The organism is Priestia sp. SRI_019 (genome assembly GCF_057586255.1).
In genome coordinates, this window is sequence record NZ_JBYCZN010000002.1 from 977,271 (window position 1) to 1,034,941 (window position 57,671).

Here is a 57,671-nt window from a genome sequence, read left to right on the forward strand (position 1 = left end):
GGATGGGTTTGGTTGGCTTCCCCTTGTTATTACCGCTTTTTATTACACCTGAAAAAACCTTCCACTCTAAAAAAGAACTATTCTGTTCTTCTGTGTCACACCAAAAAACCATTTGTGATTCAGAATGAAGTTTATGATTTTTCATAAGTTTTTCAAGTCCCCAGCGAAGTTCTTGGTTTTTTCGTTGTAGTTTTTTTTCCTCTTCCTTCTTCCGTTCTTCCTCGTTGTGTTCCATTTCCTTTTTTTCTATAATTTTTTCGAGCGAATGAGCAACACTTTTATCATGCAGTTTTAGATGCTTTCCAAATACATCGGGGAAAACAAACTTTTTATTTTCCGATGCGAAATGTATTTCAATACTAGAATCATTACATTTAACTATACTACCTATCCCAAAAAGCTTGTGTGTAACTTTCTTATTGATTAGATTCATTATTCTAGGCCTCCTTGTAGAATAAAAACTCGGTTACTATTAGAGAGTAAATTAATAATTTTATTCAACTAACATACCTTTAAAGCTCACACAACTGTTTGAGTTTTTTTCAGTTTAAAAAAGGGTATTGAAAAAATGTATCCATAATTCTATCTGAAACAAACACAGCGGAATTCGGAATACGATCGAAAAAACAATTGTAAAACTATTATAACATTTTTTGAAAATATTACAATTTTTTCATTGACAATATATTTTAATTTGAGGTAAAATGAAGTTTTGTTATTTATAATAACCCAAAATAAAAGTCTCCAACAAGTCACGAAACTTCTGGAAAGTCCCTATAAATAATCACTTGATTACCGGTGATAAGCGAAATGATTCCACCATTAAACTAATCTTTAAACTAACCCTCATTACGTTGGAGGCTTAGATTAGGGATGTACTACTACAGCAAGTGTTCGAGAAAGAGTGTTTATGTAAACTCGAAAAGAAGAAGCCTGGATCCCCTTAGATCCAGGCTTCTTCCCATACTGTTTAAGAAGTTGTTCATTTGCCCTTGTGAGGCCCTTTCGTTACGTATATCGGTTCATAACTAAAGTGCCTTGTGTGAGATACGAATACCTGCTTTCAATTTGAGGCAATACGTTTGTTGAAGTCGCTGTTAATTCTTTCAAAACTAATCAGTCCCTTCATAAATTAAGTATTTACCTTCCCACAACAACCAACAATAATATTAGCGTTGTACTATATGTGTACCACATGTTTTAAAGTTAAAACGTTAATCCAACAGATATTATTTAATTAAAGAATCAAACAGATGATGGTAGTGAATTTCCTTTCATATTAAAACCTGTTTATTCTCTATCAAAAAGGGAGTTTCCAGCAATCCCTGGATTAGTCATTTCAAAAGGATTTAAAATTAGATCTAATTCTTCTTCTGTTAAAACATCATACCTTAAGCATAATTCACGTACAGATTCACCTTTTAGGATTGCTTCTCGTGCGATTCTAGCAGTCACTTCATATCCAATATGAGGATTAATAGCCGTAATAATACCTACACTTTTTTCTACGTATTCTTTTAAATGTTCTTCATTCGCTTCAATCCCCTGCAGGCAATAATCCGTAAATGTCTGAAAAGCATTATTCATGATGCTAATTGATTGAAGTAAATTAAAAACAAGAACAGGTTCCATAACATTAAGCTCAAGCTGACCTGCTTCAGAAGCCAAGCAAATTGTATGATCATTACCGATAACTTGAAAGGCAACCTGGTTAATCATCTCTGGCATGACAGGATTAACTTTTCCAGGCATAATAGAAGACCCTGGCTGACGAGCTGGCAAAGTGATTTCTGCTAGTCCTGCACGGGGACCAGACGCCATTAGACGTAAGTCGTTCGCTATTTTCGACATATTTACCATACAAATCTTTAATGTTGCAGAAACTTCTGTATAAGCATCTGTATTTTGAGTCGCGTCTACAAGATGATTGGCCTTCTTAAGTGGTAAACCACTGATATTTGCTAGATATCTTACAACATTTTCGATATAACGTGGATCTGCATTTAAACCCGTTCCAACTGCAGTTGCTCCCATATTAACCTCATATAAATGTCCATAGGATTGCTTAATACGTTTCATATCGCGCTCAAGAACACGACTATATGATTCAAATTCTTGACCAAGACGGATTGGAACCGCATCCTGTAGGTGAGTACGTCCCATCTTTATAATAGAATCAAATTGTTCTGCCTTTTTCTGAAATACACTGTGCATATAATTCATTGTTTTCAGTAACTTATCTAGCAGATTAAGCGTTGCAATATGGATAGCAGTTGGGAATACGTCGTTTGTTGACTGTGACATGTTTACATGACTATTAGGGCTTAAATCGGAATAAGAACCTTTCTTATGACCAAGTACCTCTAAAGCTCTATTTGCAATAACCTCATTTGCATTCATATTCATTGAGGTCCCCGCGCCACCCTGTATTGGATCAACAATAAATTGATTATTTCTTTTTCCTTCAATAACCTCGTCTGCTGCTTCAATAATTGCATTACCCAGCCCATCATATAACCTTTTTGTTTCCATATTAGCAAGAGCAGCAGCTTTCTTAACAATTCCTAATGCTTTAATGAGTTCCGGATGAATCTGGTAACCTGTTATTGGGAAATTTTCAACTGCACGTAATGTTTGAATCCCATAATAAGCGCTGACAGGCACCTCTTTCGTTCCTAAGAAATCTTTTTCAATTCTTACATCTTGTTTTTCAAGTGTTCCTATATTTGTCATAATATTGATCTCCTTCTTTATAAACAAATAAATTATTTTAAGCTACATCTGATTTTTTAATAGAATCTGTATAATGCTTTGCTTTTTCTTTATCGAATCCGCCTTCCCACTTAGACATCACAATAGCAGCTAATGCGTTACCTACCACGTTGACAGATGTACGAAGCATATCTAAAATACGATCAATACCAGCAATGAATGCCATACCTTCTAGAGGTAATCCCATTGAGCCCAGTGTTGTTAACACAACAACAAATGATGCTCCTGCAACTCCTGCCATTCCCTTAGAAGTCAACATCAACACAAGTAAAAGTGTAACTTGTTCTATGAAAGATAGATGAATGCCATACATTTGTGCAATAAAAAGGGCAGCAATGGCTTGGTAAATAGATGACCCATCAAGGTTAAAGGTATATCCTGTCGGAATAACAAATGATGTGACAGCTTTCGGACAACCAAAGTTCTCCATTTTAGTCATTAACCTTGGCAATACCGCTTCAGAGCTTGCGGTTGTAAACGCTAAAATTAACTCATCTTTTAAGATTTTTATAAGGACTAAAACATTAGTTCCAGCCATTTTTGCAATAATACCTAATACTACAAAAACAAAGAAAATCATGGTCAGATATATAACGAGTACTAACTTTCCTAAAGGAATTAATGAACCGATTCCAAACTTCGCGACATTTAAACCAATTAAAGCAAATACGCCAAATGGAGCAAATTTCATAACTAAGTTCGTCATCCAAAACATAGATTCTAGTACGCCTTCAAAAAAGTTTAAAACTGGTTTGCCTTTTTCTCCAATTGCTGCAACTCCTAGACCAAATAAGACTGAGAAAAAGATAATCGCTAATAAATTCCCTTCCGTCAACGATTGGAATATATTAGTTGGGATAATATGAACGATTTGAGCTGCTACACCTGCACTCTCAGTTGTTTTAGATGTTTCTTCATATTTGGATATATCACCTTTCTCAAGGTTCCCCATATCTATACCACTACCTGGATGGAATAAATTTGCGGCTAATAATCCCACTGCTAATGCAATTGTAGTAACAATTTCAAAATAAAGAATGGTTTTTCCACCTAGTCTTCCTAACTTTTTAATATCACCTACACCAGCTATAGATACGATTAGTGCAGATACAACGATAGGAATAACAATCATTTTGATTAGGTGAAGAAAAATATCTCCTAAAGGTTGAAGAATCGCCATCGCTGTATTATTCCCATAAAAAATAGCGCCTATAGCAATCCCGAACGCAAGTCCAATAAATATTTGTGTAGCTAATCCCAATTTCTTCATAGTTGTAACCCCTTTCAATTTGCGGTTCATTAAAACACTTAAAGAGAGCCTATTCTTAGGCTAGCGTCTATAAAAAAGACAATAATTAAAAATAAGTCCAATGTGTAAATAATCTTTAAAATAAATGATAACCGTATGATTTGAAATTAACTCCCCCCTTCAGTAAAGCGTTTTCAAAATCTTTAATGTAAAATACACTTTTTCGGCTCATCTTATATACCTGAGCATATAGTATCGTTTATAAAGAGATTTTCTATTATCCTTTTGACCTTTTTGAAATCCTGTTTATTGTCTAACATTCATATAAATCTAGTGACAGTCACTTCTAGATTTATATGAATGTTAGACAACAATATCCTAATCTATTATTCCCTCATTTCAGATAAAGAAATATCTTCTTTTTTATCTAGTGTCTAGAGATAAGGTAGCAATAACACTAGATATCTCTATAACTTGTTAAAATAATTAAATCTCTTAAAATGTTTTTCTTCAAATGAAATGATATCGCTTTCAAAAATTTCAATCGTAGTAACTACATATATCTTCTCCGAAAGCTAAAGGAATTTAGGATTTATTTCATGTGTAACTTAAATTACGAAAGTACAGCATTAAGTTGGGGTATCTCCTTCAGCCTCTTCATACTGTAATCTCATTATAATAAACATGCGTTTATTGTATATAGGTAATGAATGGAACCAAAAAAATGATAATAACGAAAAGTATATTTTTAATTTCATGTTCTCTTTTTGCGTACTTCAGTTACATTATATTTATATACGACAGATAAATCAAGAAAATTATTATTCATTTCGCGTACATTTTATTTAGACAGGTCTCATAGAAGTGAGTGTACTTTAATAATGACGAACTGTTACGTAAATATTAACAGTTTGTAGCGTGAAAGAGCCTATACTCTTAAGAAATGCTATAAGCAAGGCCAATGCACAACAGAGACAGGATTAACAACTGATTCATTTTACTTTTCAACGCATAATCCCTTCTTTCTTCTCTTTCTCATTATACTGGGATTATGGTAGCTAACATTAATAAGTAAGCCTATTTATGTTAGAGTGTACATAGAAACATGTATGAGTTTGGAGGCAAGATCATGAAACGTACAATAGGGATCTTTCTTATTGCTCAGGCTTTATTAACGTACTTAACTATTAAGATGATTTATACTCCGTTTATCGTTAGAACATTAGATAGAGATATTGGAGTTATGACAGTTTCATATAGTCTCCCTTTAACGTACTGGTTAATTTTTATAGCTTCGGGTATCATGCTTATAGTGGGAACGTATTTAGTTTTTTTTATTTCTGCCGATAATACGTTTTATGATAACTAGATAACCATTGAAAAGAATAAATATACTCTGCTTTTCCATACTAATCACTTCCCTTTTTCAGAGTACTAATATCAGCATGTTTAAGTTTTAGAGATTGCTTACAAGTGAATTCAAGATTTTCCGCCAGAACCTTATCAGTATCTTATTATTCGTTCAATTGTGACTCTAGTTCTACAGATTCTATCTTAGATACCCCTAGAATAACAATACCGCGCCAACCCAAGGGTATTGAGATATGTTAAAGGATAGTGGTTATTGTACTTTCTTACCTATGCTTTTAACAGACTAGAGCTAGATATCTGTGCTCTGACTTAACTTCCACTAATTTCATATTAAACTAGTTAGAGCCTATCCTTTTTAAACCATAAAAAATCCTCTTCCAAATATAATGCAACACCCATTTTTAAAGAGTGCTTTTCTTACACTATATTTGAAGAGGATCCTATTAAAGTTTATTTATCTTCTTGCATTACTTGAGCCACTTCAGTAAAGATTACGCCTAAACCATGTGCACCTGCGTCTGGATAACCAAGACTTCTTTCTCCAACCGTACCAGCACGCCCCATACGTGCAACAATCTGTTCAGTTGATTTTGCTCCTTCAACAGCAGCTTCTGCTGCTTTGACAAGAGCATATTTCAAGCTTTCCCCTTCAACAGCACTTGATGTTAACGTATCTGCATAAGGTACTAAAGCATCGATTAAAGTTTTATCTCCCACAACAGCTCCACGTCCAAAAGAACGTTCTCCTGTTGCTTGAATTCCTTTTACAGACGCTTGTATCATTTCAGCAAATTCTGTTAAAGTCAGTTCGGTTTTAGATTCGGCGTTCTTTCCAGCCGCACGAAATGCTGATCCCCAAATAGGGCCTGATGCTCCGCCACAATGCTCCATGATAACGATGGAACAAGCCTCTAAGAAGTTTCCAATATCATTTGATTTATTTTCTAGAATTTCGTGCCATTCAGCTTTCAACTGTTTGAACCCTTTAGCAACACTCATACCAAAGTCTCCGTCACCAGCATGGGAATCTAATTCACAGAACGGTATTTCATTTCTAATAATACATTCGCTCATTTGGTCAACCATAAAAATAATATTATTCAACGTCAGTCGATTTTCCGTTACTACGGAATATTCTTGGTTGGTTTGCACCTCATAAGACACTTTCGGTGCCTCCACCGTACCAATGATTTCATCATAAGTAACAGCTGGTACTTCACCTTTGATTTTTAGCGCAGGAGTATCGCATTCTTCAGATAGGAGACTCTTTAAGTTCTCATCTAATTTCATAATTGAAATAGAAGCACCGGCCATATCGATGGCTGTCATGTAGTTTCCGATAAACGTTCTTGCAATCGTTACGTTTCTACGTGACAATTCACGAATGACAGAATGATTTAATAAATATAGTTCTTGAAGAGGTGTGCTTCCAAATCCATTAATTAGGACAGCCACTTCTCCTTTTCCATCTTCTATTCCTACTTCTTTTAATAATGAAGTTACCGTACGCTCTGCAAGTTCGTCCGCTGAAATAATTTTTTCACGACGGATACCAGGTTCTCCATGAATACCAACGCCAAATTCCATCTCATCTTCTGCAATCTCAAAAGTAGGAGTTCCTTTAGCAGGAACTGTACAAGAAGTTAATCCAATACCAATGCTTTTAACATTCGCAATAGCGCTTTCTGCTGCCTCTTTCACTTTTGATAGATCATATCCGCGTTCTGCTGCTGCACCTGCTATTTTATGAACAAGAACAGTACCAGCTACTCCGCGTCTTCCAACTGTATATAAACTGTCCTGTACAGCAATATCATCATCTACTTTTACATAATCCACTTGAATGCCATCTTCTTCTGCAAGATAAGCAGCATTCTTAAAATTCATCATGTCACCACTGTAGTTCTTAATCACTAGTAAAGTTCCCTTATCGCTAGCTGTTTCTTTAATGGCTTGATAAATCTGTATTTGAGAAGGTGAAGCAAATACATCACCACAAACTGCTGCATCTAACATGCCTTTCCCGACATATCCAGCGTGAGCAGGTTCATGTCCGCTTCCGCCCCCACTAATTATACTTACTTTACTTTTATTAATTTGGTCTTTTTTAATGACTTTATATTTTTCAATTAAATTCAGTTCAGGATGTGCTAGAACCATCCCTTTACACATCTCAAGTACAACATCTTCCGGTTTATTAATAATTTTTTTCATTTTATATCAACCTCTTCTTATAATCATTTCCAATTTGATCTGCTGCAAGAATAGCTGCAGCTACTGACTCTGGATTAACAGGGAATGGCATAGAATAGATAGATTCCTCTGGAATACAAGCTTTATTAGCTACTTCCATTAACTCTTCTTGCGTAATTTGTTCCACTCCAATATCAGCGAGACAAACTGGAAGTCCTACTGCTAAGCAGAAATCTAACACTTCTTCTATTTCCTCAGTTGGCGCATTTTCCAATACCAATTGTGCTAATGTACCAAAAGCTACTTTTTCACCGTGGAAGTAGTGGTGCGCACTTTCTAAAAGAGTAAGCCCATCATGAATCGCATGTGCTCCAGCTAATCCACCACTTTCAAACCCTAATCCTGATAATAAGATATTGGCTTCAATAATGTTTTCTAAGGCTGGAGTAACAACATTATGATCGCTTGCAGCTTTTGCTTTAACCCCGTCCTCTAATAGAGTATTGTAGCAATGTTCTGCTAAAACTAACGCTGCATTTGTACCTTTTGCTGGTGCACATAAGTCCTCACGCACTCCACAAGGTAATCCAGCATTTACATTAGAGAAAGAACGCGCTGTTGCTCTTGCTTCGAAATAAGTAGATAATGCATCCCCCATACCAGATACTAAGAATCTAGTAGGTGCATTAGCGATGACTGTTGTATCAATTAATACAACACTTGGGCTTTGCTTAAAGTATGCGTAATCATCAAAAGCACCCTCTGGTGTATAGATAACTGCGGAATGACTTGTAGGTGCATCCGTAGCAGCGATTGTTGGGACGATAATTAATCCCTCTCCCTCTGCTACACATTTTGCTGTATCAATTGCCTTACCACCACCTAAACCAATTGTACAATCACAGTTGTTTTCTTTTGCTATTTCCTGCAATCTAGAAATCTCTGGTCTTGAACATTCGCCATTGAATCCGCCTTCAAAAAATGTAATACCATATTTTTTTGCTGTTGCATCTAATTTGTCTTGTACACGTTTAATATCTTCAGGATGTGCTATTAAAAGTGCAGAAGTACCAAATGTTTTCACAAAATAACCTAAATTTAAAATCTCATCTTCACCTTGAATGTATTTTGAAGGACTAATAAATGCTTTTCTCATAAATAAAACCTCCTAATTAACTTTGTAATCCCTTACAATCGGAATTCTACTATCTTTTGTCTAAGATTACATTAGTCTTAAATGACGAGTTTTTACAACCTTTTATCGTATTTTTTTGCTCTCTTCATCTAATATGGTATTATTATGACATTATTTCAGGTAAAAATACTACTAAGTTCACGTTGAAAAGAGGTTACCTTTATCGCTGAACACTCTTTTATTTTACGAACTCAGGAATAAAATAAAAGTATTCTCAAATAAGTAATGCAAACTACGACACGGGAAGTAGAAGCAAGGGAGATAAAACATCATTGAAAACTACTTACATGAATTTAGATAAAATACTAGATTTAAAGAAATGGCGAAACCTTCAAGATTCGCTTGCGCTTGTTACAAAATTAGCGATTGTCACGGTTAACTATAAAGGAGTGCCCATTTCTCAACACAGTGGTGTACGTCCGTTTTGTGAGACTATGCGTAAAGATCCTAATACAGCAAAACTTTGTGAAAAGTGCGATGCGCGAGGAGGATTAGAGGCAGTCAGAACCAATGCTCCTTATATCTATTTATGCCACTGGAATATTGTCGATATTGCCATTCCCATTATAATTGATGATAAATATGTAGGCGCCATCATGGCGGGAGAAGTGAAAATTGAGGATGGTGACAAACATCCTCCCTTGGAACAAATGCTTACTGTTCCATCGAAGGGATTTGAACAGAATTTAAATAATGAGGAAATACAGCGTCTATATGATTCTATTCCTACTCTATCCTATAGAGAAATTAACGACGCTGCTCAATTGTTATATAGACTTTGCAACTACATTGTAGAGGAAGCTATGAATAAAAACTTAATTTTAGAAGTATATGAAAAGATGCCTCCAGTAAAAGAAGACCTTTCTACTGAAGATATTTCTTACGGTTATTCTCTAGATAACATTCAAGATATAAAAAAGGAATTAGCCAACACAGTTACTAATGCTTACGTAAAAACGTCTATTAACGATCACTTAGTTTGTAAAAACAAAGTATTACAGCCAGCCTTTGACTACATTTATAAACATAAAAGAGAAAAAATATCTCAACAAAAGATGGCTGATTTATGTCACATTAGCACAGGTTATTTTAGCCGTATATTCACCAAAGAAGCGGGTATGAATTTTTCTGTTTTTATTTCTCTCAAAAAAATAGAGTGGTCCAAACAATTATTAGAAAAAACGGATTTGTCTATTGCACAGATTAGTGATGAATTAGGTTTTAATGACCCTGGATATTACATCAAGACATTTAAAAAATTCGAAAATATAACTCCTAACGTCTATCGGAAATATTATCAAGAAAAGATGTAAAGTTTTCAGTCCTGACGTAAGAAACATATAGCTTTTCCATACTGAAAAAGGGTGCTTTTCAGTATGGAAAAGCAATGAGACCCAGTCATGTGCTGCCTTTACGCTACAAATAATATATAAATCTCTATTTGGCATGCTTATAAACATCCGGTCTCAGGTTTTTAAATATTGGGATGTTTTTTTGTTGTTCTGTAACTTTCTGTAGATGAATTTCTGCTGTTATGATTTCTTCTTGGTCTCTCCCCTCTTCTATAATGTTTCCATTTGGATCGATGACTATTGAATGTCCAGCATATGTGTTGCCGGCATGATTTTTATGATTCACATTCCCCACGCTGTTACATGCAATGACGTATACACCATTTTCTATAGCTCTTGCCTTCAATAGTGTTCTCCAATGGTCTATATTTTTGGTAGTCCATTGTGCAACGTAGAATATGACGTTTGCACCTTGAGAAGCTGGGTAACGTGTAATTTCTGGAAAACGCAAATCGTAGCATATAATTTGACTAGCTTTAATATCGTTAATCTCAAAGACATCTGGGACTTCATCTCCACCTGTTAAATAATGATGTTCATCTAACATCGGCACGAGATGTATCTTATCTTTTTGATAGAGTAGCTCCCCTGTTTTTGATACCGCAAAGGCTGTATTATAAATGTTGTTATGCCTTTTATTCGAAACTGAACCTGCAATGATATTCACCTGATATTTAGTTGCTAAACTTTGGATAAAAGGAAAAGTTCTCTTTAAATCAATATCTGCTTTTTCTGCTACATTTTTTAAATCATAACCAGTATTCCACATTTCTGGTATCACCACAATCTCCGTATCTATATTCAGCTTCTCTTCAAATAAGGACTTAATACGGCTTTCATTTTGCTTAACTTCTCCTTCTACAATCTCCATTTGAAATAATTGTACTTTCATGTTTCTCCCTCTTATTCATATATAAATTTATAGACAGAATATAAATCATTATTATATTTGACATCTTCACCATGTGAAGATGAAATTATAGACGGTTTAATTTCATCTATAATTCGTCCACTATTAATGTTTTCGGCCATATCAACTGTGAACTTTCGAATTGGTGGATGTAAGGATTCAGCATTAGAAAAGAATAAGTCTCCAGTTAGCAGCACATTGTCACTTTTATGATGGTATATCACATGTCCCGGCGTATGGCCAGGTGTTAAATATACATCTAAAGGTAGCGTTTTAATGATGTTATCACTTAAACCTTCAACTTGATGTTTCACACCTGTTGTTTCCTTTTCTGCCTTGTTTGGGTACGGCTTCTCACCGTTAATAAACGGAATTTCAGCTTCGTGAGCATAAATAGGAATATTCAAATTATTCTTTAAATACTTGGCGCCGTTAATGTGATCTAGATGACCGTGTGTCAATAGAATGCTTTTGGGCGCTCCTAAAAATTTCGCCACATTCAGCTGCGTATGTGCATAGTCTTCCATTCCGGTATCAATGAGATAAACATCCTCACCATCCACTACGTACCATGTATTAATCTTAATCGGAATACCGACGACAGTTTCATAAGTGAGCCTATAAATATGCTCAGAGATTTGAATAAATTCCAATTCATACACCTTCTTCTGATTTATTTGATATCATAAGTGTAAACAGAAAAAATAGGAGTAACAAGAAGGCACAAATTTGTTACTACCGATTGAGGTGAGAAAATGTCAGACTTTAAAAGTGATCAATATGGTCCTTGTACGTTAACTGTAAAGCAAGCCTGTCCAATTGAATTAGCAATGCATATTATAGGCGGTAAATGGAAAGGCATTATTTTATCTTTGTTATCAAAGTCACCTATGTATTATAATGCAATGCGCCGTGAAATACCGGGTATTACTCAGCGCATTCTTACACTCCAGCTTAGGGATATGGAAAAAGACGGATTAATAAAAAGAGAAGAAACCAATGATAACCCTAAAAGAGTCTTATATTATTTAACAGAACTTGGAGAAAGTTTTCTCCCAATACTTAAATCTTTAGAACAATGGGGGAATGCTTATATAAGCAAGCAGGAAGAAGGAATAAAAGAGTCTCAATAATTAAGGAGAATCCCTCACTTTATTCCTTTAATATTTAACATACAATCAAACCTATTGTTCATATTCTACCATAACCAAGTTTTGGCATAGGAATAAGTTCTGACTATAAGCAAGAAAATATATATCAAGTGAATACTATAATAAATGAACATTAGAGGTCTCTATTCAAGTTGCTTAAAAAATCTGCCCCTCAGCGTTGGGAATTTTATTTTTTACCCGTTGTGCATGTTGTAATTTAGTAGAAAGAGAAAGAAACGCTTCTTTATTCTGTGCATCAAGTGCTTCGTTTATTTTGAAGTTCAAATAATTAATCTTTAGGTCCAAATCTGAAATAGAGCAAATACTGCCCTTAGTATGTAATTCGTGAATATCGTCTACATAGATAAAGAACTGAAATTCGTTATTAATATCGATTAAACAATGCCATCCTAAGCAATCGACGTACTTGCGGTTGTTTGTAATTGTCCAAACGTCTCCTTCACGGAAGTTAATCATATGCTGGTGCTGCTGTTCTGGACAGCAGCATCCTACTTCATGACAAAATGGTTCCATTATGACAAAGTGTTTATCCATACCACATTCTCCTCTATTTCCTTCTATTTTTTAAAAATTCCTTTTTATTATAAATACAAATACCACTATAATTGATACTGATAATCATTATCATTTTATATGATATTTATGATCGATGTCAATTGTGTTTTAGGCACTCTCACCTGTTCTTGTACAAAAGAATTATGACTTACAATTAATACATATGAATAGAAAATACTGTGCACCTTTTAAAAGTCTGAAAGTTCCTTATGAAAGTTGGCATGATTACTTTTGGTAACGAACTCTTTAGGATTTAGCCTATATATGACTATAAACTTCCAAATTTAGTTTTCTACAAATGACAACTATAGTTACTTTAGTTAAGAGATAGTGATAGTGATAACGATACAAATACTAAAGTTTCTACTGATTTTTTTAGAATGGCATGATTTTTTTCATTTCCCTTTCGAAAAGGCATATGTTAGTTAATAAAAGATATCTTTATTGTTGAAAGGAAAATTGAGCCTATGATTGCGTCCAGGGTTAAATTTGCTGCCTCGTTCTATGCAATAATGTCTATTAGTTTTTGGGGAATTTCCTTTGTCTCTACCAAAGCGGTTTTAGATAAACTAGATCCATACACACTCCTTGTTCTTCGTTTTGGAATTGGGGCACTTTTTTTATTGGTATTATTAGTGCTCAAACGCTATCCATTAAACATTCCACTTAAGTATATTCCTCACTTAATTGTGTTAGGGCTCCTTGGAGTGTTTATTCATCAGGTTATTCAGGCAACAGCACTTCTCACAATAAATGCTTCGGCAGCCGGATGGATCATTTCGTTTTCTCCTGTATTTACAGTCATTCTCTCCGTATTTTTTTTGCATGAAAAGATGACGTTATTAAAAGCATCGGGGATTATTGTAGCTATTATTGGCGTTCTGCTGGTGACCACTTCTAGCAATCAGCATTCCCTTCAGCTTCCGGTTAATATCGGTTACCTGTTAATGGTTTTAAGTACATTAAACTGGGCAATCTATTCTGTCCTATTAAAAAAGCTGGATATCCAACTTCCCTCTCTTGTTGTTACGTTTTATATGTGTTTAATAGGATTTACTCTAACAACTCCCTTTCTTGTAAGAAATAAAGGATGGGAGATCATGCCTTTTTTAACGAGCGTGGAGTGGGCTCATTTACTATTTCTCGGTGTATTCGTTTCAGGTGTTGCCTATTGGTACTGGGCAAAGGCTTTAGAGGTTTTAGAGGCGTCACAGGTATCTGTGTTTCTTTATTTAGAACCAGTAGCGACGCTTATAACAGCTGTTTTACTGTTACGAGAAAAGATTATTCCCGTCAGCATATTAGGAGGAGTCATAATTATAGTGGGAGTAATTGTAGCTAATGGAAGACTACTAACTTTTTTAAGGTACTTGCCATGGAGAAACAAAAAATTGTAGCTATGCAGAAAACCTAAAAATTTGTGCTACTGATAAGGAGGTAATGCGTGTATGAGCTTAATTGAACAGGTAAAGCATATTTTAGATAACTTGGACTCCCCTACCAAATTGGAACTAAGAGAGGCTCTTTTGGCTTTAGATATAAACTTTAATGATTTAAAACCACTATTGCAGTCAGCAAAAGACAAGCCATACTATAGAAAGCTTCTCTATCAAAATGATGAAGTAGAATTACTTGTTATGAATTGGTCAGCAATAGAGTGTGCTCCTCACGATCACGGTCATTCGCATGGATGGATTCAAGTAGTAAATGGTACAACTATAAATACGGTTTACGAAGTTAAAGAAAACCAAATGCCAGAAGAACTGTTTTCTCAGCATCAGGGAAAAGGTAAGCTTTTTTTTGCTCCCAAGAAAGGTGTGCACAAGATGAAGAGTGCTGAAGGCGCGGGTCTAGTTACTCTTCATCTCTACTCTCCCCCAATCAAGGAGATGATGGTTTACGATTTCAAAATATGCGCTGCTTGCATTGTATCCGATGATTGTGGCGCGTGGTGGCCAGATCATCTTCGTCAAAAGGTAAGAGAGATTCAATTAAAGAAGACAGAATGATGTTTGTTAACCCTTGGGATATTTCTCATACAGAAACAAAATAACTGCTTAGTCGAGTTAAAGGACGTGCATCACGAGGTTTTCTTGCTTACAGTTAGCTGTCTTAGCAAGAAAACTCCGCTAAACATCATTAATTCTATGCTAAATAAAAAAGACAGAAAGAGTCTACTTCTTCCTGTCTTTTTAGTCAATTAATCATTAACAACATGAGTTGTTTGCAGATGACTTTTCATTCACTCCAACGCTATCCTCAGTCGTATGAATCTTACTATCAGATTTCGTATAAAAGAATTCCCATTCGTTTCCGTCCGGATCTGTTACCCAAAACTTATCTTGCACAGCATAGCAGCAAGTTGTATCCATTTCTTCACGGGCAAAGAAGCCCTCTTTTTCTAATCGTGATTTGTGGGAATGGATTTCTTCAGGAGTTTCTACTTGGAAGCCGAAATGATTCACTTGATTACCCTTTACTTCGTCTCGTACGTTTAAAGTGAAATTTAATCTTGGCTCATCTACTAAGAATTTAGCGTAATCTACTTTCGTTTTCACAGGTTGAACGCCAAATACTTTTTGATAAAACTCCATGGACGCCTCTAGATTCGTGACATTAATTCCTACGTGAACATATTTCATTTATACTTCCTCCTTCGCATTATAAACAATATTATTTTAAGAGCATGAGCCGCTTTTACTTGTATCTTTTCTAAACAAGCAGCAAAGCTCCTCAGATAACAGGTGATTTACCTCTTTATCATTTAAATCATAATAGCTCCATGTCCCTTTCGTTTCTTTTGTGATAAGGTTTGCTTCTAATAAAATCTTTAAATGATAGGAAAGTTTAGATTGAGACATTCCAAAGCATTCAGTTAGATCACATACGCATGTCTGTCCTAGCTGGCAGAGCTCATACATAATTTCTAATCTCTTTTGATCAGCAAGGGCTTTGAATTTTTGTTCGTACTGTTTAAATGGGTGCTTTCCTTCCTTAACTGTTTCCATTGTCATTCTCCTTCATCAACTTTTTTTGATTTAAAGTTCGAAGTTTTCGGCAGCTTTTTTAAAGTTACGATATGTAGTTTCCCCTCTTAGCATAGGATCTTGATGAAAAAAACGCTGAAAGATTAGGTTTTGTGCTTCCTTATGGTCCATCCCTTGGGTGTTCATAACTAAATGAAAATAGGCTCGAAAGTACGTAACAGATAAGTTGCCAGAGTTATTGACTCTCACTGCGTTCACCCTCACTTTTATAAATCAATTTTTTTGATGTATTCATCATATCTGGAAAATTTAGATAAATCAAGGTATTAATCAATTTTTTTTGATTAATTTTAGCGTATATTTTTATTGAATATATAATAAAATAGTTATATAATTATATACGAAAACAAGGAGGTGAGTTAGATTGGACGGACAAACGCAAATAGAAATGGAAAAAGCAGCACAGATACTGAAGCTGCTTGGCGATAAAACAAGGTTATCTATGATGAAACTGCTCCAAAATAACGAATGCTGTGTTTGTGAGCTAGTTGAAATCTATAAGGCAAGTCAACCGGCTATTAGTCAACATTTACGTAAATTGAGAGACATCGAACTTGTAAAGGAAAGACGAAAAGGACATTGGATCTTCTATTCATTAAATAAAGAAAACAGCTATTATCAGTTTGTCCTTAATGTACTTGAATCTTTACCAAGCGAAGATGAACGATTAAAAGAATTAGAAAAGCAAGGATTACGTATTAATTGTTGCTAATAGTAGGAGGTTTGTAAAGTGGTATCAGTTATAGTAGCCTCCCTCATTTTCTTAGTGACATTGATTTTTGTCATTTGGCAGCCAAAGAACTTGTCTATTGGCTGGGCAGCATGTGGAGGCGCAGTACTAGCTCTTTTAGCAGGTGTGGTTGATTTCCATGACGTGCTAAACGTAACTCAAATTGTATGGAATGCAACATTAACGTTTATTGCAGTTATTATTATTTCCTTAATTTTAGATGAAATTGGATTTTTTGAGTGGGCAGCTTTACATATGGCACGAGCTGCGGGAGGCAATGGCATTCGCATGTTTGTGTATGTATCCCTACTTGGAGCTGTAGTAGCCGCATTATTCGCAAATGATGGAGCAGCCTTAATTCTAACACCTATTGTACTTGCCATGGTACGGGCACTGAAATTTGAAGATAAAATGGTCTTTCCTTTTATTATCGCCAGTGGATTCATTGCAGATACAACGTCGTTGCCTCTTGTAGTAAGTAACTTGGTCAACATTGTATCAGCTGATTTCTTTGGTATTCGCTTTTCTGAATTTGCATCACGTATGATTGTGCCAGATCTGTTCTCACTTTCGGCAAGTATTGTTGTCTTATATTTGTACTTTCGTAAAAGCATCCCTAAGAAATACAACTTAGATGACTTACAGAAACCGGCTGAGGCTATTAAAGATGAAAAAATGTTCCGTTTATCAGGAATCGTTTTATTCATTTTAGTTCTTGGTTACTTTATTGGTGAGTTTTTCGATGTTCCCGTTTCAATTATTGCAGGAATTATTGCCATTTTATTCTTAGGAATAGCGAGAAAGAGTCCTGCTGTTCACACTAAAAAAGTGTTAGCAGGAGCTCCATGGGCAATTGTTTTCTTTTCCATTGGTATGTATGTGGTTGTCTACGGATTACGTAATGTAGGGCTAACTGAAGTATTAGCAAGCCTTATTCAAACAGCGGCTGACCATGGATTGTTTGCAGCAACTATTGGCATGGGATTCATTGCAGCCATTCTTTCATCGATCATGAACAACATGCCAACCGTAATGATTGATGCTTTGGCCATTGATGCAACTTCTGCAACAGGTACAATTAAAGAAGCCTTGATTTATGCAAATGTCATTGGTTCGGACTTAGGACCAAAAATTACACCTATTGGCTCTCTAGCCACTCTCTTATGGCTCCACGTTCTTTCGACAAAAGGAGTTAAGATTTCTTGGGGAACCTATTTTAAAACAGGTATCATCTTAACCATCCCAACATTGTTTATTACGCTTGTTGGTTTATATATTTGGTTATCAATTATTTCTTAACACATTATAAAGGAGATTTTACACATGTCTAAAAAAACACTTTATTTCTTATGTACAGGTAACTCTTGCCGTAGCCAAATGGCTGAAGGATGGGCAAAAAAACATCTCAATAATGATGAATGGGATGTACGCAGTGCAGGATTAGAAGCTCATGGATTAAATCCCAATGCTGTAAAAGCAATGAAAGAAGCTGGTGTTGATATTTCAAATCAAACATCTGATGTCATTGATCCTGAAATTTTAAATAATGCGGATTTGGTCGTTACATTATGTGGCCATGCAGCAGATCACTGCCCAGTAACGCCTCCCCATGTGAAGCGTGAACACTGGGGATTTGATGACCCAGCAAAAGCTGAAGGAACAGAAGAAGAAAAATGGGCGTTTTTCCAGCGTGTACGTGATGAAATCGCTGAACGTATTCAGCGTTTTGCTGAAACAGGTAAATAATTAATCAAGAAGCAGTCTATTTGTATAGACTGCTTTATTTCTTCCTGAAATCTGTTTTATAGTAACTAGGAATATGAGGAATACGTCATTAGTCTAATCAGATTGGTAGATTCATGTACATAAAAATTTAAAAATGGTTCTTATTTAATTTAACTTATATGAAAGCATAAACTTACTTTTTATAAATATAAGATATTCTTTTAGCTAGTTTGTAGAAAAACTTTCACCTTTACAATTAGATGCATTTATTGTATGATTACACAACAGGAACATTTGTTCGATACTAAGGGTTTAGAGATGAATAAAGGAACACCAGAACAAACTAAGACAGTTAAACACAAAATTTTCTCGCACGGAGCAAAAACATTTGAGCCAACTCTTATTCTTTATCGAAATACCTTGGCGTTTATTGTAAACGTAATAACAATCGGAGGTTTCAAATTATGAATGATAAAAAAGCAGCACTAGATATGGCTCTAAAACAAATTGAAAAACAATTCGGTACAGGATCAATTATTAAAATGGGAGAAGGCACACATACAAAAGTTGAGGCATCTAGCTCAGGCTCATTAGCTTTAGATATAGCTCTTGGAATTAATGGTTATCCCAAAGGAAGAATTATGGAAGTTTACGGGCCGGAAAGTTCAGGTAAAACAACCGTTTCCTTACACGCAATTGCAGAAGTACAAAAAAATGGAGGTCGAGCTGCCTTTATTGATGCTGAACACGCACTTGATCCAGTTTATGCAAGAAAACTAGGCGTAGATATTGATGAGTTACTGTTATCTCAACCAGATACTGGTGAACAGGCACTTGAAATTGCTGAAGCATTAGTTAGAAGTGGTGCTGTAGATATTATTGTTGTTGACTCAGTAGCAGCATTAGTTCCGCAAAAAGAAATTGAAGGAGAAATGGGAGATTCTCACGTAGGTTTACAAGCTCGTTTGATGTCTCAAGCTCTTCGTAAACTATCTGGAGCAATCAATAAGTCTAAAACCATTGCCATCTTCATCAACCAAATCAGGGAGAAAGTAGGCGTTATGTTTGGAAATCCAGAAACAACGCCAGGTGGAAGAGCACTAAAATTCTATTCTTCCGTTCGTCTTGAGGTTCGCCGCGCTGAACAACTTAAACTAGGAAATGACATAGTTGGTAATAAAACAAGAATTAAAGTAGTCAAAAATAAAATGGCACCTCCTTTCCGCATTGCTGAAGTAGATATTATGTATGGAGAAGGTATCTCAAAAGAAGGAGAAATCTTAGATATCGGTTCTGAAGTAGACATTGTTCAAAAGTCTGGATCTTGGTTTTCATATAATGAGGAGCGTTTAGGACAAGGACGAGAAAACGCTAAGATTTTCTTAAAAGAAAACCCTGAAATTAGAGAAGAAATTAGAAAAAGAATTATTGATTTCAAATATAGTGATAATGTTAATAACAATAACAATAACAATAACAATAACAATAACGATAGCGAAAAAGAAAACCAATAAAAGTATAAAACACCTTTGCCACGGCTTGAACTGCCCCCCATTATTAGATAAAAAAACTCTAATGATTGGGGGGTTTTTATGTCAAGACTATTGATTTGCAACTAAGTAAAGAATATCTTATCGAAAACATCCCCATTTAGAGTCAGCGCTTCACTAAAACCTAAGGTCAGGTTTTCAAGTAGGTTTCGCGATATTTCAATGTTTTGTAATGAACGCGGAGCTTTGGATCCATAAAAAGCTATTGTATGAGCGTTTCCATTTTTATGTGCAGCCTTAATACCGAAAATATGATTATTAATAATTCGAAGGTTCTTTCCACTTCCCTCTACTAAAATACCACATGGTGTATTTTGTTCCTTAGAAGTAGAAAAATGACCTATATTCAAACCTTGAATTGTTATGTAGCTCTTATTTTTTAAAACTACAGCAATTTTTACATTTAAAACGGAAAGTGCTAAAGTAATGCTAGAATGTGGAGGTTTGAGAAATGAATAAGGAACTTAAGTTACGTCCTTTGGAAAGAGAAGATTTAAAATTTGTCCATGAACTCAATAATGATGCAAATATTATGTCTTATTGGTTTGAAGAGCCTTATGAAGCTTTTGTAGAGCTACAGGATTTATATGATAAACATATTCACGATCAAGGTGAGCGTCGTTTCATACTTGAAAAGGACGGGGATATGCTTGGATTAGTGGAATTAGTCGAAATTGATTATATTCATCGTAGAGCAGAGTTTCAAATTATCATTGACCCTACGTATCAAGGTCATGGTTACGCCATGGTTGCCACAAATCTAGCAATGAATTATGCCTTCTCGGTATTGAATATGCATAAACTTTACTTAATTGTAGACAAAGAAAATGAAAAAGCAATTCATATCTATAAGAAGGTTGGTTTTTCTATTGAAGGCGAGTTAAAAGATGAATTTTTTGTTGATGGAAGCTATCATAACGCTATAAGAATGTGTATGTTTCAAAAAGAATATTTACAAACAAAAAATAAAAACTAAGGTTGAACTAGTATAAGAGTGCTGGTCACTAAAAAAGTAATAAGTAATAAGTAATAAGTAACAAGAAGCACCTGCTATCAAAATAGTAGGTGCTTTTTAATAGTAGATAAGATATACAATCTTAATTACCATAATTAGAGCTGTCGGCATCCTTAAAAAATAAGGACTTTGAATTATAATTTAAAGCCCCTATTTTTAATAAGAAGATACATAATACCATTTTTTATGTACTTTTTTTATTTGTTTAAAGTCCCCGTTAAAATCGCTTTTTGAAGGCTTATTATCGTTTAGGTTATATACAAATCCCGAAAAGTTGTCTAGCATCCCACGATATGTAAAGAAACGAATTAATTTAGCTTTTCCTTTTGTTTCGACTGCGATGTCGCCTCCCGCCTTTAAACACTTGAGTATACTCTTTAGGTCATTGAATAAGTGACGGACTATCAGATACATTAGGTTTAATAACACCATTTTCTATTTTAGTTGCAACCTCTTCCCTCTTATCTTGATGGATTCTAAAGTTGAGATCTAAGTTGACTTGATTGAAATGTATTTTCTAATTTATTCGATTGAAAAAGTTGAGATAGCTCATTCAACATGATAACGAACTATTATTTAATGGATTTAGTTGCAATATAACAAGGCATATATTTGGTGATTTCCCCCTTATGGTGATGATCTTCATAAAGAGCTTGTAAGGTGAATCCGGCTTTTAGCTGTCCGCCCATTTGAGTTTCTAATGAATGGCTGAACTGTACACCGCCATTTTTTATAAGTTCTTCATCATTTTCCACCGTGTCTTTAGTTCCATCATAAGGTAATTTATTAACCACTTGTAATGCTTTCTCATCTTCTCCAAATAAATAAAGAGCAGGGTTTGCAAAGCCAGATAGCAGAACACCACCTTTTTTAAGAACTCTAAAACATTCTTGCCAAACGTGTTCAACATCTTGAATATAGCAGTTTGATACAGGATTAAAAATCATATCGAACGTCTCATCTTCAAAAGGAAATACCTTGCTCATATCTCCTTTAACTAAATCAATGGAATAGCCTTCTCTAGTGGACACCGTTTTTTCTAATTCTAATTGCTTATCAGAATAGTCAAAAACCGTAACTTCCGCATGTTGTGCTGCAAAGACTGGGCACTGCTGTCCTCCTCCGCTAGCAAGTCCCAATATTTTTGCTTCCTTAAATGGAATAAACCAGTTATGCGGAACAGGCTTACAAGGTGTTAAGTAGATATCAAAATTACCTTGAGTTGCATCTACAAAATCTTGATGATTAATAGCTAATGACCATTCTCCTCCAGCTGAAGCCCATTCATCCCACATTTTTGAGTTGATTTTTGCATAATTAGATTTTTGCGCCATAGTTAATCCCCCTTTACCTTTTGAATGTTTTGTTTAATTTTACCATGTTGCTAGAAGAATAATTTAGATGTACTAAATAATTTTTTCTGTTTCAGATAATTAATCTGTACTGGAGAAGTACTTAATAGATATTTTTTAAAATAAAAAACACCCTTTTGAAAAATCACAAGGGTGTTTGTATCTTACATATAAAAGCTTGTATATAAACAAGGTACGAGTTTTATTTTTAATGGCTTGTCTCGAAGCTTTCAGCCATCATTAGGTCATTTTTGTAGGCAGCCATTGCGAGTTCATATCGCACCTTTTGACCCGCATCTACAAAATCAGCTTCCTTCACAAGGCCTGATAATGAATATTGGTGACCTTTAAAACCTACGTTCAGTTCAGTAATTTGATTAAATTGAAAACTTTCTATAGGAATTCCATTCACATCTTTCAGCAAATAGTGGCCATATTTCTCGTTACATATTTGTGCTACCTGCTCCATTACTTTGAAAGCATCGTCCGGGTTTTGTCTATAGTTGAGAATAAGACTTTCATTTACCCGGCGTCTTCCTCGGGTTCCGTTCTGAAGTTCTGTAATGTTGCTATATGAGACGGTATAGAGGTAGCCGTCATACTGGCGAATCTTTAAGTAGCGCATCGTAATTTCTTCTATTTTCCCTTGACGGTTTCCGTTGAGAATAACATAATCTCCGTGGTGGATCTGGCGTTCAAACAAGTAAGTCAGTCCCATTATATAATCACGGATAATATGCTGGAGGATTATTGCCAGGGCACTGGCCAACACTACCGAACTAGTGAGAATCTTTCCGAAGTCAAAGAAATGGCTAAGCACATAAATAAAGAAAAAAGCCAGCCCCAATACTCTTGTGACCTGATTAGAAAAGTGCATGAGCGTCTCTTCTCGTTTTTCATCTAAAAAGCTCGTTTTATCAAAGAAAAGCTTAATGAATTTGCGAATAAAATAAACGATAAGTACAATCAGCAGCCCTACCGTTAAAACCTTTACGGGAAACTGCTGGAAAAATTCAGTAAAAACCAACTTACCCACTCCTTATTTCTAACACTATACCAAAAGAATGTACGTAAAGACAAAAATCTTCTGTTCTTCACAAACCTTAATGATAATAGCACGGTTTTATCAAAAAAAGAAGTGGTATCTATGCTTCTTGAGGGTCGGTATATTGGTAATAACCTCTCAATTAATTGAAATTAAAGGGTTAAGGTGAACTGTAATAGACTAATTTTCTTCGTTTTTTTGTAGACTATTCTTATATATCTTTTGACTTCCGTAGACTTTCCAATAAAGCCATTCCTATATTCTCGTCATCATTTCTGCCTAGTTTATAATTAGCTAAAACGACGGACGCAACTTTCTTTTCCTTATCAATTCCTAAAAAGGAGCTGAAGCACCCTGTTCCACCGCCGTGCAACACTACATTATTGTTTTTCTTTAAAAGCAACCATCCAAGACCCATATCAAACTTCTTTGTTCCATTACCGTGTTTTTTATGACATAAAGACAGATATGGTTTATCTTCGTACATATTTATTTTTGCGTATTTCAGTAAATCGTCAGCGGTTGAGGATACCGCCCCTGAAGGTGATATAAAATTTCCTTTGTCCCAATGCCAGTTACCGCAATCATTATTTTTGCGGTCATAACCCTGTAAATGATTATTTGAGCTGCCTAAACAAGTATCCTTTAGTCCAAGCTCATCGTGAAGAAAGTCATCCATAGTATCCCAATATCCTTTTCCCGATACCATTCCCAACACATACCCAATAAGTGAGATGCCGAAATTGGAATATCTCCATGAATAATCTACTTCTTTCAATTTTTTTCTTTCGATTAGCATCTTCATTTTGTTAAAATCCATATGCAACGGATTATTTTTGTTCAAATCACTTCCGCCAAAAATCAAACCTAAAATTATTTTAAAATATTCCCTTTTATTTAAAGGTAAGCTTCCTGAATATCCAGAAGAGTGAGTAGCGAGACGGAGCAATGTAGGATAATACATGTCTTCTTTAAGTTCTTTTATGTATTTTTGTATAGAGTCGTTTAACGACACCTTGTTTTCAAATATGCATTTTGATAACAGCGATACAGTAAAAGTTTTCGTAATAGAACCAATTTCATAATGATATTTTTTTGACGAGTCAATTTCACCGCTTTCATTATAGACTTTTATAATAGACTGATTGTCCGTTAAGTAGCCAACGGTTAGTTTCAAGTGCTTTTTTCCTTTACAGGTTTTATTAATTAATCGTAATGTTTCATCGCTGATTTCAAACATAATGATTGCTCTCCTTTATCCTTTATTTTTAAAATTTTAAAAAGATTAATCGATATGCTTTAAATTAGATTAGCCTCTCGAGTTTTTTTATATATTCTTTCTCATATTATCAATTGCTTGAACTCTTCGACTTTCAAGCTCTCTTATTACTCTCAACTGTAATTCAGTGTGATCTTCATCCATTTCTACGTTACTTTCTTCTTCAAACCCATCATGTTCTTCCCCATCAAAGCTATAAAGTTTCTTTAAAAGCTTCCACATTATTTCCAATTCTTCGGTTGAAAACTTGTTAAAAAGGTCTTCCAAAAAAAAAATTCCTTTTTCTGAAACAACAAGCAGTGCCTCTTTTCCCGCTTTTGTGATTTTCACGTTAACTGCACGCTTATCTTTACTGCTAGGAATTACGTCCACATAACCTTTCTTTTCCATAATAGTAATTAACTGTTTGACGCTTTGTTTTGTAGTTCCTAATTTTCTAGCAATATTATTCAATGTTGTTTCATCTTTAGGTAAATGAGCAATTGCCACCATCGCCATATGCTGTCTTGAAGTTAAAAGTTCAAGAGATTTATCACCCTTTACCTGGATTTTATTTGCCAGAGAAAATAAAGTAGCGTAAGTTTGCTGCATTAGAAAAAGCTCTTTATAAATATCCATATTCACCCTCCATTTTAGACAGTATATTGTCTAAAATAAGAATAGTATATTTTGGTAATTAAGTCAATGTACTGTCTATTTTAATGTTGACAATTCTAAGGAGGCTATTCTGTTACACTAAAGTAGGCAAAGAAATCATGATCGTTCGTAAGCAAAAGTTGTCCTTTCTTTATCCAATTAGATATACTAAAAAGGCACTCTAATTTAATACTACTCTTAAAAAATGTAAGAAAACCGATATGAAGTAAAGGAGAAAAGACATGAACCAATACACACAACCTTTAAGCCCTATCGCCTTCCATCTTGGTCCACTTGAAGTCCATTGGTATGGAATTATCATAGGAATAGGAGCTTTCTTAGGCTTCTTGTTAGCCTCGAAAGAAGGAAAGAAACGAGGGATTTCTTCAGAAACCATCTCTGATTTACTTCTGATAGCACTACCGATTGCTATCATTACTGCTCGAATTTACTACGTACTTTTTGAATGGAGTTATTATAAAGACCACCCAGGCGAAATTATAGCAATTTGGCATGGAGGCATAGCTATTCACGGTGGAATTATTGGCTCTGTATTAACAGCTATATGGTTTTGCAGAAAAAAGAATCTTTCTTTTTGGAAAATGGCTGATGTTTTAGCTCCTAGCTTATTATTAGGCCAAGCTATTGGCCGGTGGGGAAACTTCATGAATCAAGAAGCACATGGCGGACCTGTTACACGTCAGTTTTTAGAAACTTTGCATTTACCTGATTTTATTATTAACCAAATGTATATCCATGGAACCTACTATCATCCTACGTTTCTCTATGAATCAATTTGGAACATAATAGGTGTTCTTGTCCTAATCGTATTAAGAAAATCCTTGTTAAAAAGAGGCGAAGTCTTTCTTACTTACCTACTATGGTATTCCATAGGAAGATTTTTTGTAGAGGGATTGCGTACAGATAGCTTAATGCTAACTTCTCATATTAGAATAGCTCAGCTAGTTTCTTTCCTTTGCGTATTAGGCAGTTTGATCCTGCTATGGTATAGACGTAAAAAAGGCTTAGCAACTAGCAAGGCTGTCTCTCTCTCATAAGCACATATATTTTTGTATGGATTATTTTTTAAAGAATTAAAGGATAAAAACGTACAAAAGGAGCAAGTTGATTTTCAGTAACTCTGAAGATCAACTTGCTCTTTTTTTGTTTAATTTATTAATATTTTTAATCATAATCATGATTTATATATATTTTACTAATGATAAAGTGTCTTTTATAGTTAAATCATACACTTCTTGTGTGAAGCCGCGCTTGATAAGAATTCATATTGGAGATGAAATGTATGATAAATATAAATAAAGCCCAAAAGTGGACTCTATTCTTACGAACAAATGCCCGGACGTCATCTAATATTTCTTTATGGGCTGGAGGAATTGCTTTTACTTTTCTTTTTGCTTTACTTGCTTATGCTTAGCGAAAGTCCCGGGGTTTAATCAGATCGGTCCACTAGCCTGTTCAATTATAATGGCAGTAATCTATCGTCAAATTTGGGGATACCCCGAAAAAATAAGATCTGGAATTCAATTTTCTTCTAAAAAGCTGTTGCGTTATGCAATTATTTTATATGGATTAAAGCTAAATATTGATGTTGTTATTCATCACGGACTAGGATTGTTATTTCGCGATGTGGGAACAGCTGTATTTGCGGTTGTTTTAACAATTTTTCTAGCCAAATGGATGAAGGCTGATCGTGGTCTATCCCTTCTTTTAGGGATAGGAACAGGAATGTGCGGTGCGGCAGCTATCGCAGCTGTTTCTCCCATTATAAAAGCAAAAGAAGAAGATACAGCTATCGGAGCTGGTGTTATCGCTTTAGTGGGAACTCTATTTGCAGTTGGATATACAATTTTAAGACCTTATATACATTTCACAAATATGCAATATGGAATTTGGTCAGGCGTAGGTCTCCATGAAATTGCCCATGTAGCTCTAGCTGCAGCACCGGCTGGACGCGACGCCCTAGCTATTGGACTGTTGGCTAAGTTAGGTAGAGTGCTTTTACTTGTACCATTAAGCTTTATCTTAATGTATTGGATGAAGCGAACAGGAAAAATTGAATCTGGTACGAAGATTGAATTCCCTTGGTTTTTAATAGGGTTTATAACTATGAGTGTCTTTGGGAGTTATGTCGTAGGCAAGCACCTTATCATACCCAAAACGATCATGGCTGATATTTCAACTCTAACCACGTTTCTTTTAACAATGGCTATGGTCGGCTTAGGGTTAAATGTAAGTATGAAGGCTCTTCGAACAAAAGCATTAAAGTCGTTGATTGCGATGTTTATTACTTCTATACTCTTATCATTTCTTACGTTTTGGACGATGTAAAGACAAGTAAATTAAAATGATTAAGTAACAACTAATACTTCCTATACAACTGTTAATGTGAAAAAGTTTCTTATTTTTCATGTTTTAAATCTCTTCTCAAATTTATGGATTAATTATAGAGCAATCTAAACCTATAACGTAGATACTAATGGCAGTTCCCTCCCTAATAAACAGTTTCACTTAAAAAACAACCTTTATTGCAGGAAGTAGTGATGTAAGATGCGCTGTGTTTGTATATACTAGGGGTTGTACTGCTGAACTTGATGTTGTTTTAAGAGCATCAAGCGGATGAAAAGCCAAAGCATCTCCTACCCATGGAATACAGTAAAGCAGAGACACATTTGGAAAATACATTGACGCCTCTGAATCAGTCATGGTATAAACACAATAGGAGAGTTTAGTGCTTAAAAGCATAAAAGCAATAAAGTTTAGAATAATACATAAATAGACTACATAGGAGGAAATAAATACCATGGAACATAATAGCAAAATTATAGACTGTACCATTCGTGACGGAGGTTTAATTAATAATTGGGATTTTAGCGTTGAATTTGTGCAAGACTTATATAACGGCCTAAGCGCAGCCGGCGTTGAATATATGGAGATTGGTTATAAAAATTCACCTAAGCTTCTTCAAGCAACTGAGCCCAATCCATGGAGATTTCTTGACGATAACTTTCTCAAAGAAATTATCCCTGAGAAAAAATTCACGAAGCTATCTGCCTTAGTAGATATTGGGCGTGTAGATCCAGATGACATCCTGCCGCGTGAACAAAGTATGTTAGATATGATTCGAGTGGCATGCTATATTCGCGAAGTAGATAAAGGCTTAGAGCTTATAAAAATGTTTCACGATTTAGGCTATGAGACTTCACTTAACATTATGGCACTATCTAGCGTACCGGAAAATCAGCTTATTGAAGCATTTGAAATGGTAAAGAAAAGCCCCGTAGATGTTGTATATATTGTTGACTCCTTTGGGAGCCTAGACCCTGCGGATATTGAGCATCAAGTGAAAAAATTCCAAGCCATGATTCCTAGCAAACAGCTTGGGATCCATACACATAACAACATGCAGCTAGCTTTTGCTAATACATTAACTGCGATGCGTAATGGAGTTACATTCCTTGATTCATCTGTTTATGGTATGGGCCGTGCAGCTGGTAACTGTAACACAGAGCTGCTTGTTAGCTACATACCAAAACCAAGCTATGAGATGAAGCCGATTCTTGGCGTAATTGAAAAGCATATGCTTGAAATGCGTCAAAAGTGGGAATGGGGCTATATCATTCCTTACATGATTTCTGGTGTACTGAATGAACATCCACGTGTTGCTATGGCTTACCGTGATAGCGAGGATCGTGACAAATTCGTAGATTTTTATGACAAAGTAACGTCTCCAGAAGTTACTACGTCTCCAGCATCAAAATAAGTTAAAATGCTAAAAGTACCTCTGTTAATCGGGGTACTTTTTTGTTTTCGTACAAAAGCCCATGATTGTATAGCATATACTTAAACTTTGATACCCTCGATCCCGACAATTAGCTAAATGTAAGCAGTCGTGCTCTTCTTAAACTATTATTTATGTATATAAACCGGCGTTCCAATGGGAACTGCAGAGGAAAGTTCTAGAATATCTTCATTGTCCATTCTGACACATCCATGTGACATATCTCTGCCAATAGAAGCTGGATCATTAGTCCCGTGTATTCCATATGTAGGTTTTGACAGTCCCATCCATAAGGGGCCAAATACAGCTGGAGGAGTAGTATCTTTATTAATAATTTTAAATTTTCCAGTTGGAGTTGGAGTGATCATTTTCCCTACAGCAATAGGATATGTCTTTACTAATTTAGCTCCATCATATAGTTTTAATTGATGCTGCTTTATTGAGACATCTATCTTTTTTGCCATGGCAGTACCTCCAACTTCTTATAAGTTACTATACATGAAATTTTCTAGATTAATCCATAATAACTAATACTATTTATACCGTTCTAATAGTAAAAAATTTCTTTAAAAGCCAAGGCCCTGGAGTAAATCCAAGCGTTAATTGCCAAGCTCCTATTGCTTGCAAGCCGAATTGATGAACTAACACCATTTTTTCACTCATGCTTCTGACATCTTCAAACCATACTTCATGCATCTGCCCCGCTTGATCTTTGTACCGAAAAAACGGAGATTTGTACTCTTTTGAATATTGAATGGGAGACTGATATCTCATCGCTGTTTTGATTGCATTTTGATTGGATATAGCAGATGCTACTGTGCCAGACTTGTAAGGAATTGACCAGTTATATCCATACAAAGGGACTCCAATGATAAGTTTTCTTCGCGGAACGCTTTTTATTGCAAATTCTATTGTTCTTTTTACTTCAGTAATAGGTGCAACAGGCCCTGGTTCGCTGCCTGCATGATGCCAATCATATGCCATAATGAACATATAGTTAACAACGGCACCTATTCCCCCGTAATCATACCCTTTTAACCAAGGAATATCTTCGCTTGTCTTCGCTGGAACCGCTATGGTCAACACGTACCCTGCAGGTTTTAAACGTTCACCCAGCTGACGTAAAAATCCTGTAAAAAGATCTCTATCCTCGGCCTTTACACGCTCGAAATCAATATTCACCCCGCCGTATCCTTTTCTAGATACTAAATAAAAAATATTATTAACAAGATTGTTTCTGGCCTGAGGATTATTTAAAACTTGATGGGCAAGATCAGAACTAAATCCTTCAGAGGTTAGATTAGTAATCGTAACTAACGGTGTAACTCGGTTTTTCCAAGTCGTTTCAATCGCTACTAAATCGTTTAAATCGTTCATAATATCTCCATTGCTGCCAAAATGATATTCAAAGATAGAAATGGACGAGGAATAAGTTGCAAAATCAGTAATTAAATCGCGATCTAATTCTGGATTTCGAACCGCATAATACTCCAGTGTACCTGCAATATAGTCGGATATATTAGGGATTTTCATTTTCATTCCCACCTGCAAATAATTATAATGGACTGAAGGATTAGCTCTTTTTAATTGTTCTAAGGATACATAAGCTTTTTTAGCAATACTCCTCATCGTATCACCAGGTTGAACTGTGTATACATAAGAAGCTATAAGTAAGGCTTGACCTGGAACAATATTTGTTTCTTCTAACCCATTTACCCTCCTAAGCTGCGCAATGGGATAATCATATCTACTGCTTATTGAAGACAGGGTATCACCCCGTTGAACTATATGAACAAACATGTTTTCTCCTCCCATGTACTCTTTATTGAATTATGTTTTATTTCGTGACAAGTTTAAAGAAGCCATTCAATAAATGTATATGAGTATTGTTTGTATATATAACTGAGTTAAGTGAGGGGGAGTCTCTTTACACACTCCCTCCTCTATTGCGCCCCTCATACGGGTAGAAATGTTCCAAAGATTACATCAAAATCTATATATCATAAATGTATGCTTTTAGCATGCTTGAAAAAGGATGATTATTTGTCGGGTAGGATTAAGTTAAGAAATAAAACTATTTTAAACAATATAAACAACGCGGCGATTAATATTAGTCTTAATGAATAATTAAAATCGAAAAACCTTCTCCTCTGTTAGGTAGAAGGTCATTCGTGTAATTGAAATGTCAATGTAGTCTCTGTAAAAAAGAATTCAATTCTTTAAACGGAAGTAGAAGAATACAAGTAAATTTGAGTGACATGATTTATTTCAGAACCGGGCTTCCATACCACAGATAAATTAAAGTCCTTGACCTACTTTAACTTTATTTTCACCTGTACTCCTATAAGCCCATATGATAACCGGAATTAATATCAAAGATAGAATTCCTCCACTTAATGATAAAACGGCATAACTTGATTGAGCCACAACCATTCCGGATAAAGCTCCTCCGGAAGCTCCCGCTAAAGCAATTAAAACGTCTATAGTACCTTGTGTTTTCGCACGTGTTAATGGTTCTGTAGCATCCACTATTTGAGCTGTCCCGCTAATTAAACCTAAGTTCCATCCTAATCCAAGTAATGATAGAGCAACCACTAGAAGAACCATTGAATCACTCGGTGCCATAGCTGCTACCAGCCCAGCTAAAAGAAGGATAACTCCTGAAGCAATTGTCATTGCCGTTCGTCCAATTTTATCAATTAAGACCCCTGTAAATAATGAAGGAAGATACATAGAACCAATATGAAAGCCAATTACAACTCCTACTTCAGTTAGCCCGTGGCCATGATGTTTCATGTGCACAGGTGTCATCGTCATTATAGCGACCATTACAATTTGAGTAAGGACCATAACTGTGGCGCCAACAGCCACTCCTTTTTTGTTCGTTGATTGCTTAGCATTCGTTGAATTTTTTTGAGCGTTACGTTCTTGTTTATTCGCTTCTATTGTTCTTGCAATCAGTAACGGATCCGGACGCAGCATACCATAAAATACAAGACCAGCTACTATATATGCAACTGCTGCTAAAATGAAAGGCCCTGCAAGTGCTGGGACACCAATAGAAAGAGCAAAATTCCCCATCACATCAACTAAATTCGGACCTGCAACGGCTCCAAATGTAGTGAAAACCATGGCCACACTAACAGCGGTCCCTCGTTGTTTTGCTTTGGCTAAATCTGTTCCTGCATAACGCGCTTGTAGATTAGTAGCTGTTCCTGACCCATAAACGAGGAGCGAAAGAAAAAGAAGAAAAACACTATTAAGAATGGCAGAAAAAATAACACCAATTGCTCCAACTCCCCCTAGAATAAAACCCGTCGTAAGTCCTGCACGACGCCCTTTTTTTTGAGAAAGCTTTCCTACTAACCAAGCAGCTCCTGCAGATCCTAAAGTAAATAGAGCCGTCGGTACTCCTGCATAGGCATCTGTACCAAGCATTTCTTGTGCAATAAGTGCACCGACAGTAACTCCTGCTGCCAATCCTGCACCGCCAAAGATTTGAGAAACACTTACAACAAATAAGGTTCGTTTATATAAAGCTTTTTGTTTCTCTGGTGAATTAACATATTCTTGTAAACAAGTTGATTGGGTGTCTGAAGCTTTTACATGATCCTCGTTTACCATCATAACCTTCCTTTCAGAAAACTCATTCTATTTTTAAAAATATTATTACTAGATTTGGATTATCATAACACGCATAAAAAAACCATACAATATTATAATTGTATGGCAAACAATATTATAAATGGTCGTTAAGTAAACGTTTAAGGATAATCAATCCTTGCTCAAGCTCTCCAATTGTTTTCGGTGCACAGACAGCGATCCTTACAGCTCTGTCTGGACAACTGTTTCCCACTACAAAGCGTTCTGCTGCATACACTTGTACGCCCTGCTGCTCAGCTAATGTTTCAAATTCAGCGCCTGTAATCTTTTCTGGTAATAGTAACCAACGAAATATACCAGTTTCCATACCTAAACACGTGTAATTTTCTAAATGTTGATTTGCAATTCGATTTCTGAGAATAGCTTGTTGACGATGATTCTCTACTAAGGGTTCAAATTGATTTGACACAATAATACGTGCTGTTAGCTCTGCTAATAATGGTGAAACTGATATATTTAAATTATAAAGTGCTTTTGAAATAGGCTCTTTAAATCGACTAGGCGCTGCTACATATGCTAGTCGTAACCCTGGTGCTATTGATTTTGATAAACTCGCAATATAGATGACTTGTTCTGGTGCATATGATGCCACTGCTGGCATTGGTTGCTCATGATGGAGATGATACGTTGCATCTTCAATAATAAATTGGTTATATTTTTTTGCAATGACGGCAAGCCTTTCTCGGTTTTCAACAGACATACAGCAAGCAGTGGGATTATGGTAGTCTGGTATCAAGTAAATGCCTTTAATATTATCATTTTTACATGCATATTCAAAAGCAGTTGGACTCATTTCATAATTCTTTGATTTTATCGGTACTAATTGTACACTAAGCATAGCTGCAACCGTTTTTAAACCTGGATAAGTGTGATGATCAACCCCGATGCGATCTCCAGGCTGACAAAGACTCGCTAGTGTTGCAGCAATTGCATTTTGTCCTCCATTTGCAAATAAAATGTGATCAACTGTTGTTTTGAATCCGCCTCTTCTCATCAGCTTTACAGCTGCATCTTTTTGCCAAAGACTTTCACCTGGCCTCCCATAACTAAACCACTTTTCGTAATCAGTCTCTTGTAGCATATCTTTTAGTTGAAGGAGAAGCGGCTCGTATGAATCATTGTCTGGCAGTGTCGCTCCCATTTCAATTAAGTGGCTAGGCTTTATATCTTCGAGTAAATACGCATTCGATAACGCATCATACGATACGAATGTACCACTTCCAACAGTAGCACTTAATAAACCCTTTAGCTCACACACTTTAAATGCTTTTGAAATCGTACTCAAATTTAAATCTAAATAATCGGCTAGCTCTCTCTGTGGAGGAAGTTTTGTTCCTGGTAATAAAACTCCCTTGATAATATCCTCTTCCAATTGGCCTGCAATAGCTTGGTAAATAGGCTTTCTTGTTTTATCAACAGATGGTTTCCAGCTCATCGGATAATTTTCAAACGAATTAATTGGCATAGTATCCATCCTTTTTTCACACAATTATATACTTGTACTGTTTATATCACAATTATCATTATTAATAATTTTCGAGAATCTATGGTTTTTGAGACTTGATTATGATCAATTATTTTAACGATTAAATCCAATTGCTCATAATTTTCTACACCTTTTTCTCATGTTTCTAAGCCTCTTGTGATTACTGCGGAGAAAAATTTTTGTCCTACTGCTAGGAGTTAATAGAGGAGAAGCACATGCTGGAGGTACCAACTCAAGCATGTGAAATATCTTAACCGTACCCTAGACCTAGAGCAGGATCATCAGGGGATGATATTTTTAGAAGCTATCTCCTATTCAATAAAGGAGCCTTTTGTAAAGAGGAAGTCAGTTCTTTCTTAAACTTTTTAAAATTTTTTGACCCTAAGGGGGCTTAAAAAAAATCTATTTTTCAGTCTAACTACTGATGAATTTATACAAATCTTTAACTACTGTTGTAAATAAACGTTTCCATTTTAACTTGTGTTTCTTTTATTTATTTCTTTTTTTCCATTTTATAACCTCGATGTTAACACCATGGTCTTCTTGAGATGATATGGTGAATTCGTCCATTAATTTTTTTACCCCTGATAAACCAACGCCTAACCCTCCTGACGTTGTATAGCCACTTTCCATCGCTTTTTGAATATTTTTAATGCCTGGTCCTTTATCTATAGCAATTATTTTTAGTCCTATTTCAAGTTGATTCTCTATTATTTCCATTATAATTTTTCCCGTAGTGGCATATTTATATATATTTCTGGACAATTCTGAAATAGTCGTAATAATTCGGGCTTGATCGAGTGTGCTGAAGCCTAAGCAGTTAGAAAACATTCGCCCTTTCTGACGCGCTTCTACTATATCCACTTCAGTGTGTATCTCAACAGTTAAAGGTTCCTTTCCTTCATCCGATTGAAATAGCATAAGTATCACCACTTTCTTTATTTTAATAGTAGTAAAAAAATAATAGGCCAAAAAGAAAGGTTATATAACCTTTCTTTTTGGCCTACATCTAGTTCAGTGCCTAGCTTATCAGTGCCGTTATGAAGTTGGGTTTAAAATCAGAAGAATTGTACTTTTATCTTTATGAAAGTCCCATGCTACTAGTATATCTGTTACCTTTGAATCTAAAATTACTTCTAACGATTGACTATGTTCATAAAGTAGCCTTTTTTCGAGATTTCTTTTAGCCAATGTAAGGTTTTCTTCAAATCCTAGTTGAACTAATTCTTTCTCTATAGTTACCATAATACCTTCCCTGATTATAAGAAGTGTTCTCTGATCTAATAGATAAGAAGAAACATTGTGAGGGAACTTTTCTGCTTTTTGAGTTACTTCCTCAACTTCTTTATGCAGCAATTTCTGATTTTTATAGGAATGATTAGCTATGTTTTCTTTATTAGAATGGATCATGATAAACATCCCAGACTGCAGCTCTAAATTCCAATCATAATAAAATTCTTCAATATCTAAATGTATATTTAATTGTATATATCCTTTTATCTCTTCAATTAAAGTCTCCATTAACAAATCACGTGTTTTTTGAACATAGATAACTTGTCCCTTGTCTAACAAAGCCTTTTCTAAAGGTAATAAAAAGGTTTTAAAATAAACGGTTATAAAAGGAGGAGAAATGACGGTGAACACACCTCCAGGACCTCTTCCAAAGTTTTCACGAAGTAACCTTCCCATATAGCTACTTAATTCTTTTTCCAGTTTCGTTTTATCCATAGATGGTGCACCTAGTTTCTAGTTTCATAAGGTATACTATTCGTGATGTTTTATGAAAAATCCTTCTTCATCATAAGATCATTTTCGGTAAGAAGATTCACTTTTCACAAATTGCAAATGAGGCATACTAGTATATCTTTAATAGATTGGTTTCTGTTTACCTTTGTATTTTTTGTGTTTAAAGATTCTTCTTTTATTTGAAATTCCAATTTTATTTCCATAGATAATAGTACTTAAAAGTAGTATATCCTTGCTAATTTCTTCTTTGTATAATTCATTGTCATACTTTTGGTAATCCTGCAACAATTGACGAAGCTCTTTTATAAACAATACGATCTCATGATTATCAGCCATCCCGACCAAATCCTTTCTGTTGGCACATCCTATTTTTAGGTGCTGTTTTAGGGAATTATTCCGTTACAAAAGGACTTACTCTTTTTAGACAACAAAAATAAGCCGAAAAAGAAAAGGTATGAGCTTTTCTTCCTCGGCTTATGTTTGGCACAGTGTGTCCAATTCATTACTGCCTCATTACTTTTTTGGTTTTAAAATAAGCGTAATAATACTATTATCCTTTTCAAAATCCCAATCCACAAAAATATCAAGAATGTCGGCATTTAATATCTCATCATAGTCATCGTTTTGTCGTAAGATTCCTTTTTCCAAAGGACGTTTAGAGATGCGTAAGGTGTCATCAAAACCCAACGAAATTAGCTGTTTTTCAATAGCCACCAGTATTCCTTCTCTTACGATGACCAATGTACGATCACTTAATTTATATGAAGAAATTTTTTCAGGCCCTTTTTGTGCAATCTCACTCATCTTTATAATGCGATCATGAATTGCTTGTTTTCCTGGGTAAGGGTCGCCCTCAGTCAAATCGGCTTTCAAATCGTCTAAACAAACTCCCACAAAAATTCCGGAGTGATGATCTAAATTCCAATCATAATATAAGTGCTGAATGTCAAGGTCTGTAATCCCTTTAATTTGCCCGGTAATTTGAGGTTCAAGAGTTTTTACCAACAGCTCTCTTGTAGTCATCACTTGAAGTTCTTCATTCTGATTTAACAGTACTTGTTCCATCGGCGATACAAAGCCACTGACATAAATAACAACATAAGGTTCATATATCGTAACATGAACAGCCTCGGGACCTTTTCCAAAGTTATCTCGTAACAATTTGCCCAAATTATTCGCCAGCTTTGTTTGCTGAGCTTTAATATCCATATTTTTTCATCCTTTATTAAGAAAGAAGCATCATATCCTCTTTCCATCATTTTATTGTACCATTACGAACGAATAATTTAAATATGCAGAATAAACAAAAAATAATTATTACAATATGTTTAACCTAATTATAGACGTTCAAAACCTCTTCTTTCTATTGCTTAGGAAGTATTTTGAATGTCACCGGAAAATACGAATCCATTAGATTCGTATGGCTGTTTTCAATAAAGAAATTTATTATGCGATGATGAATGGAATTTTTTTATTCAGTCGGGACAGATAACGAATTTTTTAATTTCTTAGCAGAAATCTATATATTTTTAGAGCGAGGACAATTGTTTGTAAAAGAGAATTAAGCTTTGGAAACGTGCAAAAAAGCCAAAGCTTTCTTAAAAAAGCGCTTGGCTGCTTACTTATTTCTTGCTTTACTTAAATAAAAACCTACTAATCATTTAACAGACCTTTATTAAGAAAGAAAGCCGTCCTCCCTGGCTGCTTTCTTTCTTAATAACCCTATCTATTTAAGAGAGTAGCAGCACCGTTAGTATATCCGCTTTTGAAGGATTCCCTCATGAATGAACCGGAGCTATCTTGTTATAATTTTTTCAGCCTTCTCACTTTAGCTGTAACAATTTTTTATTTAATTGAGGAGTGTACATAACTAGGAACCCTGATCGCCCGATAGTATAGATGATGAAAGCCAGCCATAGGCCATGATTATGCCAGATAGGAGTTGCTGTAATCTGTATAATGATATAGACAATCATCGCGTAAATCATAGAATTTCGAACGGGAGCAATTTCAGTTGCTCCTGTAAAAACCCCATAAAGGACAAGGCCAAAACAAGCAACAAAGGGATAGATGATAAGCCATACTCCATACGTAAGTGAAAGTTCAATCACATCAGGCAAATTTGTAAATAGCCCAATAACCTGCTCTTGAAAAAGTGCATATAAACTGGCTATAGTAACTGCTGTTATTACCGACCACTGTCTAGATAAAGTAAGTATTTTTTTATATAGCTCTTTATCATTTGAACCTACTGCTTTACCAACAAGAATACTGGAAGCATTAGCAAATCCATCAAAGAAATAAGCCATTATGTAGTGGATTTGAAATAATACAGCATTTGCAGCTAGAAATTCTGTACCAAACGAAGCACCTTTTGCTGTGAACATATTAATAACGACCAGTAAACAAATAGTACGAATAAACAAATCCTTGTTAACATTAAACATCCTCTTCATAGAATTTGTATTCATAAGTGCCTGAATCGATGGCATTTTCCATTTAAACGGAGATGCTTTCAAAATGATGAATACTCCTAATATGAAGGCCGTAACTTCAGCAATCAAGGTTGCTGTAGCAACTCCTTGTACATCAAAAGAAAAAACATGGACAAAAAGAATAGCTAAAAACATATTCAAAACATTTGTAATTATCTGCAAACATAGAGATTCTTTAATCTTAGCCATTCCCATTAACCAACCAAGAATCACATAGTTCATCAGTGTAAAAGGTGCTCCCCATATTCTAATCCTAAAATATTCTACTGCAAACCTACTTACATCAGCATCAGGAGAAATTACTAGGAGAGCCGCATGTTCAATCGGCCATTGTAAAAGAATAAAAAGCAGCCCTACTATTACAGCTAATAAAAATGGCCGGGATAAAGCAAGTACTCCCTGATCTGGATCACTGGCCCCATTTGCTTGTGCGGCAAAGGCGGATGTACTAACTCTTAAAAAGCCAAACACCCAATATAACGTATTAAAAATAAGAGTTCCTACCGCAACTCCTCCAATATAAGCTGGAGCTGGAAGTTGCCCTACAACAGCAGTATCAACCGCACCTAATAAAGGCGTAGTCATCGTTGAGATTGTCAGGGGAATCGCCAAAGTAAGATACGTACGATGATTCATCCAACCGGCCTCCTTCTATCATTTTGAGTTAAACACAAAAGCAATAGCCTCGATTACGTGGATGAAATCGAGGCCTTTAAATACATGGGTATACTTTTAAATTAGATATGATTATTTCTTGCTCTAATTGAACGAAAACGCGGATGCTCTGCAAGTATAGAACTTCTCATCTCTTTTACCACAGGATTGTTTGAAGTAAAGAACTGATTTTTCGAATTATAGTATTCGATTAATTCTCCTTTTTCTAATACACCTAATGTATCGCTAATCATATGAGCAGCTTTGATATCATGTGTAATAAAAAAATACGACAGACCAAAGTCTTCTTTTAACTCCTTTAATAGTTCTAAAATGAGAGTTTGCGTAACCATGTCTAGACTGCTTACAGATTCGTCTAAAACAATGAGCTTTGGCTTAAGAGAGACTGCCCTTGCAATATTGATCCTTTGCAGCTGACCGCCGCTAAATTGATGCGGATATTTTTTTAAGTCTTTTTCATCAAGCCCTACTCTTTCTAATAACTCAATCACGGTTCGTTTTTGTTCAGCCAATGTTAATTTTTCATAGTTTTCTAACGGTTCTGCAATAATACGTTCAGCCGTCATTCGGGGATTAACTGCTGAGTACGAATCTTGAAAAACAACTTGAAGATCACGCCGAATTTTTTGGCGAGTATATTTATCTACAGTATAGATGTCATGTCCTTGAAAAAGAACCTGTCCATGCTGTGGCTTTTCCAAGCCGAGAATTACTTTTCCTAAAGTACTTTTACCGGCTCCACTCGTACCAAGCATTCCTAAGCATGTCCCTTCTTTAATAGAGAAGGAGATATCAGAAAGTACTTTCTTAGAACGATTTTGCCATTTGAAAAACGTTCGGTTTCCGTAGCTATGAGTGACTTCATTTACTTGTAATAAACTCACTTGTTCACCTCTTATAAAATGCTTTTTACATATCAAATTAAGTTGATCACAGGTTCTTCTAAATATAATGCTGGTCTTGCATTTAGCAGTTTCTTTGTATACTCATGCGTTGGTGAATCAAATAGCTGAAATACACCTGCTTTTTCTACTATTTTCCCATGTTGCATAACGGCTACTTCATCTGCCATTTCAGAGATAACTCCTAGGTCGTGAGAGATTAATAAAATTGCTGAACCATATTCAGAACGAATTTTATCTAAATGATGTAGTACATTCTTCTGATTGTTTACATCTAACGCGGTTGTCGGTTCATCTGCAATAATAATAGCTGGATGCAGGCTTGCGGCAATAGCAATCATTAATCGTTGAAGCATACCTCCACTCAGTTGAAAAGGATAGTATTTCAAAAGCTTGTCAGGGTCAGGTAAATTCACTTGTTTCATTGACTCAACGGCAAGCTCTTTTGCCTGTTTTTTATTCCAATGCGTATGAGAGCGAATAGTCTCAATAAATTGGTGTCCAATAGTAAAAACTGGCGTAAAAGCATTCATCGGGTTTTGCATAATAAAGGCTATATCCTTTCCACGAATCTTACGCATTTCTTTCTCAGCTAAACCATTTAATTCTTGGCCTTTTAGCGTTATGCTCCCTTCAATTGTTGTTTCCTTACGATTGAGGAGCTGGAGAATGGACATGCTTGTAACGGTTTTACCACAACCGCTTTCACCAATAAGACCAAGAATTTCCCCAGGCTTCAGTTCAAAATTTATATCTTGAACAAGAGTTGCAACACCATTTTTTGTTTTTATTTGAACACGTAAATCTCTAACTTGTAAGACTTTTGACTCTTCTGTTCCCAACTTTCTTCATTCCTTTTCAAAATCGACGTTTGACACCGTAACGTTCTGATAACGATTCGCCTAATAGATTGAATGTAACAATAACAAGCATAATAGACAAACCTGGATAAAGCATCAGTTCTGGATTCGTCCGAATATATGATTTTCCTTCGTGAATCATTGCTCCCCATTCAGGTGTAGGAGACTGGACGCCCAATCCCAGAAAAGACATAGCAGATATATCCATGATAGCCCATCCCATTTCCAACGTACCCATTACAACAAGCGGAGGTAACACATTGGGGATAATATGATTTTTAATGATCTTCCATTGAGAAGAACCGCTGATCTTCGCAGCGGAGATGAAGTTCTGTTCTTTCAAACTAAGGACCATTCCTCGGAACATTCTCGCGTAATAAACCCATTGTACAAGCATCAGCGCTAAGATTACTTGTGACAGTCCAGGCCCAAATATACCAACCAATCCTAATACAAGAATAAGGCTTGGAAAAGCCATAACACCATCGCAAAATCTCATTAAAACATGATCAATCCAACCGCCTTTATAACCTGAAAACGTTCCAATAATTAAACCAATTGCTAACGATGAAATGAAAATAAGTATAGCAAAACCTAATGAGATGCGTGCTCCATATAAAATACGTGACAAGTTACATCTTCCTAAATGATCAGTTCCTAATGGAAAATCCCAGCTTGGAGGCTGCAATTTATAAGCTAAATTGACGGCAATGGGATCATTTGGTGTAATCCAAGGGGCCAATATGGCGATGATAAAAAGAATACCTAATATTGTTGAACATATGGGAATTACTTTTTGACTTTTAAATATCGTACGTATACTTGTTATCATCGATGCTGTCCTTCTTTCCTGGAAATACGCGGGTCTATATACATTTGAACTATATCTACAATTAAATTACTCAAAATAAACAAACTGGCTGCTATTAGCACGTAGCATTGTATAACAGGTATATCACGATTAAAAATAGCTTCAATGAAATAACGCCCAAATCCAGGCCAAGAAAAAACCGATTCAACGATAATTGTGCCCGTAAGCAATTTTCCAAGATTCATTCCAAGCCCAGTTATCATTGGGGTAATAGCAATTCTCAGCACATGTTTTGTCATAATCGTTTTTTCTTTAAGTCCTCTAGTTCGAGCAAATAGCACATATGGTTGTTGCAAGTTTTCAAGAACACTCGCACGTAACAATCTTGTATACATTGCTATTAAAGGAAGAGCTAGCGTAATGGAAGGCAGTACAAGATGCTGCCATGTCCCAATTCCCTCAACTGGAAAAAGGTTAAGCTTAACAGAAAAGAAAAAAACCAATATATAGCCCAGCCAAAAAGTTGGAATAGATGCACCAAAAAAGGAAATTAAACGACTAAAATGATCAATAGCGCTGCCCTTCTTTACTCCCGCTAGGAATCCAAGAGGCACGCTGACGAACACGGCTATTAATATACTCGCTATAGCTAGTTGGATGGTCGCTGGTATTCGATATATAACTTCATCCCAAACGGGCATATTCGAAACATAAGATATGCCAAAATCAAGTTGGCATATCTTCATAATAGAGTTTGCATATTGAATAAAGAATGGCTGGTCTAAACCAAACTCATGTCTTTTTTGAGCTAAAATCTCATCAGTCGGTTGGATATGTGCTGCTGTTAAATAAGCTTCAGCTGGATCCACCGATGAAAGGTGAACCATTCCAGTCGTGAGAAGTGCGGCCAAAAGAAACACTGGAATGATGGACATAATTCGTTTCAGTATATAATTGCCCATGAAAACCTCCTGCTAGTTACTGTTTGATGCTAATTCCTGTGAATGGATTCTCGTCACGATTAGCAGGGAAATTAAAATTCGTTACATTCTTTTGATAAATGGCTGTTTTCTTCATATATGAAATAGGAATAATAGCTCCTTGGTCTTGTATTGACTTTAAAATAGACGAATAAAGCTGTTGGCGCTCTTTTTCATCTGTTGTTTGAGGAACCTTCGCCATTTGTTTAATTAATTCATCTTTATTTGGGTATGCTGAAATAGCTTCATTAAATCCATACCCTTTTGATGAGACAATGTTTAAAAATGTATGAGGATCATAAGGTGCACCAAAATTACTATAGAAATTAATATCAAATTTATTATCTTTAAATCTTTGAACTTGGTCTGGTAGTTCAACTCCCTCAATGTTTAATTTCACACCAATTGCCGCCCATTCAGATTGAAGAGTTTCGGCCATTGCCTTTTGAATTGATTCTGCTGAATCATACATTAGGTCAATTTCAAGTAACTTTCCATCCTTTTCACGAACTGTTTTTCCTTTAGGGAGTTTCCATCCTGCTTTGTTTAGTAAGGCCTTTGCTTTTTCTACATTATACTTTACCAACTTCGCATCAATATCTTTCGTGTAAGGTAAATTTGTAGGTAAGATATGGTCTGCTTTTTCTTCTAAACCTGAAGTCACTCCTTTAACCAACGCTTCTTTGTTAAAACCATAATGCAGGGCTTGCCTTACACGTTCATCTGAAAGCTGTTCTGTTTTTGTATTCATAACAAGCTGTCTTGTGGCAATTGGTTCAGAAACCCTAGTTTCATATTTTCCAGTAGACTTTAATTGCTTAAACGTGTCTAGACTGACAACTCCTTCTCCATAAATCATATCCAAATCACCTTTTTCAAATGCGAGTACTCTCGTTTCCGCATCTGGAATAACTTTCACTTTGATTTTTTCTACTTTTGGAAGCTCTCCCCAATAATTTTCATTGCGTTTATAAATAGCATATTCGTCTGCTTTGTACTTTTCTAAAATCCATGGACCTGTACCTACGGGTTTAACGATACCTTTTGAAGTATCACCATCTTTAGGAAAACCAGCTTCCCCCAAGAAACGAACTGGTCGAACCACAGCTAGCTCTTGAATTGTTGGGTAATATGGTTCAGTCAATGTTAATTTAAAAGTATTTTTATCCACTACTTCTGTCTGAGCTATTTTTGTAATGAAACCCAACCAACTATGTAATTCTTTATTATTCAAAATAGTGTCAAAATTCTTTTTAACAATTTCTGCATTAAAATCTGTTCCATCGGAAAATTTTACACCTTCACGCAAATGAAACGTGTATACTTTACCGTCCTCAGAGATTTCCCATGACTTAGCTAGACTTGGTTTTATCTTACCGCCAGCTTGATAGCTTACTAACGGTTCATACACCATAGATTGAGCAAATAATTGTGAAGGGTTGTAGACATGTGGATTCATTTCCCCTACATCTCTCGGCCAAGCAATCGTAAGCATATTATCATGACTGCCTTTCGCTGTTGATTCTCCATTATTATTATTTGAACAACCAACTAATAATGTTGACAAAATTAAAATAAACACAAATGTTAACTTAATTTTCAGACTAATTTTCCCCTTAGACATAACGGTGTCTCCTCCTACTTGATGTTGATAATCGTTTTCAATTGTAAGCAGGATTTGTATTCTTGTCAATGTAATATTGAAAACTTTATTTTCAATATTGTTATCTATCTGTGAAAGTAACTTTTCCGGACGGAATGCTTGCCCTTTTTAAAGAAAAACCCCTTGAGATTTAAGAAAAAATCAAAAGACTTGAGTATTTAAAAATTGTTATACAAACCAAAGTAATGTAATTACTTTTCTCTGCTAATCACGTGCTTTTTCTTGAGTGTAAATCAACTCTTAAAATCATCTAATCTAGTGAAAAATTCCTGAAGGAAATCATAGAATAACTTTTCTGTTGGAAGTAGTGCTCGCTCCTTTGGGGTAATAACGCCTACAGTCCTTGTTACGTTTGGTTCCACCAATGGTATTTTAACTGTTGAGCGCGGCAAGCTATCGACTAGCGTGACTTCTGGCATGAGTGTTACACCTAAACCAGCAGAAACTAACCCTTTCAACGCATCGATGTCATCCCCCTCAAAGGCAACATTTGGTGTGAAGCCAAGATTTTGACAAGCATTCACAACGATATCTCGAAAGACAAAACCCTCAGGTAATAAAACAAACGGTTCGTCTACTAGTTCTTGAAGTTTTACGGAGGATTCTTTTGCAAGGCGGTGGTGAATTGGCAAAAGAGCCACAATATTTTCCGTAAATAAAATTTTTTGTTCAAGTTTTTTTTCTTTGAGAGGAAGTGGACCTATCAGACCAAGATTAAAATCTCCTTTAATCACACCTTCAATTAATTCCTGGTAAAGCGCTTGTTTTAACTGAAATTTTGCTTCCGGATAGCGCAATCTAAATGCATAGATTACAGTTGGTAATGTATACGCTGCTAAACTTATCGGAAAAGTAATGCGTATTATTCCTTTTTCAGGATCTAAATATTCCTTAACCTCACGTCTCGCATCGTCTATCACATTCATGGCATGTTTCATTCGTTCAAAAAATATTTTTCCAATTGGCGTTAAATGTACCCTCCTTCCTTCTCTGATAAACAAATCAACTTCTAATTCATTTTCTAAATTTACAATTTGCCGACTTACCGAGGATTGTGCTACATGTAAAGAATGGGCGGCTTCAGTTACGTGTTCGCGTGTAGCAACCTCCATAAAATAACGGATTTGTCTAAAGTCCATTTTATATCCTCCTTATTAGTTAATGCATAAAACGCATTGATATTATCGTTTCTTTATATTGATTCGATCATTATTTCAATTATAAAATATTTTATAATAACAACCCTAAAAAATTGCGACGAATTTTTTAAATTTTCATTATAAATCAATAAATAGGAGAAGGATAAGTATGATAACAATTGAAAAAAATCAATCGGCGAATACAGAAAGCGTGCAGAATTATGTTAATCAAGTATTTGAAACAGTAAAAAAACGAAATCCAAGTGAAAGTGAGTTTCATCAGGCAGTCAAAGAAGTATTCGATTCTTTAATACCTGTTCTTATTAAAAACCCTCAGTATATTAACCAAGCTATTCTGGAGAGAATCGTTGAACCTGAGAGAGTCATCTCTTTTCGTGTACCTTGGGTCGATGATATCGGAAATGTTAGAGTTAATCGAGGGTTTCGCATCCAATATAGTAGCGCAATTGGTCCATATAAAGGCGGATTAAGATTTCACCCATCTGTCAACGCAAGTATTATTAAATTTTTAGGATTTGAGCAAATTTTTAAAAACTCTTTAACTGGTCAACCAATTGGCGGCGGTAAAGGTGGTGCTGATTTTGATCCTAAAGGAAAATCAGATGGAGAAATAATGCGTTTTTGTCAAAGCTTTATGCTAGAACTTAGCAAATATATCGGACCTGATACGGATGTTCCTGCAGGTGACATTGGTGTAGGAAGTAAAGAAATTGGCTTTTTGTTTGGGCAATATAAAAAAATGCGTAGCACCTTTGAAGCAGGCGTTCTAACAGGAAAAGGCCTTAGTTATGGTGGAAGTTTGGCTCGTAAAGAAGCAACTGGATATGGAACAGTTTACTTTGTTGAAGAAATGTTAAAAGATAATAATCTCAGCTTTAAAGGCAGTACAGTTGTTGTGTCAGGGTCAGGAAATGTCTCAATTTATGCAATTGAAAAAGCGATACAGTTAGGGGCTAAAGTGGTTGCGTGCAGCGATTCAAATGGTTATATCTATGACAAAGATGGTCTTAACTTAGAGACAGTTAAACGTATTAAGGAAGTAGAAAAGAAACGCATAAGTACTTATGTAACTGATCATCCCGAAGCGGTTTACGTGGAAAGTTGTAATGGGATTTGGACAGTACCATGTGATATTGCTTTACCATGTGCTACTCAAAATGAAATCGATCAAAACTCTGCAGAATTATTAGTTTCCAATGGAGTAAAAGCAATTGGTGAAGGTGCAAATATGCCATCTGCATTAGAAGCTGTCGAGATTTTCTTAGAGAACAATATTTTATTTGCCCCTGCTAAAGCAGCAAATGCTGGTGGTGTTTCTGTATCAGCATTAGAAATGGCTCAAAATAGCACTAGGCTTTCTTGGACTTTTGAAGAAGTCGATAGCAAATTACATGCGATTATGAAAAGCATATACCAAAATAGCAAGAAAGCTGCTCAAGAATACAACGCTCCTGGTAATCTTGTCGTAGGTGCAAACATTGCGGGATTTATAAAAGTTGCTGATGCTATGATTGAGCAAGGTGTTATTTGATACTTCATTGGGAGAATATACTAGTATGGATATCTTGAATTTAAAGGCTGTTAATAATGGGTGACTTACAGATAGTTTCTACAATTATAATTGCTGGTTTAATTGCACTTTCATATGCACTCAGCAGAAAAAAACCTACTATTAAATATATAACACCTCTAATTGTAGGAGTGGTTAGTGTTGGCGTTGTTATCGTAAGTTTCCTTATCGGAGGCTGGATTGGTATGAGAGTAGGAACAATTAGCTTTACTGCTTTTATCTCATCACTTATCTCCCTACTAATTATATCTATAGCTGAATCTGTGAAAAGAAAATTCAGTAAAAACATTCACCACTAAAGTATGTATAGCACATACAAAGTCAGTTTATATAATGCGGATGATATGAGAGTATAAATATGACTGCGGTATTAAACAGCTAAATGTATAAATACTAATACCTTGAGCAAACTATTCAAGATGCCTAAACGGCATCTTTTTTAATGCATATGATATACAAAACAAAGTTAACATAATGAAGATTCTCCCCAGTTAATTGTTTATATAATGCTTCTGTTAAAAATCTAATGCCATGGATGACACATTAAACACTTTGTACGTTATTCATTTAATTTTCACCATAAAGCAATACAAGTTCTTAGAGAATCAGCTGAGTTTATAAATCTATATATTACATTCATCCCTGTTCCAAGAGAGAAAAAGATTCTAATGAAAGGAGAGCGTAAAGTGGAAATCATCGAAGTAAGCTGGCGTACAATATTATTATATGTTGTTATTATTATTATTTTTCGTTTTATCGGCCAACGAGGCATAAATCAGCTAAATGTCATTGACCTTGTTGTTGTGCTTATGATAAGTGAACTTGGAGTTGTTGCAATTGAGGATACGGGAGGTTCTTTACTTTATCAGCTTGTACCTATTCTTATATTAACAGTTATCCAAATAGCTCTTACATATATCCAATTAAAAAGTCAAAAGTTACGCAGAGTACTAGATGGGCAACCTATTATTGTAATAAGGCAAGGAAAGATTGACGAAAAGCAAATGAGGAAATCACGTTATAATTTGGACGACTTGCTTTTACAACTGCGGGATAAAAATATAGGAGATATCCGTGAGGTGGATTATGCGATATTAGAGCCTTCGGGTACATTATCTGTATTTAAAAAATCAGAAAGCAAAGATAAATCAGGATCTGTATTTTTACTTCCCCTTGTTATTGATGGAATCATCCAAGAAAAGCATTTAAATCTAATAAATAAAAATTCTTCTTGGCTTTTCCACGAATTGAAACAAAGAGGATACAAAGACGTAAAACGTATTTTATATTGTAGTTTTTTAAACGGGCAACTTTTTGTGGATATAAAAAATGAATGATAAAAAAATTCAGGACGAAAATGGGTTTAAACTTGGCTAATTCTATAGAAAGCCCTAAACTGCTGGAGCTATTGAAAACAAAATCTTTAACAGCTGTAATAGCCATTAGTGTTGTTATGTATAAACTAAGAGCAAGCTAATTTTTACTGGCTTGCTCTTATCTATAAGATGAAGTACAAAAAGGGCTTTTTTTATTTATTAAGCTCAGCAGGAGCTGAGATATTCTCAAGAACTTTTCCTGTTTCTTTATTTGAAGTATTGCTTACCGCTAAATCTCCCAGAGAAACCATTCCAATGAGTTTTCCGTTTTCTACAATAGGAAGTCTGCGTATTTGATGCTGAGACATGAGATGTGAAGCCTGCTCTACAGACATGTATTTTGTACCGGTAATGACATCAGTGGTGATCATTTCAGATATTTGTGTATTCGTATTAAAATTATTAGCTAATCCCTTGACGACTAAATCACGATCCGTTATTAGGCCTATTAGCTTATCATTTTCACAAATTGGAATAACTCCTACATCTACATTCTTCATCATATTAGCTACCTCACCACATGAACTTTTAAGGTTACCTGTCTCAATATTAGAAGTCATCACTTCTGTTATATTCATAGCAATTCCTCCTTTATTTAATCATTGTCTTACTTCACTTGATTCCCGCACCTCATCTTCTAAAACGTCCATTTGAGTTTTAGGATACAAAGCTTTAGGTTTTAATGAGAAGAAAATGGTGAATGGATTTGAAAAATTCATCGCATTTTATTGGAGAGTAAAAAGGTGTAAGAATTATAGGAAACGAGGTTTTAATAAAAGAGCACAATCCGTTGGTTCGTAATAAATTTATACTTCTCATCTTTATACTTTTACAAAAGAGTTATCCGAAGCTATTTTTCATTAAATTGAAATATTAAAACTATTATATAATTCGTTAAAACTAGAAAGGATGTTGTCTTTCTTCTCTTGACTCATTTCATTTAGTTTATCCTCTACTTTATTTTCAACGGTTTCAGTATTATTGTTCATTTTTCATTCTCCTTCCAATTAAGTATCAATGGTCTTATATGGTAAATCCCCCATTTACAAGTATATAAACATTTCGTAGCCTACTCATTAAGCAGAATAATAGTGAACATTGAATAAAACTCGATTATTTGTAATAAAGTTTAGTTAAAAACCTTTTTGATAACAGGAGGAACGGAGTGAATACAAATGAGTTTAGCTACTTATATAGGTTCGAACGTAGAATTACCTATTAATAATGATTTAGTTACTAATGGGGGTTGCTTTTCAGGTGAAAGAAATCGATTGAACATAAAGGAACATCAATTTACTATTCCTTATGTTTATGAAGTTGCAAGTGACTATGGAATTAAAATTACGGAATATATGAATAAGAGCAGGCGGAAAAAACATTAGTTAGAATTGAAAAACGAGTTCGTCCTATTATTAGGGTGAATTTCCCCTTACATGGTATACATAAAAAAGAAAAACTCCCCTAATGCCTTAAGAGAGTTTTTCTTTTTAGTTAAATATTAAGGGTGTAATTGCTTGTTACTTACATATCATTTAATATTTTGTAGATATTTATTATAACCTATCAAATGATTTCGGGAAAGTAAAAAATGAAAGCGATTACTTTTAATTAGCCCTGCTTGTTATTTGACTATCACTTTCCCCACCATTCCTTTACTAAAATGATACCTACATATCAGTTCATATGTACCGGGGTTTTGTGGCTTCACGGTAATCGTTTTTTCTTTTCCAGGCTGGACTTCAGCGTCAATTCCGAGCTTTTCTACTGTGAAGGTATGCTCTTTCTGACCTTCATTTTTCAATATCAATGTTGTCGTTTTTCCACTCCGGATAGTGATGGTTTCTGGATTGAAGTAATCATCGTTCAACTGAACCTCCATGGCTTTCTGTCTTACCGCGTCGGATTCAGCCAAAACGCTGGGTGAACCTGAAGTTATCACAACCATCATCATCGTAAACAAAACGACTAATCCCGCTAACCACTTTTTCATAGACATTTGCATTCACTCCTTTCATAAGCCATATTCTTTTCCAATTCATAAAATAATATCAATATTTTTGTTAATTAATCATTATTTTTCCCTTTTTTCCATTTATAGAAAGCGCAAATAGTTATGAACGTTGGGAGAATCATGGGTGCTAAGAGAAGAAAATAGCAGGCGTAATCAGGAATGGATAATTTTCGTAAAAAGAGCCTCTCACTTAGGTTTCTTAGTTAAATTACCTAACTTTATAAAATAGTATCGATACTAATAGAACAGTTACAATCATATTCTTATAAAAGAAACCATTAAAAAGGAGTGTCAAGTTAGTTGATAAAAGCTAAGGTTAGTTTACGGCCTATTGTTAGTAAGATAAATTTACCTACCATTTTGAAAACAGCTATACTTCCTGGTGACTCATTTGAAAGCTTATTTATTGCAACCCAAGTAGGAGAGATCTTTTACATAAGAGACGAAGCTATACAGACTTTTTTAGATATTCGCTCACGAATCATAAAATTAGGTACGTCTGAACCAGGTGTTTCCCGCGGAGGATATGATGAACGAGGATTGCTAGGGCTAGCGTTTCATCCAGAATTTTATTATAACGGTCTGTTTTATCTTCATTACTCAGTAGCTGGAACACAAGGCCCAGGTGCACTTTCCGAACATTATAGACCTAACCCGTGTGATCCTAAAACTTCAAACTTAAGGTGGATAAATAGAGAAACTAAATATGATCATATTGATACAGTGGAAGAATGGGTTTTCCAACCAAATGCTCAGCCTCAAAAAAGACGGACGTTACTTAACTTAAGAAGACCATTTTTTAATCATAATGGTGTCAACAGCTTAAACTTTTCACCTGAAACTGGAAAACTTATCTTTACAACTGGAGATGGTGGATCAGGCTATGACCCCTTTAACTTAAGTCAGAATGATATAGAAATTTACGGGAAAATAATTGAAATTGATGTAGGTAAGAATACATTTATCCATAATCCACCCGTAGTCACACGCTTTAGTGAACTCCCCTCACCTATTCAGGAAACTCTTACGCTCATTGCTAAGGGTGTTCGCAATATAACCGGCATTTCATTTCAAAAATTTTATAATCAGTACATCAAATATGTAGGAAATGTTGGACAAGACGTAGTAGAGTCGATTTTTTCATTCGTTCATTATAAGCCAATACCTGTTCCTCAACTTGTTCAAGCTTCTTTAATGAGAGCTAAACCCAGTCAAGAAGGATTTATTAACCTTGGCTGGCGGGGATGGGAAGGAGATTTTCCAACTTCGTTTATAAAAAGGTGTTCTGAAAATCCGGCCTTGGATGAGAAAATAATTGCTTATTACAATGAAGCGGTAAAAACTTCAGTGAGACGTCTTCAGCCTTTAACTAGTTATTTTCACAAAGATCCCCGCCCCAATAAATTTGGAGGGACCTCCCTTACAGGAGTTCAGCCATATATGGGGAATAAAATCCCTAGCTTAACAGGAAGCGTTATGTTTACGGATATTGCCCAGGTTAAAGAATCTCAATCTCCAGTTAAAGGAGTTTTAGCTTATACCAGAGCAGGTACAGATTGTAAGCTAAATGATTTTAGTGTTGTGGAAATTGATTATGATTTTGGTTCTCAATCAGCTTACTACGTTAGTTTGGGAACGAACCTGGATCAAACCAGGCTTTATTTAGGAGTGTATGGCTCTATGAAAGTGTCTGACTTTAATCAAGGTACTGTTTTTGAAATTGTTCCATGATTTATATTTATAAAATTCGACTGGATATCGATTTTCTTCCAAAAATCATAGCTTAATTTTTTCACCAGCTATTTTATAAGAATGAACAAATGAACTTTCTAGAAAATAAAAAAGCCTTTAATTAATAAAGCCCATAAAAGATTCATTTTATGGGCTACAGTACATACCTTTAGAAAGATAAAGAAATTTATCTTAACGGATATAACCTATTCCTGTAAAAGTAAATGCGACTTATTAGTCCTCGCTCTTAATTTCTTCATATATTCCATGTAAGAGTTGATATATCAGACAATGATCTAAAATAATGTAAAAACAGTTAACGGAGGTGAAATTCATGTACTTTTTAAAGTCTCTTTCAAATGAAGTAAAATCTGCGCAGCTTTTTGTTCATAGACTATCTAAAACTAAGCAGCTTGTATCAGGCGCTCTTTTCGCCAGCTTAGCAGCCCTTCTTCATTCAGCAGGAGGTTTCTTACCGGGAATAGGAATTTTTATTAGTCCCTTCTCTACTGCACCCATTCTTTTTTGTTTCACACTTTCGCTCCCTCTAGGATTTATTACCTATATACTAACAAATCTGCTTCTTCTGATTATCCAGCCAAGTGAACTTATTATTTTTCCTTTTACAACAGGAATATTGGGAATGGGCATAGGAGCTGCTTTTTACTTTTTTAAAAAAAGATTATACATTGTTGTAAGTGGTGCCACTCTATTAACTGTTGGGATTAGTACCTTATTGTACGGTTTCAAATTCCCCGTACTAGGTCCCGTGATTTCCAAAAATTTTTCTCTTTCTACTACTGGTTTAATTTTTGTATTTACTTTCCTTTATAGTTGGATTTGGGTTGAACTCAGCTTAGCTTATTTTAAAAAATTAAAAACATTTATTTCCTAGTGAATCTACAAATTAATCCCTTAACAGACATAACTCGGTAAAATAATGGAGAAATCGCAATCAGCTTTTTAGAAGAACGTCAATTAGGACAATCTCATCTGAATTTTTCAAAGCTCTTTTCATTATATTTTCAAATTCAACTAAACTATTTGCCTGTTCTCCTTTAATTCCAAAGCTTTTTGCCAGGTGAACAAAATTTGGGTTTGCAAAAGTTACTCCATACCTCTTACCAAACTTTTTGTTCATCATTTCCTGCTCTATTTTTAATGTAGAGTCGTTTAAAACAATAATGATGAATGAAAGCCCTAAGCGCTTTGCTGTCTCTATTTCAGCAAAATTCATTAAAGCTCCTCCATCTCCAGTAATACAAATAGCTGGATCATTAGGGCAGGCTAGCTTAGCTCCAATTGATCCTGGTAGAGCAATACCCATGGAAGCTAGACCATTTGATATAATGAACCTGTTAGGGTTTTTAGGTTGATAAGTTCGGGCTATAGATACTTTATGAGCTCCCACATCTGAAATCACAATTGTTTTCTCTGAAGAGAGCTTGTCAATAATATGCAAGGTATTCTCGATTGTTAAAGGCAGCAAATTGCTATCTATCTTTTTCTCTTCAATGTGATAAGATTGCTTAATTTGTTTCTGGAGATTACCAGAGGGAATCCACGATTTAGAAGGAATATCAAGCTGATTGAATACTCGTAAAGTCTGCTTTATATCTCCAACCAATTCGACTTCTATAGGGTAATATTCATCTACTTCTGCCGGTAAAGTATCTATATGTAAAATTGGTGTTTTTTCTGTGTTCCATTCTTTGGGTAACCTTTCGACAAGATCAACCCCAATTACAATAAGTAGATCAGCTTCCTTTAAGCCTGCGAGCACTTCATCTTTTTCATTAAATCCAAACGTAAAGAAATTTTGTGGATGATCTTTAGACAATACACCTTTAGCCATATAACTATGGGTAACCGGTGATTGAAGGCGTTCAATAAATGGCTGAAGCTCATCCACGGCTCCCTGTCTGACAACGCCGTTACCGATAATAACAAAAGGTCTCTCATACTGTTTAATAAGAGTATTGGCAGCCTGAATGGACTCCAATATAGGTATGCTTACGGGTGTAGATGTAGGTAAAATAGGTTTAATGGGAACGATTTGAGTTGCTAAGTCTTCTGGCAATTCTACTACTATGGGTCCTGGCTTTTCCATTTGTGCAATTTTAAATGCTTTTCGAATAATCTCAGGAAGCGTTTTTGCATCTTTTATCTGAACACCCCATTTCGTTGCCGGTTCTACCATTTTGATAATGTCCATATACTGGTGCGAATCTTTATGCTGCCTTCCCAAAGCAGCCTGCCCTGTTAAAGCAACAACAGGAGAATGGTCTAGCTTTGCACTAGATATACCTGTCAATAAATTAGTAGCTCCAGGGCCTAATGTTGATAAACATACCCCTACTTTGTTTGTTAACCTTCCGTATACATCTGCCATAAAAGCAGCTCCTTGCTCATGCCTCACATTCACGAATTGAATCTGTTTAGAGTTGGATAAGGAATCAATAAAATCCAAGGTCTCTTTACCGGGTATTCCGAAAATATATTCAACTCCCTCATTTTCTAAACATTGAACAAGTGTATCCGTCACTTTCATATTGTTCGACCTCTCTCTAGATAGTATTCTGACAAGCTTATGTGAAAGGAACAGCTCATTAATCTTTATCACATTTTTTAGTTTCAACTCGCAAAAATCCCAAACATATGCAAGAAAATCTTATTCACTAACTATTGTTTATAGTGTTGCCATTAGGTTCTTATGTTAAATATATTTTTTAGAGAATGTATAAATAATTGAATGAGTCAAAAAAATCGAAATGAAATTAGACCTCAATAACGGTTTCTTTGTTAGCGAACAAAAAAAGGCTTTATTTTCTCTACTATAACCTTACAGAAAGGTATCTTCTGTAACCCTTCCTCTATGTGGGCTGATTGAAAGTGTGGAGATACCCTATAAAAATTTCTATTAGAATGTAACATTTTGAGGAATGTAAAAAATCCCATATACAAATAATAAGGCGCATACTCGTTTAAATTGGAGGGAGCGTTTTTATGAAAAGATTATTAATGGTGGGATTTTTGTTGTTATTCTCACTAAACATGCTGGTTGAACCAAGTAGTGCTCGTGCTGAAGCACAAGAATATCGTGTTAGTCAATCTCAGGTAACGTTTGAAAATGAATTCAGAAGACTTTGGATGGATCATGTATTATGGACAAGTAATTATATTACAAGTGCAACAACAGCAGGATCAGAAGATCAAAAACAGGTGTTGGCAAGGTTATTAAAAAATCAAGAAGATATCGGGAATGCTGTTAAGCCGATATACGGAGAGAAAGCTGGGAATAGACTTACGGATTTGCTTAAGGAACATATTGTGATTGCTGGGAAGATTGTAGATGCAGCTAAAGCGGGAAAGAAAGCCTTGGTGAATCAATTAAACAAAGAATGGTATGGAAATGCTGATGATATAGCAGCGTTCCTTAGCCAGGCCAACCCTTATTTGAAAAATGAAGATTTAAAAAAATTACTGTATATGCATCTAAAATTAGTGACAAATGATTTATCTGCAAGCTTAGAAAAAGATTGGGAGGCAAGAATCGTTGCAATTGATGAAGGAGTATCACATATTATCTTAATGGCAGATACTATATCTGCGGGAGTTGTGAAGCAGTTTCCAAAGAAATTTAATAAATAATTTTGATAATATCCAGTATTATTTGAAATTTCTTCATAAAACACTGCATCTGTAAGGGCTCTTTTGCTCGATGACTCTAAGAAACCTTAGGTTCACTAAAAAGGTACACGTAGATATTTTGCATAAAGCATCATAACCAAAGGTTTATTAAATTTAAACACTGGGTATTATCAAATCAAGACGATGTGTTAAGAGTACCGCCCGTGCATAGGGTGTGTCCTTCTCTATTCTATAAAAAATGGCGCCTAAAACGGCGTCATTTTTTATGTGGAAACAAGTTTACGGATTCTAGTGCGAAGGTTGTATTTATATGAAAAAGGTATATAGATTTCTATCTAATCGAATGTATTTTTACGCCACTATTCAAAAGTTTTTTGAGTGAACTTCCCTTTCTTTTGGACAGACGGCTCCCATTATGCTCTCGCATCTAATTTAGGTTCATATTTATGAATTCAATACCCTTAATGATTGTGTGAACAGTGGCTAATACTCGACTTCTATCATTTCCATGTTTATTTGAAGTTTTTGCACGAGAACCTCACAATGATGTTATAGTCATACCTTGTTACATTTTAATGGAAGGAGTGATGATAAAGAAAGTTAAAAAGATCAAATTAATTTAAGTTTAAGATGTCTCCATTGGGATAATATATAAATAAGCTAGATTTAATGATAATCTGGTTTATTTTCTACATTTTAGGAGGCAACAAAAAATGGAACACGGTAAAGTGAAATGGTTTAATGCTGACAAAGGTTTTGGATTTATTGAGCGCGAAGGTGGAGAAGATGTATTTGTTCACTTCTCAGCTATTCAAGGTGAAGGCTTTAAATCCTTGGATGAAGGGCAAGAAGTGACTTTTGATATCGAAGAGGGACAACGTGGACCACAAGCGACAAACGTAAATAAAGCATAAGAAACCATACTAAAAAACAGACTCTATTTTCAGAGTCTGTTTTTACTTAAAAAGATTTTTATATCAACACTTATTCATCAATAATTATAGTTCGTGTTTTTTTAACTCTTCTTCAAAGAAAAAGGTACTTGGGTATTTATCGACTGTATAAGAGTATCTTTTCATGTTTTTTACATAATGACTTTTTAAGATTGTCACTAATTCATTCGATACTCTTATCGTTACTACTTCTCCATTACTAAATATTTTCTCACTCATAGCCATTATCCTTTCTCGCATCAAAAATAATCAGGGATTATTTTCTATATGTTTTTTTACGGCCTACTGTTTCTTTTCTCCCTCTATTTCTCTTACGTTCTGTTTTTGCCTTTTTATTACGAAGTGGTGCCACTTCAGTCAATTGGACAGAGGTCATATTTGATTCTTTTGTTAAGAGCTTTAAAGTGGCTGACAGTAAAGAAACAGAATCCACTTCTTCTAATAACTTTTCCGCCATTGGCTTGTATTCCACAAACTCCCCCTTGTCGATAGCGGCCAAAACCTGGTGAATGATTGCTTCTTGATGCCCTGCCATTACCTCACTAGAAGTAGGAGGTGATTGTCTAGACATTTTGGTTTTCGTGACATCTTCGATCACTTTTAAGTGATTACGTTCTCTTGGAGTTATAAAGGTAACTGCCAATCCCTTAGTACCTGCCCGTCCTGTTCGGCCAATACGATGAACATAGCTTTCAGGGTCCTGAGGAATATCAAAATTGTAGACATGGCTAACACCTGTAATATCAAGTCCTCTTGCTGCAACGTCGGTTGCAACCATAATCTCAATCGTATGATTCTTGAATTGACGAATTACATCGGCACGTTTGGATTGCGTAAGATCTCCATGAATGCCTTCTGCTGCATACCCACGCTTTTTTAGTCCTTCAGCAAGTTCATCCACACGTTTTTTTGTGCGTCCAAACACAATAGCAAGGTCTGGTGATTGAAGGTCTACGAGATTACAAAGAACATCAAATTTTCGATTCTCTGG

General features: G+C 35.3%; 53 protein-coding genes and 1 pseudogene (2 of these 54 cut by a window edge). 20 read left to right on the forward strand and 34 right to left on the reverse strand.

The window, feature by feature from the left end; all coding sequences use genetic code 11:
• The 3 genes from AC2YJL_RS15235 to AC2YJL_RS15245 all read right to left on the reverse strand — a co-directional run.
• Positions 1-433, reverse strand: partial view of a malate synthase gene (locus AC2YJL_RS15235; protein ID WP_195694770.1) — the 5' portion only. It extends 422 nt beyond the left edge of the window; the window shows 433 of its 855 coding nt (coding positions 1-433); the start codon lies at positions 431-433; the stop codon falls past the left edge of the window.
• 857 nt (positions 434-1,290) lie between these two features.
• Positions 1,291-2,733 (reverse strand): aspartate ammonia-lyase, encoded by a 1,443-nt coding sequence (gene aspA / locus AC2YJL_RS15240; protein ID WP_195694771.1) that lies wholly within the window; start codon positions 2,731-2,733, stop codon positions 1,291-1,293.
• 37 nt (positions 2,734-2,770) lie between these two features.
• The gene (locus AC2YJL_RS15245; RefSeq protein WP_195694772.1) at positions 2,771-4,042 is read right to left on the reverse strand and encodes a cation:dicarboxylate symporter family transporter; all 1,272 of its coding nucleotides are present in this window, start codon (positions 4,040-4,042) and stop codon (positions 2,771-2,773) included.
• A gap of 1,108 nt (positions 4,043-5,150) precedes the next feature.
• Between AC2YJL_RS15245 and AC2YJL_RS15250 the strand changes: the two genes are divergently transcribed.
• Positions 5,151-5,390 (forward strand): hypothetical protein, encoded by a 240-nt coding sequence (locus tag AC2YJL_RS15250; RefSeq protein ID WP_195694773.1) that lies wholly within the window; start codon positions 5,151-5,153, stop codon positions 5,388-5,390.
• Between the two features lie 452 nt (positions 5,391-5,842).
• On the opposite strand, the gene dhaK is transcribed toward AC2YJL_RS15250, so the two are convergent.
• Positions 5,843-7,606 carry a dihydroxyacetone kinase subunit DhaK gene (dhaK, locus tag AC2YJL_RS15255; RefSeq protein WP_487374798.1) on the reverse strand — a complete coding sequence of 588 codons (1,764 nt, stop codon included), beginning with the start codon at positions 7,604-7,606 and terminating at the stop codon, positions 5,843-5,845.
• Position 7,607: 1 nt separating this feature from the next.
• On the reverse strand, positions 7,608-8,741 hold the full coding sequence (locus tag AC2YJL_RS15260; RefSeq protein WP_195694775.1) for a glycerol dehydrogenase: 1,134 nt from the start codon (positions 8,739-8,741) through the stop codon (positions 7,608-7,610).
• 311 nt (positions 8,742-9,052) lie between these two features.
• On the opposite strand from AC2YJL_RS15260, the gene AC2YJL_RS15265 reads away from it, so the two are divergent.
• Positions 9,053-10,093 carry a PocR ligand-binding domain-containing protein gene (locus AC2YJL_RS15265; RefSeq protein ID WP_487374799.1) on the forward strand — a complete coding sequence of 347 codons (1,041 nt, stop codon included), beginning with the start codon at positions 9,053-9,055 and terminating at the stop codon, positions 10,091-10,093.
• A 124-nt stretch (positions 10,094-10,217) separates the two neighbouring features.
• Here the strand turns inward: AC2YJL_RS15265 and AC2YJL_RS15270 are convergent, their stop codons facing one another.
• Both AC2YJL_RS15270 and AC2YJL_RS15275 read right to left on the reverse strand, forming a co-directional pair.
• Positions 10,218-11,024, reverse strand: a complete 807-nt coding sequence (locus tag AC2YJL_RS15270) for a carbon-nitrogen family hydrolase (RefSeq protein WP_230932377.1) — start codon at positions 11,022-11,024, stop codon at positions 10,218-10,220.
• 11 nt (positions 11,025-11,035) lie between these two features.
• On the reverse strand, positions 11,036-11,695 hold the full coding sequence (locus AC2YJL_RS15275; RefSeq protein WP_050689002.1) for an MBL fold metallo-hydrolase: 660 nt from the start codon (positions 11,693-11,695) through the stop codon (positions 11,036-11,038).
• 102 nt (positions 11,696-11,797) lie between these two features.
• Here AC2YJL_RS15275 and AC2YJL_RS15280 point away from each other — a divergent pair, with 102 nt between their 5' ends.
• On the forward strand, positions 11,798-12,175 hold the full coding sequence (locus tag AC2YJL_RS15280; RefSeq protein WP_487374800.1) for a winged helix-turn-helix transcriptional regulator: 378 nt from the start codon (positions 11,798-11,800) through the stop codon (positions 12,173-12,175).
• Between the two features lie 174 nt (positions 12,176-12,349).
• On the opposite strand, the gene AC2YJL_RS15285 is transcribed toward AC2YJL_RS15280, so the two are convergent.
• Positions 12,350-12,748 carry an IDEAL domain-containing protein gene (locus tag AC2YJL_RS15285; protein WP_195694779.1) on the reverse strand — a complete coding sequence of 133 codons (399 nt, stop codon included), beginning with the start codon at positions 12,746-12,748 and terminating at the stop codon, positions 12,350-12,352.
• 488 nt (positions 12,749-13,236) lie between these two features.
• Here AC2YJL_RS15285 and AC2YJL_RS15290 point away from each other — a divergent pair, with 488 nt between their 5' ends.
• Together AC2YJL_RS15290 and AC2YJL_RS15295 are read left to right on the forward strand one after the other, a co-directional pair.
• Entirely contained in the window at positions 13,237-14,166 is a 930-nt protein-coding gene (locus AC2YJL_RS15290; RefSeq protein WP_487374801.1) for a DMT family transporter, read from the forward strand.
• A gap of 51 nt (positions 14,167-14,217) precedes the next feature.
• Positions 14,218-14,778: a cysteine dioxygenase gene (locus AC2YJL_RS15295; RefSeq protein ID WP_251567832.1), complete on the forward strand. Its 561-nt coding sequence runs from the start codon at positions 14,218-14,220 to the stop codon at positions 14,776-14,778.
• Between the two features lie 198 nt (positions 14,779-14,976).
• On the opposite strand, the gene AC2YJL_RS15300 is transcribed toward AC2YJL_RS15295, so the two are convergent.
• A complete protein-coding gene (locus tag AC2YJL_RS15300) occupies positions 14,977-15,411 on the reverse strand; it encodes an ArsI/CadI family heavy metal resistance metalloenzyme (RefSeq protein WP_195694782.1) in 435 nt (144 codons plus the stop codon).
• Positions 15,412-15,447: 36 nt separating this feature from the next.
• The gene (locus AC2YJL_RS15305; protein WP_251567831.1) at positions 15,448-15,777 is read right to left on the reverse strand and encodes an ArsR/SmtB family transcription factor; all 330 of its coding nucleotides are present in this window, start codon (positions 15,775-15,777) and stop codon (positions 15,448-15,450) included.
• A 427-nt stretch (positions 15,778-16,204) separates the two neighbouring features.
• Between AC2YJL_RS15305 and AC2YJL_RS15310 the strand changes: the two genes are divergently transcribed.
• The 5 genes from AC2YJL_RS15310 to speG all read left to right on the forward strand — a co-directional run bounded on the left by AC2YJL_RS15310 (position 16,205) and on the right by speG (position 20,797).
• A complete protein-coding gene (locus AC2YJL_RS15310; RefSeq protein WP_372586375.1) occupies positions 16,205-16,528 on the forward strand; it encodes an ArsR/SmtB family transcription factor in 324 nt (107 codons plus the stop codon).
• Positions 16,529-16,546: 18 nt separating this feature from the next.
• The gene (locus AC2YJL_RS15315; protein ID WP_407819046.1) at positions 16,547-17,845 is read left to right on the forward strand and encodes an arsenic transporter; all 1,299 of its coding nucleotides are present in this window, start codon (positions 16,547-16,549) and stop codon (positions 17,843-17,845) included.
• A 24-nt stretch (positions 17,846-17,869) separates the two neighbouring features.
• Positions 17,870-18,292, forward strand: a complete 423-nt coding sequence (arsC, locus tag AC2YJL_RS15320; protein WP_230932373.1) for an arsenate reductase (thioredoxin) — start codon at positions 17,870-17,872, stop codon at positions 18,290-18,292.
• 443 nt (positions 18,293-18,735) lie between these two features.
• Positions 18,736-19,785: a recombinase RecA gene (recA, locus tag AC2YJL_RS15325; protein WP_487374802.1), complete on the forward strand. Its 1,050-nt coding sequence runs from the start codon at positions 18,736-18,738 to the stop codon at positions 19,783-19,785.
• A gap of 487 nt (positions 19,786-20,272) precedes the next feature.
• Complete coding sequence (speG, locus tag AC2YJL_RS15330; protein WP_013056444.1) at positions 20,273-20,797, forward strand: spermidine N1-acetyltransferase; 525 nt, start codon at positions 20,273-20,275, stop codon at positions 20,795-20,797.
• Positions 20,798-21,408: 611 nt separating this feature from the next.
• On the opposite strand, the gene AC2YJL_RS15335 is transcribed toward speG, so the two are convergent.
• The 4 genes from AC2YJL_RS15335 to AC2YJL_RS15350 form a co-directional block, all read right to left on the reverse strand.
• Entirely contained in the window at positions 21,409-22,170 is a 762-nt protein-coding gene (locus AC2YJL_RS15335; RefSeq protein WP_487374803.1) for a class I SAM-dependent methyltransferase, read from the reverse strand.
• Positions 22,171-22,396: 226 nt separating this feature from the next.
• Positions 22,397-23,215 carry a mechanosensitive ion channel family protein gene (locus AC2YJL_RS15340; protein ID WP_269067576.1) on the reverse strand — a complete coding sequence of 273 codons (819 nt, stop codon included), beginning with the start codon at positions 23,213-23,215 and terminating at the stop codon, positions 22,397-22,399.
• Positions 23,216-23,444: 229 nt separating this feature from the next.
• Positions 23,445-24,473 (reverse strand): serine hydrolase domain-containing protein, encoded by a 1,029-nt coding sequence (locus AC2YJL_RS15345; RefSeq protein WP_230932369.1) that lies wholly within the window; start codon positions 24,471-24,473, stop codon positions 23,445-23,447.
• Between the two features lie 87 nt (positions 24,474-24,560).
• A complete protein-coding gene (locus AC2YJL_RS15350; protein ID WP_230932368.1) occupies positions 24,561-25,130 on the reverse strand; it encodes a MarR family winged helix-turn-helix transcriptional regulator in 570 nt (189 codons plus the stop codon).
• Between the two features lie 260 nt (positions 25,131-25,390).
• On the opposite strand from AC2YJL_RS15350, the gene lgt reads away from it, so the two are divergent.
• The 3 genes and pseudogenes from lgt to AC2YJL_RS15365 all read left to right on the forward strand — a co-directional run bounded on the left by lgt (position 25,391) and on the right by AC2YJL_RS15365 (position 28,929).
• Complete coding sequence (gene lgt / locus AC2YJL_RS15355; protein ID WP_487374804.1) at positions 25,391-26,206, forward strand: prolipoprotein diacylglyceryl transferase; 816 nt, start codon at positions 25,391-25,393, stop codon at positions 26,204-26,206.
• Positions 26,207-26,451: 245 nt separating this feature from the next.
• Positions 26,452-27,497, forward strand: a pseudogene (locus tag AC2YJL_RS15360) (YeiH family protein).
• Positions 27,498-27,969: 472 nt separating this feature from the next.
• Positions 27,970-28,929 (forward strand): aldolase catalytic domain-containing protein, encoded by a 960-nt coding sequence (locus AC2YJL_RS15365; RefSeq protein ID WP_195694793.1) that lies wholly within the window; start codon positions 27,970-27,972, stop codon positions 28,927-28,929.
• Between the two features lie 146 nt (positions 28,930-29,075).
• Here AC2YJL_RS15365 and AC2YJL_RS15370 read toward each other — a convergent pair whose 3' ends face one another.
• The 15 genes from AC2YJL_RS15370 to gltC form a co-directional block, all read right to left on the reverse strand.
• On the reverse strand, positions 29,076-29,411 hold the full coding sequence (locus AC2YJL_RS15370; RefSeq protein WP_230932366.1) for a L,D-transpeptidase: 336 nt from the start codon (positions 29,409-29,411) through the stop codon (positions 29,076-29,078).
• A gap of 73 nt (positions 29,412-29,484) precedes the next feature.
• Positions 29,485-30,747: a glycoside hydrolase family 18 protein gene (locus AC2YJL_RS15375; RefSeq protein ID WP_230932365.1), complete on the reverse strand. Its 1,263-nt coding sequence runs from the start codon at positions 30,745-30,747 to the stop codon at positions 29,485-29,487.
• A 498-nt stretch (positions 30,748-31,245) separates the two neighbouring features.
• On the reverse strand, positions 31,246-32,574 hold the full coding sequence (locus AC2YJL_RS15380) for an MFS transporter (RefSeq protein ID WP_230932364.1): 1,329 nt from the start codon (positions 32,572-32,574) through the stop codon (positions 31,246-31,248).
• Positions 32,575-32,686: 112 nt separating this feature from the next.
• Positions 32,687-34,075 (reverse strand): aminotransferase-like domain-containing protein, encoded by a 1,389-nt coding sequence (locus tag AC2YJL_RS15385; protein WP_230932363.1) that lies wholly within the window; start codon positions 34,073-34,075, stop codon positions 32,687-32,689.
• Between the two features lie 510 nt (positions 34,076-34,585).
• Positions 34,586-35,017, reverse strand: coding sequence for an ATP-binding protein (locus tag AC2YJL_RS15390; RefSeq protein ID WP_230932362.1), 432 nt, complete (start codon positions 35,015-35,017; stop codon positions 34,586-34,588).
• Positions 35,018-35,134: 117 nt separating this feature from the next.
• Entirely contained in the window at positions 35,135-35,824 is a 690-nt protein-coding gene (locus AC2YJL_RS15395) for a Na-translocating system protein MpsC family protein (protein WP_230932361.1), read from the reverse strand.
• A 138-nt stretch (positions 35,825-35,962) separates the two neighbouring features.
• Complete coding sequence (locus AC2YJL_RS15400; protein WP_195694798.1) at positions 35,963-36,178, reverse strand: hypothetical protein; 216 nt, start codon at positions 36,176-36,178, stop codon at positions 35,963-35,965.
• Positions 36,179-36,355: 177 nt separating this feature from the next.
• Entirely contained in the window at positions 36,356-37,051 is a 696-nt protein-coding gene (locus AC2YJL_RS15405; RefSeq protein WP_043981826.1) for a Na-translocating system protein MpsC family protein, read from the reverse strand.
• Between the two features lie 614 nt (positions 37,052-37,665).
• Complete coding sequence (locus AC2YJL_RS15410) at positions 37,666-38,973, reverse strand: MATE family efflux transporter (RefSeq protein WP_230932360.1); 1,308 nt, start codon at positions 38,971-38,973, stop codon at positions 37,666-37,668.
• Positions 38,974-39,074: 101 nt separating this feature from the next.
• Entirely contained in the window at positions 39,075-39,896 is an 822-nt protein-coding gene (nikE, locus tag AC2YJL_RS15415; RefSeq protein ID WP_230932359.1) for a nickel import ATP-binding protein NikE, read from the reverse strand.
• A gap of 32 nt (positions 39,897-39,928) precedes the next feature.
• Positions 39,929-40,756: a nickel import ATP-binding protein NikD gene (nikD, locus tag AC2YJL_RS15420; protein ID WP_195694801.1), complete on the reverse strand. Its 828-nt coding sequence runs from the start codon at positions 40,754-40,756 to the stop codon at positions 39,929-39,931.
• Positions 40,757-40,772: 16 nt separating this feature from the next.
• A complete protein-coding gene (nikC, locus tag AC2YJL_RS15425) occupies positions 40,773-41,606 on the reverse strand; it encodes a nickel ABC transporter permease subunit NikC (RefSeq protein ID WP_230932358.1) in 834 nt (277 codons plus the stop codon).
• Entirely contained in the window at positions 41,603-42,547 is a 945-nt protein-coding gene (nikB, locus tag AC2YJL_RS15430; RefSeq protein WP_230932357.1) for a nickel ABC transporter permease subunit NikB, read from the reverse strand. The genes nikC and nikB overlap by 4 nt, the downstream gene beginning before the upstream one ends.
• A gap of 16 nt (positions 42,548-42,563) precedes the next feature.
• Complete coding sequence (gene nikA / locus AC2YJL_RS15435) at positions 42,564-44,189, reverse strand: nickel ABC transporter substrate-binding protein (protein ID WP_195694803.1); 1,626 nt, start codon at positions 44,187-44,189, stop codon at positions 42,564-42,566.
• 272 nt (positions 44,190-44,461) lie between these two features.
• Entirely contained in the window at positions 44,462-45,367 is a 906-nt protein-coding gene (gene gltC, locus AC2YJL_RS15440; RefSeq protein WP_195694804.1) for a glutamate biosynthesis transcriptional regulator GltC, read from the reverse strand.
• 169 nt (positions 45,368-45,536) lie between these two features.
• Here gltC and gdhA point away from each other — a divergent pair, with 169 nt between their 5' ends.
• The 3 genes from gdhA (at position 45,537) to AC2YJL_RS15455 (ending at position 48,295) form a co-directional block, all read left to right on the forward strand.
• Positions 45,537-46,919: an NADP-specific glutamate dehydrogenase gene (gene gdhA / locus AC2YJL_RS15445; RefSeq protein WP_230932356.1), complete on the forward strand. Its 1,383-nt coding sequence runs from the start codon at positions 45,537-45,539 to the stop codon at positions 46,917-46,919.
• Positions 46,920-46,975: 56 nt separating this feature from the next.
• Positions 46,976-47,257, forward strand: coding sequence for a YesK family protein (locus AC2YJL_RS15450; protein WP_043981817.1), 282 nt, complete (start codon positions 46,976-46,978; stop codon positions 47,255-47,257).
• A 387-nt stretch (positions 47,258-47,644) separates the two neighbouring features.
• Positions 47,645-48,295 (forward strand): DUF421 domain-containing protein, encoded by a 651-nt coding sequence (locus AC2YJL_RS15455; protein ID WP_195694806.1) that lies wholly within the window; start codon positions 47,645-47,647, stop codon positions 48,293-48,295.
• Positions 48,296-48,486: 191 nt separating this feature from the next.
• Here the strand turns inward: AC2YJL_RS15455 and AC2YJL_RS15460 are convergent, their stop codons facing one another.
• The 3 genes from AC2YJL_RS15460 to AC2YJL_RS15470 form a co-directional block, all read right to left on the reverse strand.
• On the reverse strand, positions 48,487-48,912 hold the full coding sequence (locus AC2YJL_RS15460) for a CBS domain-containing protein (RefSeq protein WP_195694807.1): 426 nt from the start codon (positions 48,910-48,912) through the stop codon (positions 48,487-48,489).
• A gap of 282 nt (positions 48,913-49,194) precedes the next feature.
• Positions 49,195-49,323, reverse strand: a complete 129-nt coding sequence (locus AC2YJL_RS15465) for a hypothetical protein (protein WP_269067573.1) — start codon at positions 49,321-49,323, stop codon at positions 49,195-49,197.
• 632 nt (positions 49,324-49,955) lie between these two features.
• Positions 49,956-50,330 carry a cupredoxin domain-containing protein gene (locus tag AC2YJL_RS15470; protein WP_195694808.1) on the reverse strand — a complete coding sequence of 125 codons (375 nt, stop codon included), beginning with the start codon at positions 50,328-50,330 and terminating at the stop codon, positions 49,956-49,958.
• 315 nt (positions 50,331-50,645) lie between these two features.
• On the opposite strand from AC2YJL_RS15470, the gene AC2YJL_RS15475 reads away from it, so the two are divergent.
• Together AC2YJL_RS15475 and AC2YJL_RS15480 are read left to right on the forward strand one after the other, a co-directional pair.
• Positions 50,646-52,076, forward strand: coding sequence for a PQQ-dependent sugar dehydrogenase (locus tag AC2YJL_RS15475; protein ID WP_230932355.1), 1,431 nt, complete (start codon positions 50,646-50,648; stop codon positions 52,074-52,076).
• 334 nt (positions 52,077-52,410) lie between these two features.
• Positions 52,411-52,971 (forward strand): hypothetical protein, encoded by a 561-nt coding sequence (locus AC2YJL_RS15480; RefSeq protein ID WP_230932354.1) that lies wholly within the window; start codon positions 52,411-52,413, stop codon positions 52,969-52,971.
• 60 nt (positions 52,972-53,031) lie between these two features.
• On the opposite strand, the gene AC2YJL_RS15485 is transcribed toward AC2YJL_RS15480, so the two are convergent.
• Complete coding sequence (locus AC2YJL_RS15485; protein WP_230932353.1) at positions 53,032-54,627, reverse strand: acetolactate synthase large subunit; 1,596 nt, start codon at positions 54,625-54,627, stop codon at positions 53,032-53,034.
• A gap of 455 nt (positions 54,628-55,082) precedes the next feature.
• Here AC2YJL_RS15485 and AC2YJL_RS15490 point away from each other — a divergent pair, with 455 nt between their 5' ends.
• Together AC2YJL_RS15490 and AC2YJL_RS15495 are read left to right on the forward strand one after the other, a co-directional pair.
• Complete coding sequence (locus tag AC2YJL_RS15490) at positions 55,083-55,727, forward strand: glycosyltransferase (protein ID WP_230932352.1); 645 nt, start codon at positions 55,083-55,085, stop codon at positions 55,725-55,727.
• Between the two features lie 713 nt (positions 55,728-56,440).
• Complete coding sequence (locus tag AC2YJL_RS15495) at positions 56,441-56,641, forward strand: cold-shock protein (protein ID WP_016766383.1); 201 nt, start codon at positions 56,441-56,443, stop codon at positions 56,639-56,641.
• 295 nt (positions 56,642-56,936) lie between these two features.
• Here AC2YJL_RS15495 and cshA read toward each other — a convergent pair whose 3' ends face one another.
• Positions 56,937-57,671, reverse strand: partial view of a degradosome RNA helicase CshA gene (gene cshA, locus AC2YJL_RS15500; protein ID WP_230932351.1) — the 3' portion only. The gene runs 666 nt beyond the window's last position; 735 of the gene's 1,401 nt are visible here — the last part of the coding sequence; its start codon lies off the right edge, out of view; it ends in the stop codon at positions 56,937-56,939.

What these genes read in the sequence shown, in the direction of transcription:
- aspA (WP_195694771.1), bottom strand. Translation starts at nt 2,733, where the DNA reads ATGACAAATATAGGAACACTTGAAAAACAAGATGTAAGAATTGAAAAA.
- AC2YJL_RS15245 (WP_195694772.1), bottom strand. Translation starts at nt 4,042, where the DNA reads ATGAAGAAATTGGGATTAGCTACACAAATATTTATTGGACTTGCGTTC.
- AC2YJL_RS15250 (WP_195694773.1), top strand. Translation starts at nt 5,151, where the DNA reads ATGAAACGTACAATAGGGATCTTTCTTATTGCTCAGGCTTTATTAACG.
- dhaK (WP_487374798.1), bottom strand. Translation starts at nt 7,606, where the DNA reads ATGAAAAAAATTATTAATAAACCGGAAGATGTTGTACTTGAGATGTGT.
- AC2YJL_RS15260 (WP_195694775.1), bottom strand. Translation starts at nt 8,741, where the DNA reads ATGAGAAAAGCATTTATTAGTCCTTCAAAATACATTCAAGGTGAAGAT.
- AC2YJL_RS15270 (WP_230932377.1), bottom strand. Translation starts at nt 11,024, where the DNA reads ATGAAAGTACAATTATTTCAAATGGAGATTGTAGAAGGAGAAGTTAAG.
- AC2YJL_RS15280 (WP_487374800.1), top strand. Translation starts at nt 11,798, where the DNA reads ATGTCAGACTTTAAAAGTGATCAATATGGTCCTTGTACGTTAACTGTA.
- AC2YJL_RS15285 (WP_195694779.1), bottom strand. Translation starts at nt 12,748, where the DNA reads ATGGATAAACACTTTGTCATAATGGAACCATTTTGTCATGAAGTAGGA.
- AC2YJL_RS15290 (WP_487374801.1), top strand. Translation starts at nt 13,237, where the DNA reads ATGATTGCGTCCAGGGTTAAATTTGCTGCCTCGTTCTATGCAATAATG.
- AC2YJL_RS15295 (WP_251567832.1), top strand. Translation starts at nt 14,218, where the DNA reads ATGAGCTTAATTGAACAGGTAAAGCATATTTTAGATAACTTGGACTCC.
- AC2YJL_RS15300 (WP_195694782.1), bottom strand. Translation starts at nt 15,411, where the DNA reads ATGAAATATGTTCACGTAGGAATTAATGTCACGAATCTAGAGGCGTCC.
- AC2YJL_RS15305 (WP_251567831.1), bottom strand. Translation starts at nt 15,777, where the DNA reads ATGGAAACAGTTAAGGAAGGAAAGCACCCATTTAAACAGTACGAACAA.
- AC2YJL_RS15310 (WP_372586375.1), top strand. Translation starts at nt 16,205, where the DNA reads ATGGAAAAAGCAGCACAGATACTGAAGCTGCTTGGCGATAAAACAAGG.
- arsC (WP_230932373.1), top strand. Translation starts at nt 17,870, where the DNA reads ATGTCTAAAAAAACACTTTATTTCTTATGTACAGGTAACTCTTGCCGT.
- recA (WP_487374802.1), top strand. Translation starts at nt 18,736, where the DNA reads ATGAATGATAAAAAAGCAGCACTAGATATGGCTCTAAAACAAATTGAA.
- speG (WP_013056444.1), top strand. Translation starts at nt 20,273, where the DNA reads ATGAATAAGGAACTTAAGTTACGTCCTTTGGAAAGAGAAGATTTAAAA.
- AC2YJL_RS15335 (WP_487374803.1), bottom strand. Translation starts at nt 22,170, where the DNA reads ATGGCGCAAAAATCTAATTATGCAAAAATCAACTCAAAAATGTGGGAT.
- AC2YJL_RS15345 (WP_230932369.1), bottom strand. Translation starts at nt 24,473, where the DNA reads ATGTTTGAAATCAGCGATGAAACATTACGATTAATTAATAAAACCTGT.
- AC2YJL_RS15350 (WP_230932368.1), bottom strand. Translation starts at nt 25,130, where the DNA reads ATGGATATTTATAAAGAGCTTTTTCTAATGCAGCAAACTTACGCTACT.
- lgt (WP_487374804.1), top strand. Translation starts at nt 25,391, where the DNA reads ATGAACCAATACACACAACCTTTAAGCCCTATCGCCTTCCATCTTGGT.
- AC2YJL_RS15365 (WP_195694793.1), top strand. Translation starts at nt 27,970, where the DNA reads ATGGAACATAATAGCAAAATTATAGACTGTACCATTCGTGACGGAGGT.
- AC2YJL_RS15370 (WP_230932366.1), bottom strand. Translation starts at nt 29,411, where the DNA reads ATGGCAAAAAAGATAGATGTCTCAATAAAGCAGCATCAATTAAAACTA.
- AC2YJL_RS15375 (WP_230932365.1), bottom strand. Translation starts at nt 30,747, where the DNA reads ATGTTTGTTCATATAGTTCAACGGGGTGATACCCTGTCTTCAATAAGC.
- AC2YJL_RS15380 (WP_230932364.1), bottom strand. Translation starts at nt 32,574, where the DNA reads ATGATGGTAAACGAGGATCATGTAAAAGCTTCAGACACCCAATCAACT.
- AC2YJL_RS15385 (WP_230932363.1), bottom strand. Translation starts at nt 34,075, where the DNA reads ATGCCAATTAATTCGTTTGAAAATTATCCGATGAGCTGGAAACCATCT.
- AC2YJL_RS15390 (WP_230932362.1), bottom strand. Translation starts at nt 35,017, where the DNA reads ATGCTATTTCAATCGGATGAAGGAAAGGAACCTTTAACTGTTGAGATA.
- AC2YJL_RS15395 (WP_230932361.1), bottom strand. Translation starts at nt 35,824, where the DNA reads ATGGATAAAACGAAACTGGAAAAAGAATTAAGTAGCTATATGGGAAGG.
- AC2YJL_RS15400 (WP_195694798.1), bottom strand. Translation starts at nt 36,178, where the DNA reads ATGGCTGATAATCATGAGATCGTATTGTTTATAAAAGAGCTTCGTCAA.
- AC2YJL_RS15405 (WP_043981826.1), bottom strand. Translation starts at nt 37,051, where the DNA reads ATGGATATTAAAGCTCAGCAAACAAAGCTGGCGAATAATTTGGGCAAA.
- AC2YJL_RS15410 (WP_230932360.1), bottom strand. Translation starts at nt 38,973, where the DNA reads ATGAATCATCGTACGTATCTTACTTTGGCGATTCCCCTGACAATCTCA.
- nikC (WP_230932358.1), bottom strand. Translation starts at nt 41,606, where the DNA reads ATGATAACAAGTATACGTACGATATTTAAAAGTCAAAAAGTAATTCCC.
- nikB (WP_230932357.1), bottom strand. Translation starts at nt 42,547, where the DNA reads ATGGGCAATTATATACTGAAACGAATTATGTCCATCATTCCAGTGTTT.
- nikA (WP_195694803.1), bottom strand. Translation starts at nt 44,189, where the DNA reads ATGTCTAAGGGGAAAATTAGTCTGAAAATTAAGTTAACATTTGTGTTT.
- gltC (WP_195694804.1), bottom strand. Translation starts at nt 45,367, where the DNA reads ATGGACTTTAGACAAATCCGTTATTTTATGGAGGTTGCTACACGCGAA.
- gdhA (WP_230932356.1), top strand. Translation starts at nt 45,537, where the DNA reads ATGATAACAATTGAAAAAAATCAATCGGCGAATACAGAAAGCGTGCAG.
- AC2YJL_RS15450 (WP_043981817.1), top strand. Translation starts at nt 46,976, where the DNA reads ATGGGTGACTTACAGATAGTTTCTACAATTATAATTGCTGGTTTAATT.
- AC2YJL_RS15460 (WP_195694807.1), bottom strand. Translation starts at nt 48,912, where the DNA reads ATGAATATAACAGAAGTGATGACTTCTAATATTGAGACAGGTAACCTT.
- AC2YJL_RS15465 (WP_269067573.1), bottom strand. Translation starts at nt 49,323, where the DNA reads ATGAACAATAATACTGAAACCGTTGAAAATAAAGTAGAGGATAAACTA.
- AC2YJL_RS15470 (WP_195694808.1), bottom strand. Translation starts at nt 50,330, where the DNA reads ATGTCTATGAAAAAGTGGTTAGCGGGATTAGTCGTTTTGTTTACGATG.
- AC2YJL_RS15480 (WP_230932354.1), top strand. Translation starts at nt 52,411, where the DNA reads ATGTACTTTTTAAAGTCTCTTTCAAATGAAGTAAAATCTGCGCAGCTT.
- AC2YJL_RS15485 (WP_230932353.1), bottom strand. Translation starts at nt 54,627, where the DNA reads ATGAAAGTGACGGATACACTTGTTCAATGTTTAGAAAATGAGGGAGTT.
- AC2YJL_RS15490 (WP_230932352.1), top strand. Translation starts at nt 55,083, where the DNA reads ATGAAAAGATTATTAATGGTGGGATTTTTGTTGTTATTCTCACTAAAC.
- AC2YJL_RS15495 (WP_016766383.1), top strand. Translation starts at nt 56,441, where the DNA reads ATGGAACACGGTAAAGTGAAATGGTTTAATGCTGACAAAGGTTTTGGA.